Annotated in this window: 42 protein-coding genes, 2 tRNA genes and 1 pseudogene (1 of these 45 running past the window's edge); 32 read left to right on the top strand and 13 right to left on the bottom strand. The window is 60.3% G+C overall.

The window, feature by feature from the left end:
* Positions 1-364: 364 nt before the first annotated feature.
* Positions 365-1,174 carry a hypothetical protein gene (locus tag WC026_RS09240; protein WP_372710602.1) on the top strand — a complete coding sequence of 270 codons (810 nt, stop codon included), beginning with the start codon at positions 365-367 and terminating at the stop codon, positions 1,172-1,174.
* Between the two features lie 39 nt (positions 1,175-1,213).
* On the opposite strand, the gene WC026_RS09245 is transcribed toward WC026_RS09240, so the two are convergent.
* Positions 1,214-1,510, bottom strand: a complete 297-nt coding sequence (locus WC026_RS09245) for a hypothetical protein (protein ID WP_372710603.1) — start codon at positions 1,508-1,510, stop codon at positions 1,214-1,216.
* An 876-nt stretch (positions 1,511-2,386) separates the two neighbouring features.
* Between WC026_RS09245 and aceE the strand changes: the two genes are divergently transcribed.
* The 15 genes from aceE (at position 2,387) to cobA (ending at position 24,504) form a co-directional block, all read left to right on the top strand.
* Positions 2,387-5,062, top strand: coding sequence for a pyruvate dehydrogenase (acetyl-transferring), homodimeric type (aceE, locus tag WC026_RS09250; RefSeq protein WP_372710604.1), 2,676 nt, complete (start codon positions 2,387-2,389; stop codon positions 5,060-5,062).
* Between the two features lie 17 nt (positions 5,063-5,079).
* The gene (locus WC026_RS09255; RefSeq protein ID WP_372710605.1) at positions 5,080-6,375 is read left to right on the top strand and encodes a 2-oxo acid dehydrogenase subunit E2; all 1,296 of its coding nucleotides are present in this window, start codon (positions 5,080-5,082) and stop codon (positions 6,373-6,375) included.
* A 15-nt stretch (positions 6,376-6,390) separates the two neighbouring features.
* The gene (gene lpdA, locus WC026_RS09260; RefSeq protein WP_372710606.1) at positions 6,391-7,830 is read left to right on the top strand and encodes a dihydrolipoyl dehydrogenase; all 1,440 of its coding nucleotides are present in this window, start codon (positions 6,391-6,393) and stop codon (positions 7,828-7,830) included.
* A 402-nt stretch (positions 7,831-8,232) separates the two neighbouring features.
* Entirely contained in the window at positions 8,233-8,535 is a 303-nt protein-coding gene (locus tag WC026_RS09265; protein ID WP_372710607.1) for a hypothetical protein, read from the top strand.
* Between the two features lie 403 nt (positions 8,536-8,938).
* The gene (locus WC026_RS09270; RefSeq protein WP_372710608.1) at positions 8,939-9,160 is read left to right on the top strand and encodes a hypothetical protein; all 222 of its coding nucleotides are present in this window, start codon (positions 8,939-8,941) and stop codon (positions 9,158-9,160) included.
* A 182-nt stretch (positions 9,161-9,342) separates the two neighbouring features.
* Entirely contained in the window at positions 9,343-10,299 is a 957-nt protein-coding gene (locus WC026_RS09275; protein WP_372710610.1) for a patatin-like phospholipase family protein, read from the top strand.
* 498 nt (positions 10,300-10,797) lie between these two features.
* A complete protein-coding gene (locus WC026_RS09280; RefSeq protein WP_372710611.1) occupies positions 10,798-13,164 on the top strand; it encodes a methyl-accepting chemotaxis protein in 2,367 nt (788 codons plus the stop codon).
* A gap of 479 nt (positions 13,165-13,643) precedes the next feature.
* Entirely contained in the window at positions 13,644-14,348 is a 705-nt protein-coding gene (locus WC026_RS09285) for a lysostaphin resistance A-like protein (protein ID WP_372710612.1), read from the top strand.
* A gap of 211 nt (positions 14,349-14,559) precedes the next feature.
* On the top strand, positions 14,560-15,171 hold the full coding sequence (locus tag WC026_RS09290; RefSeq protein ID WP_372710651.1) for an ANTAR domain-containing response regulator: 612 nt from the start codon (positions 14,560-14,562) through the stop codon (positions 15,169-15,171).
* Positions 15,172-15,173: 2 nt separating this feature from the next.
* Positions 15,174-16,397 carry a CmpA/NrtA family ABC transporter substrate-binding protein gene (locus WC026_RS09295; protein ID WP_372710613.1) on the top strand — a complete coding sequence of 408 codons (1,224 nt, stop codon included), beginning with the start codon at positions 15,174-15,176 and terminating at the stop codon, positions 16,395-16,397.
* A 296-nt stretch (positions 16,398-16,693) separates the two neighbouring features.
* The gene (locus WC026_RS09300; RefSeq protein ID WP_372710615.1) at positions 16,694-18,019 is read left to right on the top strand and encodes a nitrate/nitrite transporter; all 1,326 of its coding nucleotides are present in this window, start codon (positions 16,694-16,696) and stop codon (positions 18,017-18,019) included.
* Between the two features lie 20 nt (positions 18,020-18,039).
* Positions 18,040-20,493 carry a nitrite reductase large subunit NirB gene (gene nirB / locus WC026_RS09305; protein WP_372710652.1) on the top strand — a complete coding sequence of 818 codons (2,454 nt, stop codon included), beginning with the start codon at positions 18,040-18,042 and terminating at the stop codon, positions 20,491-20,493.
* 5 nt (positions 20,494-20,498) lie between these two features.
* On the top strand, positions 20,499-20,828 hold the full coding sequence (nirD, locus tag WC026_RS09310) for a nitrite reductase small subunit NirD (protein ID WP_372710616.1): 330 nt from the start codon (positions 20,499-20,501) through the stop codon (positions 20,826-20,828).
* Between the two features lie 13 nt (positions 20,829-20,841).
* Positions 20,842-23,502, top strand: a complete 2,661-nt coding sequence (locus WC026_RS09315; protein ID WP_372710617.1) for a molybdopterin-dependent oxidoreductase — start codon at positions 20,842-20,844, stop codon at positions 23,500-23,502.
* Positions 23,503-23,742: 240 nt separating this feature from the next.
* Positions 23,743-24,504: a uroporphyrinogen-III C-methyltransferase gene (gene cobA, locus WC026_RS09320; protein WP_372710618.1), complete on the top strand. Its 762-nt coding sequence runs from the start codon at positions 23,743-23,745 to the stop codon at positions 24,502-24,504.
* A 141-nt stretch (positions 24,505-24,645) separates the two neighbouring features.
* On the opposite strand, the gene WC026_RS09325 is transcribed toward cobA, so the two are convergent.
* A tRNA-Thr gene (locus WC026_RS09325) sits at positions 24,646-24,720 on the bottom strand.
* 325 nt (positions 24,721-25,045) lie between these two features.
* Here WC026_RS09325 and WC026_RS09330 point away from each other — a divergent pair.
* Together WC026_RS09330 and WC026_RS09335 are read left to right on the top strand one after the other, a co-directional pair.
* Positions 25,046-25,399, top strand: a complete 354-nt coding sequence (locus WC026_RS09330; RefSeq protein ID WP_372710619.1) for a hypothetical protein — start codon at positions 25,046-25,048, stop codon at positions 25,397-25,399.
* A gap of 174 nt (positions 25,400-25,573) precedes the next feature.
* Positions 25,574-25,888 (top strand): hypothetical protein, encoded by a 315-nt coding sequence (locus tag WC026_RS09335; RefSeq protein ID WP_372710620.1) that lies wholly within the window; start codon positions 25,574-25,576, stop codon positions 25,886-25,888.
* Between the two features lie 61 nt (positions 25,889-25,949).
* Here the strand turns inward: WC026_RS09335 and rlmB are convergent, their stop codons facing one another.
* Entirely contained in the window at positions 25,950-26,696 is a 747-nt protein-coding gene (gene rlmB / locus WC026_RS09340; RefSeq protein ID WP_372710621.1) for a 23S rRNA (guanosine(2251)-2'-O)-methyltransferase RlmB, read from the bottom strand.
* 339 nt (positions 26,697-27,035) lie between these two features.
* Between rlmB and WC026_RS09345 the strand changes: the two genes are divergently transcribed.
* Both WC026_RS09345 and WC026_RS09350 read left to right on the top strand, forming a co-directional pair.
* Positions 27,036-27,120 (top strand) — tRNA-Tyr (locus WC026_RS09345).
* Positions 27,121-27,253: 133 nt separating this feature from the next.
* Positions 27,254-27,454 (top strand): hypothetical protein, encoded by a 201-nt coding sequence (locus WC026_RS09350; RefSeq protein ID WP_372710622.1) that lies wholly within the window; start codon positions 27,254-27,256, stop codon positions 27,452-27,454.
* Positions 27,455-27,534: 80 nt separating this feature from the next.
* Here WC026_RS09350 and WC026_RS09355 read toward each other — a convergent pair whose 3' ends face one another.
* Positions 27,535-28,854 carry a porin gene (locus tag WC026_RS09355; RefSeq protein WP_372710624.1) on the bottom strand — a complete coding sequence of 440 codons (1,320 nt, stop codon included), beginning with the start codon at positions 28,852-28,854 and terminating at the stop codon, positions 27,535-27,537.
* 719 nt (positions 28,855-29,573) lie between these two features.
* Between WC026_RS09355 and WC026_RS09360 the strand changes: the two genes are divergently transcribed.
* From WC026_RS09360 to WC026_RS09400, 9 genes are all read left to right on the top strand, one after another.
* A complete protein-coding gene (locus WC026_RS09360; protein WP_372710626.1) occupies positions 29,574-32,315 on the top strand; it encodes a nitrate/nitrite transporter in 2,742 nt (913 codons plus the stop codon).
* Positions 32,316-32,331: 16 nt separating this feature from the next.
* Complete coding sequence (locus WC026_RS09365; RefSeq protein ID WP_372710627.1) at positions 32,332-36,075, top strand: nitrate reductase subunit alpha; 3,744 nt, start codon at positions 32,332-32,334, stop codon at positions 36,073-36,075.
* Positions 36,072-37,598 carry a nitrate reductase subunit beta gene (narH, locus tag WC026_RS09370; RefSeq protein WP_372710628.1) on the top strand — a complete coding sequence of 509 codons (1,527 nt, stop codon included), beginning with the start codon at positions 36,072-36,074 and terminating at the stop codon, positions 37,596-37,598. Before WC026_RS09365 ends, narH begins: the two co-directional genes overlap by 4 nt.
* A complete protein-coding gene (gene narJ, locus WC026_RS09375) occupies positions 37,598-38,293 on the top strand; it encodes a nitrate reductase molybdenum cofactor assembly chaperone (RefSeq protein ID WP_372710629.1) in 696 nt (231 codons plus the stop codon). The genes narH and narJ overlap by 1 nt, the downstream gene beginning before the upstream one ends.
* 16 nt (positions 38,294-38,309) lie before the next feature.
* Positions 38,310-39,059 carry a respiratory nitrate reductase subunit gamma gene (narI, locus tag WC026_RS09380; RefSeq protein WP_372710630.1) on the top strand — a complete coding sequence of 250 codons (750 nt, stop codon included), beginning with the start codon at positions 38,310-38,312 and terminating at the stop codon, positions 39,057-39,059.
* A gap of 3 nt (positions 39,060-39,062) precedes the next feature.
* On the top strand, positions 39,063-39,941 hold the full coding sequence (locus tag WC026_RS09385; protein WP_372710631.1) for a peptidylprolyl isomerase: 879 nt from the start codon (positions 39,063-39,065) through the stop codon (positions 39,939-39,941).
* A 7-nt stretch (positions 39,942-39,948) separates the two neighbouring features.
* A complete protein-coding gene (locus tag WC026_RS09390; RefSeq protein ID WP_372710632.1) occupies positions 39,949-40,230 on the top strand; it encodes a hypothetical protein in 282 nt (93 codons plus the stop codon).
* A gap of 132 nt (positions 40,231-40,362) precedes the next feature.
* A complete protein-coding gene (locus WC026_RS09395) occupies positions 40,363-40,614 on the top strand; it encodes a hypothetical protein (protein WP_372710633.1) in 252 nt (83 codons plus the stop codon).
* A gap of 134 nt (positions 40,615-40,748) precedes the next feature.
* Positions 40,749-41,003 (top strand): hypothetical protein, encoded by a 255-nt coding sequence (locus WC026_RS09400; protein WP_372710634.1) that lies wholly within the window; start codon positions 40,749-40,751, stop codon positions 41,001-41,003.
* Positions 41,004-41,057: 54 nt separating this feature from the next.
* Here WC026_RS09400 and WC026_RS09405 read toward each other — a convergent pair whose 3' ends face one another.
* The 5 genes from WC026_RS09405 to WC026_RS09425 form a co-directional block, all read right to left on the bottom strand.
* Positions 41,058-41,558: a DUF2165 family protein gene (locus WC026_RS09405; RefSeq protein WP_372710635.1), complete on the bottom strand. Its 501-nt coding sequence runs from the start codon at positions 41,556-41,558 to the stop codon at positions 41,058-41,060.
* Positions 41,559-42,020: 462 nt separating this feature from the next.
* Positions 42,021-42,659, bottom strand: coding sequence for a DedA family protein (locus WC026_RS09410; protein ID WP_372710637.1), 639 nt, complete (start codon positions 42,657-42,659; stop codon positions 42,021-42,023).
* 229 nt (positions 42,660-42,888) lie between these two features.
* Positions 42,889-45,996 carry an efflux RND transporter permease subunit gene (locus tag WC026_RS09415; protein WP_372710638.1) on the bottom strand — a complete coding sequence of 1,036 codons (3,108 nt, stop codon included), beginning with the start codon at positions 45,994-45,996 and terminating at the stop codon, positions 42,889-42,891.
* A 4-nt stretch (positions 45,997-46,000) separates the two neighbouring features.
* A complete protein-coding gene (locus WC026_RS09420) occupies positions 46,001-49,162 on the bottom strand; it encodes an efflux RND transporter permease subunit (protein ID WP_372710640.1) in 3,162 nt (1,053 codons plus the stop codon).
* Positions 49,159-50,517: an efflux RND transporter periplasmic adaptor subunit gene (locus tag WC026_RS09425; protein ID WP_372710641.1), complete on the bottom strand. Its 1,359-nt coding sequence runs from the start codon at positions 50,515-50,517 to the stop codon at positions 49,159-49,161. Before WC026_RS09425 ends, WC026_RS09420 begins: the two co-directional genes overlap by 4 nt.
* 497 nt (positions 50,518-51,014) lie before the next feature.
* Here WC026_RS09425 and WC026_RS09430 point away from each other — a divergent pair, with 497 nt between their 5' ends.
* A complete protein-coding gene (locus WC026_RS09430) occupies positions 51,015-52,952 on the top strand; it encodes a putative bifunctional diguanylate cyclase/phosphodiesterase (RefSeq protein ID WP_372710642.1) in 1,938 nt (645 codons plus the stop codon).
* A gap of 15 nt (positions 52,953-52,967) precedes the next feature.
* Here WC026_RS09430 and msrB read toward each other — a convergent pair whose 3' ends face one another.
* Complete coding sequence (msrB, locus tag WC026_RS09435; protein ID WP_372710643.1) at positions 52,968-53,480, bottom strand: peptide-methionine (R)-S-oxide reductase MsrB; 513 nt, start codon at positions 53,478-53,480, stop codon at positions 52,968-52,970.
* A 106-nt stretch (positions 53,481-53,586) separates the two neighbouring features.
* Complete coding sequence (sfsA, locus tag WC026_RS09440; protein ID WP_372710644.1) at positions 53,587-54,312, bottom strand: DNA/RNA nuclease SfsA; 726 nt, start codon at positions 54,310-54,312, stop codon at positions 53,587-53,589.
* Positions 54,313-54,405: 93 nt separating this feature from the next.
* On the opposite strand from sfsA, the gene WC026_RS09445 reads away from it, so the two are divergent.
* Positions 54,406-55,143 (top strand): competence/damage-inducible protein A, encoded by a 738-nt coding sequence (locus WC026_RS09445; RefSeq protein WP_372710645.1) that lies wholly within the window; start codon positions 54,406-54,408, stop codon positions 55,141-55,143.
* Positions 55,144-55,183: 40 nt separating this feature from the next.
* Here WC026_RS09445 and WC026_RS09450 read toward each other — a convergent pair whose 3' ends face one another.
* Both WC026_RS09450 and WC026_RS09455 read right to left on the bottom strand, forming a co-directional pair.
* The gene (locus WC026_RS09450) at positions 55,184-55,804 is read right to left on the bottom strand and encodes a hypothetical protein (protein WP_372710646.1); all 621 of its coding nucleotides are present in this window, start codon (positions 55,802-55,804) and stop codon (positions 55,184-55,186) included.
* Positions 55,805-56,388: 584 nt separating this feature from the next.
* A pseudogene (locus WC026_RS09455) lies at positions 56,389-56,958 on the bottom strand (inorganic phosphate transporter); the annotation flags it as partial.
* 621 nt (positions 56,959-57,579) lie between these two features.
* Between WC026_RS09455 and WC026_RS09460 the strand changes: the two are divergent.
* Positions 57,580-57,671, top strand: the start of a protein-coding gene (locus WC026_RS09460) for a hypothetical protein (RefSeq protein WP_372710647.1). It continues 148 nt past the right edge of the window; 92 of the gene's 240 nt are visible here — the first part of the coding sequence; the start codon lies at positions 57,580-57,582; its stop codon lies off the right edge, out of view.

A 57,671-nucleotide genomic window follows, 5' to 3' on the forward strand; every position in this document is an offset into this window, starting at 1 on the left:
CGGACAGCAGGACGAATATCTGCTCAAGACGATGACCGACTTTCACAAAGGCGACCGCACGACCTATCCGGGCATGGTCGCCTTGATGAAATCCATCGATGAGGCGGACATCAAATCTCTGGCCGCTTATCTTGCCGGATTAACCATGCCTGGCCGTCCGGGTTAAGTCGAACACGGCTTCCATCTCAAAGTCTTGATCGATCCGTATGCGCATCGTTTTTCGGCTTTGAGAATTTGCAACATTTCTCAAGATTGCAGACCCGCCGCGCAAGTTGAACGGCGGGTCATCTTTTTGCCTCGAATGCTCTGACTTCTTCGTCGTTAGCGGGATATCGACACTGAAAAATGAGACGGAAGGGTCGTCATGTCGGTTCCGCTGCGCTCGTCGGCTTTCGAATCTTATTCGATCTATGACGAGGATGATCTTTACCCAACCGAGTTTGAATTGGACGCCGGTGAGCGGATCGGCGGTCCGGTCGTGCGCGCCAATGACGTGCTGGCGTGGTGCATGTCGCTTGCGATGATCGTCGGTAGCGCGTGGGTGATGACGCACGACGATGGTGCGTTGCTGACGCGTTTGCCGGAACTGGCGGCACGTGTCTCAAACTCAATTGTGAGCCTGATGCCCGCAGCGGCCGTTCCGAATGAAACGCCTTTGAGCCGGCCTTTGGTGTCGACGCCAGTTGGACCACCGCAAGCCGCGGCGGCGCCTATTCCTTTGCCGGAGCCGACGGCCATTCCCGAGGCGCCGGCGATCAAGTCGGAGCCGATGGAAACGCCCGATCCGGGTGCCGCGAGCGAGGTTGATAAAGCCGCTCAGGATTCCTATCGAGCACGTGCGGAGGCGGCGGGGCTCAATCCGGATATTTCGCGGTCGCTGCTGATGCGGTTTTCGCCGAATGATTTTCGCAACGCGCGCATCGCGATCGAGCGGGCGGTGGCAAAAACGCCGGACGGCGGTGTGTTCGTCTGGCCGCGCCAGAGAAAGCCCAAGGAGGCGCTGTTCCAGGTGAAATTCGTTGAAGGCGCAGGGCCGGATTGCCGGAGATACGTCGTCACCGTCACGATGGACAACTGGACGACGACGGCATCGCCGATGGAAAAATGCGGTGTGCCGAAAATCGCGGCGCCAGCGGCCGTCAGCACGAACATGAAAAAACGCGCGGAGCCGTAGTCAGCCGGCGCCCGCGCGTTTGGATTGATTTCGATAGTCTCAGAGCTTGCAGAGCGTTGCGGAGCCGCGGCATTCCCAGCCGACGCTGCCCGGCGCGCACTGATACGAGCGCTTGCCGAATGTATAGCCCGGCGTCGTGCCGCTTGAAATGTACGTGAAGTAAATGCTCCAGTCGGTGGACTGCAGAAGCATGGCATCGACCTGGAACTTCGCGAGGTCTTGCGTCAGCGCGTCGCCGACGGCCGTTTTTTTGAAGCACGACTTTGCCTCGGCCGGAGTGCCCGCTAAAGCTCCGGCGAGCAGGCCGGCCGCCATCATCAAGGAAACATGGCGCATGTGCTGAAACCCCCATTGAATTGTGCAATTGGATTGAAGCGCAGAACCTGCCACACGCGTTTGACGATCACAGATAAAATTGTGTTTCGGCATGCGGATTTCCGAGGCATCGCGTCTTTGATGCATCGCAAGGAAATGCCCGAGGCGTTCGGCTCGTCAGCCGTTTGGCTTTTGCAGGATGATCCGCCCGCGCGACTTGCGGCCTTTTTTTGCGGTTCCCGGTGTTGTCTTCCGAACGACCGGAGTGACAACGGCAACGGGCTGCGGCGGAGGCGGAACGATAGACGGGAGGCCGGATGCCCTGCCGCTGCTGACCACTCCGCCAGTGCCGCTTCCCAAAAAGCCGGAATCCGGCGTCATCAACGGATCAGGCAGCAATGTCGGACCGCGCCTGTCGACCGGGGCCGAGACCACTCCAAGTCCGCGCACGCGAGGGCCTGAAGCGGATTCGTACGCCAAAGCGGATGATGAAAAAGCCGCCACGCTGAGCGCAATACCGGCAACGCTCAGATGAAACGCCTGTACAACGGATTTGAATGCGGAAGGCATGGTCAGGGATCCTCGCTGGAAAGGTCGCTGGATGCGTCGCAATTGCAGAGAGAGTCTGCGCGCGAGGCCGTGACGTCAATGTTTTTCGTCGCTGCGTTGCAATCGGCAGGCGCCGCACGCACATCATGTTAGAAGTTACGATTTTTCAACCTGAACTGAAGGCCTGCTGCTCCAGGCCTTCGGCTTGATCTACTATCCAGGACAGAGAATTCGTTCGTTGACTGAGTTGATGCTTCCGGCGTTTCAAAAGTTAACGACTCGAACTCAAATGCGGCTGCGGAGTTTCAATATTGTCTGGCCGTTGCGCCGCCAATGCCAAGGAATGCCATGGGCAAGAGCGAGCAGAAATCCCTCAAGCCTGAAGACGCGGAAATACGCGAGTGGACGGAGTCGATCGCATCCGTCATCGCGTTCGAGGGCACGGGCCGCGCCGACGATATCCTGAAGGAGGTTGTCGCACGAGCCCGCCACAGCGGCGCCGCCCTGCCGTTCGCATCGAGCACCGCCTACATCAACACCATTCCATCGCGCGATGAGGTCCAGCATCCAGGCGACCGGGACCTCGAGCACCGGATCGTCGCGGCGATCCGCTGGAACGCGGCGGCGATGGTCGTTCGAGCCAACGCGGAATCGACCGAGCTTGGCGGCCATATCGCGAGCTATCAGTCTGCCGCGACGCTCTACGAAACGGGCTTCATGCACTTCTGGCGCGCGCCGACGGAAGATCATGGCGGCGACCTCATCATGTTTCAGGGTCATTCTTCGCCGGGCATTTACGCGCGCGCGTTTCTCGAAGGCCGGATCAACGAGGACCAACTCGTGCATTTCCGCCGCGAGATCGGCGGGCGGGGTCTTTCATCATATCCGCATCCCTGGCTGATGCCGGACTTCTGGCAGTTTCCGACCGTTTCGATGGGCCTTGGACCGCTGATGGCGATCTACCAGGCGCGCTTCCTGAAATATCTTGACGATCGCGGTCTCGCAAAAACCGAGGGACGGAAAGTCTGGGTGTTCTGCGGCGACGGCGAGATGGATGAGCCGGAAAGTCTCGGCGCCATTTCGCTCGCGGGCCGGGAAAAGCTCGACAACCTGATCTTCGTCATCAACTGCAATCTGCAGCGGTTGGACGGGCCGGTTCGCGGCAATGGCAAAATCATCCAGGAACTCGAACGCAATTTTCGCGGCGCGGGCTGGAACGTCATCAAGGTCATCTGGGGTTCGCAATGGGATGAACTGCTTCTGCGCGATAAAACCGGCAAGCTCCGGCAACTGATGGAAGAGTGTGTCGACGGCGAATACCAGGTCTTCAAATCGCGCGACGGCGCCTATATCCGCGAGAACTTCTTCGGTCGCTATCCGGAAACGGCGGCCCTCGTTGCCGACTGGTCGGATGACAAGATCTGGCGGCTGACGCGCGGCGGTCACGATCCCTCGAAGGTGTATGCGGCCTACGATTCCGCTGTCCGGCATAAAGGTCAGCCGACGTGCGTGCTCGCCAAGACCGTCAAGGGCTACGGTATGGGCAATGCGGGCGAGGCGACGATGCTCGCGCACCAGTCCAAGAAAATGGACGTCGATGCGCTGAAGCATTTTCGCAATCGCTTCAAGGTTCCCATCGACGAGGGCGAGATCGCCAGCCTGCCCTTTATCCGCTTTCCGAAAGGTTCGCCGGAAGACGAATACCTGCATAAAACGCGCAAGGCGCTCGGCGGCTATTTGCCGACCCGCAGGCGGACGTCGCAATCTCTTATCGTTCCGCCACTCTCAACTTTTGAGTCCCAACTCAAAGGCTCGGAGGGGCGCGAGATTTCGACGACGATGGCGTTCGTGCGTATTCTGACGACGCTGATGCGCGACAAGGAACTCGGTCGCCGCATCGTGCCGATCGTACCCGATGAAAGCCGGACGTTCGGCATGGAGGGCATGTTCCGGCAATTCGGCATCTTCAGTCAGGTGGGACAGCTTTACCGTCCGCAGGATGCCGACCAGCTGATGTTCTATAAGGAAGACAAGACCGGACAGATGCTGCAGGAGGGCATCAACGAGGCGGGCGCGATGGCGTCTTGGATCGCGGCGGCCACGAGCTATTCGACGTCGAACGTGCCGATGGTGCCGTTCTATATTTTCTACTCGATGTTCGGCTTCCAGCGCATCGGCGATCTCGCGTGGGCGGCGGGCGACGAGCGCTGCCGTGGTTTTCTGCTCGGCGGGACGTCGGGCCGCACGACGCTCAACGGCGAGGGGCTGCAGCACGAGGATGGCCATAGCCATATCCTATCGGCGACCGTTCCCGACTGCATCTCCTACGATCCAACGTTCGGATATGAAGTCGCGGTGATCATCCAGAACGGCCTGCAACGCATGCTGGCGGATCAGGAAGACGTGTTCTTCTATCTGACGCTGCTGAATGAGAATTACGAGCATCCCGCGATGCCCGCCGGCATCGAGGACGACATCATCAAGGGCCTATATCTGTTCAGGGCCGCGCCGGACAATTCAGCCCGTCACAAGGTGCAGTTGATGGGCTCTGGCGCGATCCTGCGCGAGGGGATCGCCGCCGCCGATCTGCTGCGCGACGACTGGGATGTCGACGCCGATGTCTGGAGCGTCACAAGCTTCACGGAGCTTGCGCGCGAAGCCTACGATGCCGAACGCTGGAATCTCCTGCATCCGGAAGAGACGCCGCGCGTTCCATACGTGACGCAGAAAATCTCCGGGCGCGGCGACGGGCCGGTGATTGCCTCGACCGATTACATGAAACTTTACGCCAATCAGGTCCGCGCGTCCGTGCCGAACCGTTATCGCGTGCTCGGCACGGACGGTTTCGGCCGCTCCGACTATCGTCGAACGCTGCGCGCGTTCTTCGAAGTCGACCGGCATTTCATTGTGGTCGCGGCGCTGAAGGCGTTGGCGGAGGAAAACAAAATTCCTTCGATCAAGGTCGCGGAAGCGATCCGCCGATATGACATCAATCCCGACAAGCCCAATCCCGCCCGCAGCTGATCGACAGGCCGAATGAAATGCCGTTCATAGACGTCAAGGTTCCCAACATCGGTGATTTCGACAAGGTGCCGGTCGTCGAAATTCAGGTGAAGGTGGGCGACGAGGTCAAAGTCGACGATCCGCTCATCACGCTCGAAAGCGATAAGGCGGCGATGGATATTCCCTCGCCCGAGCAGGGCAAGGTTGCCGAAGTTCTTGTCGGTGTCGGCGACAAGGTCAGCGAAGGCAGCGCAATCATTCGCCTCGATGTTTCATCGGCGAACACGGGCAAGTCACAGTCGAAAGGCGATAGCGAGAGGGCCGAAGATTCGGGGGAAGCGTCAGCAGAGCCGCCTACAAACGTTGCAACCGTGACCACGGCGGCGCCGGCGCATCAACCCGCGAAGCCGGAATCGAAAAATGACGGTTTGTCCGCCCCCAAGGACTTTGGCTCCGTGCACGCGAGTCCTTCCGTACGCCGGACGGCGCGAGAGCTTGATGTCGATCTGACAAAAATTACGGGTACCGGCGAAAAGGGTCGCATCACCAAGGACGACGTGAAGCAGTACATCGCGCGGAGCGAAGGCGGGGGAGGGCTAGGCATCCCTGAGATTCCCGCGCAGGACTTTGCCAAATACGGGGCGGTCGAAACGAAGCCGATGTCGCGATTGAAGCGGCTGGCGGGTCCCCATCTGCATCGCGCCTGGCTGAATGTGCCGCATGTCACGAATGCCGACGAGGCCGACATCACGGATCTCGAAGAGTATCGCAATGAGCTTGACGCAGCGGCCAAGGAGAAGGGCTATCGCGTCACCTTGGTTGCGTTTCTGCTGAAGGCGGCCGTTTCCGCGTTGAAGGACTATCCTGACGTCAATTCCTCGCTGTCGCCATCCAAGGACGCGTTGATCCTCAAGCGCTACTACAACATCGGCGTTGCCGTCGACACGCCGGACGGTCTTGTCGTTCCGGTCATTCGTGATGTCGATCGCAAGGGCGTTCTCGAACTCAGCCAGGAACTGGGGGCCGTTTCGGCGCGCATGCGCGACGGCAAGATCATGCCCACGGACATCACCGGCGGCACGTTCTCGATTTCCAGCCTCGGCGGGATTGGCGGCACGACTTTCACGCCGATCGTCAATGCGCCCGAGGTCGCGATCCTCGGCATCGTGCGTGCGAAGATGCAGCCGGTCTGGGACGGTGCCGCATTTCAGCCGCGTCTGATGCTGCCCCTGTGCCTGTCTTACGATCATCGTGCCGTCGACGGCGCTTTGGCCGCGCGCTTCCTGCGCAAGATTTGCGGCGCGCTCGCCGATGTGCGGCAACTGGTTTTGTAAAGGAACGGCGACGCAATGAGCGCGGAGAACACGAGGGAGCCGGATCACATCTGCGATGTCGTCGTTATCGGCGCGGGGCCTGGAGGTTACTCAGCGGCCTTCCGGGCTGCGGACCTCGGCGCACGAACGATCCTTGTCGACCGCTGGCCGGTGCTCGGCGGCGTTTGTCTGAATGTCGGCTGCATTCCTTCGAAGGCATTGCTGCACACGGCATTCATCATCGATGCGGCGCGCGGCTTGGCAGAGCACGGCGTGGCTTTTGCAAATCCCGAGATCGATCTCAAAAAGCTCGCCGCGCACAAGGATTCCGTCGTCAAGAAGCTGACGAACGGTCTCGCGGCGATGGCGAAAGCCCGGAAAGTCATCACGCTGCAAGGAACGGGGACCTTTTCCGATCCGCATCACCTCATCGTCACGTCCGAAGATAACCGCGAAACGATCGTGCGATTTGACAAGGCGATCATCGCGGCAGGTTCGGAAGCGATGACATTGCCGTTTCTGCCGTCTGATCCGCGCATCGTTGACTCGACCGGCGCGCTGGAATTGCGGCAGATCCCGAAGACGATGCTTGTGATCGGCGGCGGCATCATCGGGCTTGAAATGGCGACGGTCTATTCGACGCTCGGCGCGCGCATCGACATCGTCGAGGCTCTCGATGGGCTGATGCTCGGCGCCGACCGCGATCTCGTTGCGGTATGGCAGAAGATAAATGCGCGCCGCTTCGATCATGTCATGATGCAAACGAAGGTCGTTTCGGCCAATGCCGAGCCCGATGGCATTCATGTCCGTTTCGAAGGATCGAATGCCCCGGAAAAAGCAGTCGTCTATGATCTTGTTCTTGTCGCCGTTGGGCGCAAGCCGAACGGCAATGCGATTGCCGCTCAGAACGCGGGCGTTACGGTGACGGAGCGAGGCTTCATTGCCGTCGATAAGCAGATGCGCACGAACGTCAATCACATCTTTGCGATCGGTGATATCGCGGGCGAGCCGATGCTTGCGCACAAGGCTGTGCATGAAGGGCACGTCGCAGCCGAGAACGCCGCCGGAAAAATGAGCTTTTTCGATGCGCGCCAGATTCCCTCCGTCGCCTACGCCGATCCCGAAATTGCATGGGCTGGCGTGACGGAAACCGAGGCGCAGCGGCAGGGCATCGCCTTTCGCAAAGCCGTGTTCCCCTGGGCGGCATCCGGGCGCGCGATCGCCAATGGACGCGATGAGGGCTTCACGAAACTTCTGTTCGATGCCGAAACGCAGCGCATCATCGGAGGCGGCATCGTCGGTATCGACGCAGGCAATCTGATCTCTGAAATCTGTCTTGCGATCGAGATGGGTGCTGATGCGATCGATATCGGCAAGACGATCCATCCGCATCCGACGCTTTCGGAAAGCGTCGGCATGGCTGCTGAGGTTTTCGAGGGCGTTTGCACCGATCTGCCGCCGCAGAAACGGCGGTAGCGACGTCTGCCCAGCTCGGGGTCGTTTATTGTACCCAAAAGCTATCGATGACCTCCGCCGCCCATGTGACCGCCACCCATGTGACTGCTGGGCATTGTCGCGTGCGAAAGTGCATGATCTTGCAGGCTGCTCCCCGCTCCGATGCCCGACGCAGTGGTGTGTGTTCCCATGCCTGCGCCAGGAGTCGTCGTCGGTTGCGCGAAGACGGGGTTCGTCAGCGGAGCGGGATAATTGCTTGCCGGGTTCGGCGTCGGAGGTGTTGTCAGCGGCTGAGGATACATGCTTGGGGATAGAGGCGAGGGCGCAGGTGTCACGCCAAGGCCGGATGTTCCTGTGCTTGTGCCGTTATTCGAGGACCCGCGCTCTTGAATAGCATTATAACTCCTTCCCGGAGCACCCGGATTGGAGGAATTATCGGCGGGGTTCGTGGTCGAGCTGCCAGCTGCTGTTCCGGGATCAATTATCAAACGCTGCGCGCTTGGTGCGGACGGATCAAGCCTGTTCTGCTCGACGGGCGACGGCGAGATGTTGGCAGGAGTTTCGGAAGAACCCGTGGCGTTTTGGCCGGTCGTGCTCGTCGACGGCGAGGGAGCGGTACTATCGGTCGGATTTGCTGCGCCGGGCGATACAGTTGTGTTTGGGTTAGTGACTGTTTGGGCCGCTGCAGACGTTGTCACAATCGCGAATGCTACGGCGACGGAATAGATACGAGAGTCCATAGGCATCTCCATTATGTGATGCCCCCGCAAAGTAAACTCGGGCAACGATTTTGAGTTCCTGGGATGGCGTTGCCTGCAATGGCGGCATGACGTGTAAGGACTTGGAGAGACAGCAAGATAGCTTCGACGCCACCGCTGAATAAAGGCATGCTTCATCGAACGCCAAAACTGTCAGTATACGTCTTGCGTAAACGGAATTATTGTCGTTGAGTAGTCGGAGATTTGAAATTTTTCCGGTCGTCACGGTCGGCTAATTTTCTCGTTGCTCGCAGGAGCGGCGGAGTGACTGTGTTCTATTGCCGCCTAACAGGATTTTGAGAATTGATTGATCCGCATACCCTGTCCGGTCTCACTGAGAGTTGAAGGTTTGTTGGTTGAAGGTTTGATTCATGCTGAGCGCGCGGAAAGCTGACATCACAAATTCCGGAGCCGCGGTCGAACTATCGGCGCAAGAGATCGATGCCCTGCTGGCTGAAGCCATGGCTGTCGATGTGCTGCTTCAGAAAGAACGCCCCGGCCCATACGATGTCGTGCTTGCGCTTTCTGCTTATCTCTCGTCGCTGGCGGCGAAGGGCCTCTTGGATGCCGATAGAAAGCCGTTGGCACGTTAGCATCCCGCAGCGTCGTCATTTCATCCGCGTTTAAAGCCTGGCGGAAATGTTATTTATTCTCTTGCGGCGTTCGCGATTTTCGGTCCGATTAACCTGTCGGACAAGAGAACCAAATTCTTTGCCCGTGCGTTGTGTTATGCTGGCTTGACTCGGCCACGACCAACGTTTCGATAAAAGCGCTCATGGCAAAAGAAAAATTGGCAATTGCCCTTGGCGGCGGCGCCGCTCGCGGTTGGGCACACATCGGTGCCCTCCGAGCCCTGGCCGAAGCCGGACTGAAGCCCGACATTGTTGTTGGAACGTCGATTGGCGCGATCGTCGGAGGGCACTTCGCCGGAGGACGGCTCGATCAGCTCGAGGATTTCGCGCGAAGCCTGACGCGCCGCCGCGTTTTTGGATATCTCGATCTGAGCGTATCAGGTTCCGGATTGATCGCGGGAGAGCGCCTGTTTTCCCGTTTCGACGAACACCTCAAGGGTTTGCGCGTCGAAACGTTGCCAACCAAGTTCGCCGCGATCGCGACGGATCTTTCCAGCGGACATGAAATCTGGCTGCGGCGCGGGCACGTCAATGATGTGGTGCGTGCCTCATCAGCGATTCCAGGCATTGTCAGGCCCGTCAAGTTGAACGGCCGCTGGCTGATCGACGGCTGCCTCGTCAATCCGATCCCGGTTTCCGTTTGCCGTGCTCTGGGCGCCAGAACTGTCATCGCCATCAATCTGACGAGCGAATTCGGCCGTGGCGGCATACTTGTCGATGATGACGTCGAGGAGGACGAGATCGCGCCGGTAGTGGAGGAGGTCGCGCCCATCACGCGCTGGAACGGACGTGGCGCGCTGCAGCTTCTGCACCGCCAGCTTTTCGGTCATCAGAAAGAGGCTGCTCCTGGCATTACGTCGGTGATCCTGAATTCCTTCAGCATCTTTCACGACCGTATCGCTCGCGCGCGCTTGATGGGCGATCCGCCGGATCTTTTGATCTCGCCCGATCTCGGGCATATCGGCGTTCTCGATTTCCACCGCGCCGATGAGATGATCGCGGCGGGGCGTGCCGCGATAGAGCCGCATCTGCCAATGGTCGAGCGCTATCTGCGCGAAGCTCCGAGCAGCGGCATTCAAGGGCGATTTTTTTCGCCCTGATGCTTGCTTGGCATCCGATCTAGGCGACAACGCTTGTCGAGATGCTCCCGAGATTGCGAACAACTGCGTCACAGGGAGTCTACAAGGTCTCTACGGATGCCCGAGTAGAGGCGTGTCCGACTCGGCACGCGTGACGCGCAGGTCAGGGCCGGCCACGCAAACACATTCATTTCCGTGAGCACATCCACGAGCCCCCTCGTTCAGCACAAGGCGTCGCTTCGTCGGCAACGGAATCTCGATGGCGCGCCGAAGCATTCGGCGCGTGGGTGATCGGAGTAGCGTGACGCGCATCCCGCGGTCCGATTGCGCCGCCGCCATCACCAGGGCGACCCGTCCTGTTCTTGCTGGCTCCCTCGTCGCCCTAATCGGCTTCATACGATCAGCATAGAAAGCAATTCATTAAGGATAACGGCATAGCCTGCCGGGAAAGTTTTTTGGCTTCAAGGAAACATCGCGAAAGATGCCAAGCATCCGACGGCGAACGTTAGGAACATGAAAATGCTGCTGAATTCGGCCACAGGTCGTAATATCTTCGCGGTCGCAGCATGCGGCCTGATCGCGACTATCACGGCTTCGGCCGTGCTGTTCTATCGCTCCTACCAGGACGTCCGGAGCACCAGCCTTGACCGCATGCGGGAGATCGCAAAGGCGGAAGCTCTGACAAGCGAGAAGCGGATCGATCGTAGCGCTCGCATTGCCGACGCGCTTGGGTCGGTTCTGGAGGTCATGAAAGATAGCGGCGAAGCCAACCGCGCCAGGGCCGACGGGATCTTGCGTCACTTGCTGGAAAGCAACCCGGATATTCTCGGCATCTGGACGGGCTGGGAGCCGAACGTCTTCGATGGCAAGGACGCCGACTTTGTCAAAGCACACGGCCATGATGCAACGGGTCGTTACGTTCCTTATTTCGTCCGGGGGACGAATGGGGAAATATCCAACACGGCGCTCGTCGATTATGCGGTGCCAGGCGCCGGCGATTACTATCAGCTGCCCTTCACCCGGCAAAAGACCGTCGTTATCGAACCCTATGCTTACGCGATTGACGGTAAAGAGGTTCTGCTTACTTCGATTTCCAAGCCGGTTGTCGTGAACGGCAAGGCGCTCGGCGTTGCCGGGATTGATCTTTCGCTCGCCGAAACCAGCAAGGCGCTCTCGGCCATTCACCCCATGAGGACGGGCTATGTCAGCCTAGTGAGTAGCGGAGGCAAGATCGTCGGCCATCCCAACGAGGCCTTAATCGGCAAGAGCCTCGCGGAAGGCGGCGTGCAGACGGCCGGATGGGATAAACTCGTCGCCAATCCGGGCATCGAACAGCAGATCGCGGCAGAGGATGGTACGGCATACCTTGCCGTCGCATCGCCCATCAAGCTCACTCCAGAAAACACATGGTATGCGATCGTCGCTGTTCCGAAGAGTACCGTCTTTGCGCAGCTGAACACAATGATCCGGGACGCGGCCCTGATTGTCGCGACGGCCGCCGCGCTTCTTGCCCTGGCAGGTTGGTTCATTGCTCGCCGCTTCATCGGCCGCATCTCCAACATCATCGGGGAGACGGCGCAGATCGCCGAAGGCAACCTGCAGCTCGAATTGAAGGATAGCAAAGTCAAGGACGAGATCGGCGATCTCGCCCGCTCGCTCGAAGTGCTACTCGACAACAACCGGGAAAAGGCCCGGCTCGAAAAAGAAGCCGAAGCCCATCGCAGCCTTTCCGAAAGGGATCGCATCGCCCGTCAGGAGCAAGAAGCAAGAGACGCGGCGAAGGTGGAGAAGGAACGCCTTGCCCGTCAGGAGCTGGAAGCCAGAGACGCGGGGAACGTGAAGTTTGCCGTCGATAGCCTTGCCGCCGGTCTGTCTCAACTTTCCAATGGCGACATGTCTTACCGGATCGATGCCCCGTTCACGGCTGCTCTGGATAAGGTGCGCCACGACTTCAATAATTCGGCCCAGAAGCTGGAAACGGCTTTGACGCAAGTGGCCGAGAACGCCCGAGGCATCGAATCCAATTCCGACGAAATCCGCTCTGCCGCCGACGATCTGGCCAAGCGCACCGAACAGCAGGCCGCAGCCCTCGAGGAAACCGCTGCCGCGCTGGAAGAGATCACCATAACCGTCAAGAATTCCACCGAGCGGGCACAGGAAGCGGGCGAGCTCGTCAGCCGTGCGAAGGCGGGTGCGGAACAGTCCGGCATAGTGGTCCGCCGTGCCGTCTCGGCGATGGAAGCCATCGAGAGGTCGTCCTCGGAGATCACCAATATCATCGGCGTGATTGATGAGATCGCCTTCCAGACGAACTTGCTTGCGCTGAACGCGGGCGTGGAGGCGGCTCGCGCGGGTGAAGCAGGCAGAGGCTTCGCCGTCGTGGCGCAGGAAGTACGCGAGCTTGCACAGCGGTCCGCCAATTCCGCGAGAGAGATCAAGGTGCTCATTGGCACGTCCAGCGAGCAAGTTCGCGAAGGTGTCCAGCTTGTCGGTGACACGGGCCGCGCTCTGGAAATCATCGTTGCCGAAGTGCAAGAGATCAACCGCCATGTCGCCGCGATTGTGGAAGCGGCGCAGGAACAGTCGGCTGGACTCCAGCAGGTCAACATTGCAATGAATCAGATGGATCAGGATACGCAGAGGAACGCGGCCATGGTCGAGGAAACCACTGCTGCCACGCACAGTCTGTCGCGTGAGGCCACCTCGCTCAATGAGCTTCTGACCATGTTCAAGCTTTCTGGTGGAGCGCGTCAGGCATCGCCTCCGGTGCGCTCGGCAACCGGCTCGGAAAAGCTTGCTGCTTCTCCGGTGCGCGCCCTTGGCCGAAAGATCGCAAGCGCCTTCTCTGGCAATGCCGCCAAGAAGGTTGCGTGGGAAGACTCTTGATCAACGCCTAACACCGCGTATGCAGGCGAGGATTTTGATATCATCGCCTGCATACGCGGTGATCATGCGGGAGGTGCTTTGGCTTTCGCGGGTGCCAGCGTTTTGTGGCCCGAGTACCAGCAACACGAACGCAAGCAGGGTTCGACCCCCTGGAAAAGAGATGGCCGCATCCCTCTTAGGCCGTTTCACTGCTCTTAAGATTGGATACGGCGCGCCATCGTCGTCTTGATGGTTTGTTGACGTTGTTTTTTTTCAGTAAGCGAATATTCGCCGGGCGCAAAACTGGTCGGTCGGCGTCGCGATTCCAACACCAATGGTCTATCGCATAGTTTGAGAACGCCGCTGGCCTAACGATCTATCCGGTCTCTCCCGGCAACCTGCCAGGAGCCATTGCTTTCGCCAGAGCTGTTCCTGTTATTTCGGCGAGATGGCTTACCGGATCATTTGAGAGTTGAGCGCAGAGTAGAATGGAGCGCGCGATGTCCGGTCAGGTTTCAAACGGAAGGACGGCGTGCTCAACGACAGCACGCGAAATACGACCGGGATGGCCGGAGATCGTAATCGCTCTACTCACCTACTTGATTCTCATCGGCTTGCTCGCCTTCTGGATCCTCCAGACTCCCGACGAGCAGGCGGCTTTACGAGGCATCGTCGGAATGGCGGCCAACGGTGTCGCAGGCGTGCTGGCCTTTCTGGCTGCTTTCGTCATCCGCATTCGCGACCTCCGCACGTTCGGCTTCCGAGTGACGAGCCGGAAGTGGCTTCTAGCCGGCGCGGCTTTGGGCGTCGTGGCATTCGGCCTGAGCATCTTGATCGAGGGAACTTACTTTCTGTTCATCACAGAGCCGAACACCCAAGGTGACTTTCAGGCAGCTGCCAAGGCCGGTACGTGGTCTCTGGTCGCTCTGCTCGTGGCGGGTGCGCTCGTCACGCCGTTCGGCGAGGAGATTGTGTTCCGTGGCATCGTTGCCAACGCCCTGAACCGATACGGGATGTGGGCGGGAGTGGTCGGAAGCGCCGCGATCTTCGGCATCGTCCACGGGCCGAGCGTGATCCTGCTGGACGCATTTATGGTCGGCATCTTAGCGGGCGCTCTGTTTCGGAATACTTATTCCATCTGGCCCGCCATCGTGCTTCATGTTGTCTACAACGGCATCTGGCTCGTTCAATACTCAACAATCTAAGAGTTCCAGAAATCAGATCTCCGATTCTGATGAAGGGATAGGCTTTGCGAAAGGGAAGTCAGGATGCAGTCTCCTGCTTGGTCTTTTCAATGCGTCTACTAAAGCTCCGACAGCGGCCGTCGATCCTTGCACATGGCTTTACGCGCAATTTGGGTAGTTGACCCCACCCACGGATCATGTACGCGAGACAGTCGCGCTGATGGATACGAACATGCCGGCGGGTCCGAACCCCCTTTCTATACTGGTTATTGATGAGAATCGCCTTCGCGGCTCGGTCATCGAAGCCGGGCTGCGCGAGGCTGGCTATGACAACCTGACGGTCGTCCACGATGTCGTGGGAATTGCGCACCGTATCGCGGAGATCGAGCCCGACGTCATTGTCATCGATCTCGAGAATCCCAATCGCGATATGCTCGAAAATATGTTCCAGCTCTCCCGCGCCGTGAAGCGTCCGATCGCGATGTTTGTCGATCGTTCGGATAAGGCTTCGATCGAGGCGGCCGTCGATGCGGGTGTATCGGCGTACATCGTCGATGGCCTCAAGCAAGAGCGCGTGAAGCCAATCCTCGATATGGCGATCACCCGCTTCAATGCTTTTTCACGCATGGCACGAGAACTCGAAGAAGCGCGCTCGGAGCTGGAGAACCGCAAACTCCTCGATCGCGCCAAAGGCATTCTCATGTCGACTCGCGGCCTTTCGGAGCCGCAGGCTTACGCGCTGTTGCGCAAGACCGCGATGAACCAGAACCGCAAAATTTCCGAGATAGCTGAAAGCCTCATACTGGCCGCCGGGCTTCTCGCCCCGCCGGACAAGGAGTCGTGACGATGGCGAGCAGGCAGCAGATAACTGCGGGCTTCATGCCGCTCCTCGACAGCGCAATTCTCGTAATCGCGAAAGAAATGGGTTTCGCCGAGGGCGAAGGCATAGACCTCACATTGGTTCGCGAAACGTCGTGGGCAAACATTCGCGACCGATTGGCTGTTGGCCATTTCCAGGTAGCGCATGTTCTGGCGCCGATGCCGATCGCCTGCAATCTCGGACTGACACCGCTTGCAGTCCCGACCATCGTACCGATGGCGCTCGGTCTAGGCGGCAACGCGGTGACGGTATCCAATGCGCTGTGGAACGAGATCGCTGCGAACGGAGGGGAAGCCAATTTCAATCCCGTCGCGTCCGGGAGCGCGTTGAAGGCCGTCGTGGCGACTCGTGCGTCGAAGTCGCGGCCGCTGCTGCGTTTCGCAGTCGTCCATCCACACTCCGGGCACAACTATGAGCTTCGCTATTGGATGGCGGCGTGCGGCATCGATCCATCGCGAGACATTGAAATCGTCATTGTCCCGCCGCCTTTAATGGTGGCCGCATTGGCGAACGGCACCATCGATGGCTATTGCGTCGGCGAGCCTTGGAATACTGCCGCCGCGCTCCAGGGATACGGACACATCCTGACCGTCAAGGCCGCGATATGGCGATCGAGTCCAGAGAAAGTCCTCGGCGTCAGTGCGCAGTGGGCGCAAGAAAATCAAGATCCGCTCTTTGCGCTGCTCCGCGCCCTATGCAAATCGGCCGAATGGTGCGGAGCGGCGGGGAACAGAGATGAACTCGCGCGGATCTTGTCGGAGAAATCATACGTGGCACAGCCAGCCGCGTGGATGCTCCCGGCGCTACACGGGCGTTTGCCAGTTGACGAGGCGAGCACCGTCACTGTCGCGGATTTCTTCATGCCGTTTGCAAAAGCAGCGACGTTTCCTTGGAAAAGTCACGCACTCTGGTTCTATTCGCAAATGGTCCGCTGGGGGCAAGTACCGCACAGCGAAGAAAATGCGGGCATCGCGCATGAATGCTATCGGCCGGACATTTATCGTGCGGCATTGAAGTCATTGGGTATCGCGCTTCCGGTCGCGAACGCAAAGGTCGAGGGCGCACTCACTATCGCCACGCCCGTCGGCTCAGCGGGTGCAAGCCTCATGCTTGGTCCCGACGGCTTCTTCGACGGCGGTCTGTTTGATCCAAGCAAGCTCGACTCCTACATCGAAAGCCAGAAGCGTTAATCGCTTGTGACGTTCGACACTCTGCAGTGCACAAATTTTACGCCGACGACGAACAAAATTGCCGAATGTTTGGACTTGCGAAGTCATTTCCGCTCCCGCACCCTGTGCAAACGAGTTGAGTTGGATGGGTAATGTTCAACTCTCTAAGAGGCGCGATTTGCGCTCTTAGATTCACTCGCGTCCAATGACGGGCGCTCACTAGGCAAAGCTGCCGATCAAGCTTTCAAACCCCGTAAAGGGTGTGAGTGCTTGGCCGGCAGCTTTTTTGTTTCGCGCACTGCGACGAGGAGCATTCGATGCGCACAGAGGAACAATCTATTCTCACGTTGTCCAACGCCTCGGGGCGCGCCCTTTGGGTCTCAACCATCGCGTTCACAGCCTGCTTCGCGGTCTGGACGATCTTTTCCATCATCGGAATCCGTATCAAGGATCAACTCGGACTGAGCGAGGCGGAGTTCGGCTTGCTCGTGGGCACGCCCATCCTGACAGGCTCCTTGGCCCGAATTTTCCTCGGAATCTGGACGGATCGCTATGGCGGGCGTGTCGTTTTTACGCTGAACATGCTGGCCGCCAGCGTGGCAACGGTGCTGCTGTCCTTCGTACAAACCTATCCGCAAATGTTGTTAGCGGCACTTGGTGTCGGCCTCGCTGGAGGCTCCTTCGCCGTCGGCGTTGCCTACGTGTCGCGCTTCTTCGAAGCGGGACAGCAAGGAACTGCGCTCGGCATTTTCGGCGCCGGCAACGTCGGCGCGGCCGTCACGAAATTCCTCGCGCCCTTCGCGCTCGTTGCCTGGGGCTGGCAGTCGGTCGCCCTGATTTGGGCAGCTGTGTTGGCGGTCACGGCCGTCGTATTCTGGTTCACGACGAATGACGATCCGGTCCTTGTCGAGCGCCGCCGCATCGGAGCCGCACCCAAACCCTACGCGCTGGAACTCGCACCATTAAAGGACATCCGGGTCTGGCGATTTGCGCTCTACTATTTTTTTGCGTTCGGTGCCTTCGTCGCGCTTGCGCTGTGGCTGCCGAGGTACCTGATCGGAGTCTACGGCTTCGACATCGAAACCGCCGGCATGGTCGCCGCGGCGTATTCCATTCCGGCGAGCATTTTCCGCGCGTATGGCGGCGTCTTATCGGACCGCGTCGGCGCCCGCACTGTCATGTACTGGTGCTTCGGCGTGTCCGCGATCGCGACGCTGGCCTTGTCGCTACCGCCGACGGACTACGTGCTGCACGGAACGCATGGCCTGATTTCAGCGCACTTTGAAATCAGCCCGTTGGTCTTCATTGGAATTGCCTTCGTTCTCGGCTTTTTCATGAGTATCGGCAAAGCCGCCGTCTTCAAGCACATCGCGATGTATTACCCTGAGAACGTCGGTTCGGTCGGTGGCCTCGTTGGCATGATCGGCGGCTTGGGCGGCTTCGTTTTGCCAATTACCTTCGGCTTCCTCAACCAGCTGACCGGACTTTGGACGAGCTGCTTCATGCTGCTCTTCGTCATTGTCATGATGCTGCTGGTGTGGATGCACATCTCCATCCGCGGAATCGAGCGGAGCAGGAGCGCCGCGACCGCAAAGCGCTCCGTCTCCGAAGCTCAAATGACGCCGATAGGAGGCCGGGCATGAGCACAGGACACGACGGAAGCATGATGGAAAAACTTGTGGTCGTCGGCAATGGAATGGCGCCGGGTCGTATGCTCGAGCATCTGCTCGAGAGCGCACCGGGTCGCTATAGCGTGACCATCTTCAACGCCGAACACCGCGTCAATTACGATCGCATTATGCTGTCGCCGGTTCTTTCTGGCGAGAAAAGCTACGAGCAGATCATCATCCACGGCGACGGGTGGTACATCAAGAACGGCATCACGCTCTACAAGGGTCACAAGATCGTTGCCATCGATCGCGCGTCCCGGACCGTCACGTCCGACCACGGCGTCGTCGAACCCTACGACAAGCTCGTCATCGCGACCGGATCGGTGCCATTCATCTTGCCCGTGCCGGGCAACGATCTGCCGGGCGTGCTGAGCTATCGCGATCTCGATGACGTCAACGCCATGCTGCTTGCTGCTCAGTCGCGCGCAAAAGCCGTCGTCATTGGCGGCGGTCTTCTTGGACTAGAGGCCGCCGCAGGTCTCGAAGCGCAGGGCATGGACGTCACCGTTCTGCATCTCATGCCGACGCTGATGGAGCGGCAGCTGGACCCCGCGGCCGGTTACCTTCTCGAAAGAGCCATCGAGGATCGCGGCATCAAGGTCTTCTGCAAGGCCAATACGAAGGCAATCCTCGGCGACAAGAAGGTCGAGGGTGTCGAACTAGCGGACGGCCGCATCATTCCGGCAACGCTTGTGGTCATGGCGGCCGGCATCAAACCGAACGCGGGTATTGCGAAAAATGCGGGGCTCGCCAGCAATCGCGGCATTGTCGTTGATGCCGGAATGCGAACCTCGGATCGCAACATTTTCGCGCTCGGCGAATGCGCGGAAGTCGGCGGCCACGTCTATGGCCTCGTTGCGCCACTTTATGAGATGGCCCGCGTCGCCGCCGCACACCTGGCCGACGAAGCGAGTGCGGCGGCTTTCGTGCACAGTGATACGCCAACAAAATTGAAGGTCACCGGCATCGAACTTTTTTCCCTCGGCGATTTTGCCGACGGCGAGGATCGGCACGAAATCGTTCTGCGCGATGCGTCGGCTGGCGTCTACAAGCGCCTCGTCCTCAAAGACAACCGCATCATCGGCACCGTTCTTTATGGCGAGACAGCCGACGGCGCATGGTTCAACGACCTGAAGAAGAAGCAGATCGATATCTCGGAGATGCGCGAGACATTGATCTTCGGCCAAGCCTATCAGGGAGGTGCCCCCCTGGACCCTATGGCGGCCGTTGCAGCCTTGCCCGATGACGCAGAAATCTGCGGCTGCAACGGCGTTTGCAAGGGCAGGATCGTCAGCGAAATTCAAAAAAAGGGTTTGACGTCACTCGACGATGTGCGCGCGCACACGAAAGCATCGGCGTCATGCGGATCATGTACGGGCCTCGTCGAGCAGCTGATGGCTTTGACGCTGGGCGATTCCTATAATCCCGCGGCTGTCCAGCCGATGTGCGGATGCACGACGCTCGGTCACGACGAGGTACGTCGGCTGATCACAGCCAAGGGTCTCCAGAGCATCTACGCCGTCATGCAGGAACTGGAATGGACGACGTCGTGCGGCTGCGCCAAGTGCCGCCCTGCCCTCAACTACTATCTCGTGTGCCATTGGCCGGGAAAATATGCCGACGACTATCAGTCACGCTTCATCAACGAGCGTGTGCACGCCAACATCCAAAAAAATGGTACGTATTCGGTCGTGCCGCGCATGTGGGGCGGGGTGACAAATGCGAATGAGCTGCGTGCCATCGCCGACGTCGTCGACAAATTCGACATCCCGGCGGTCAAGGTCACCGGCGGCCAGCGCATCGATATGCTGGGCGTGAAAAAGGAGGACTTGCCCGCCGTCTGGGCCGATCTCGGTAAGGCCGGTTTCGTTTCAGGTCACGCCTATGCCAAGGGACTGCGCACCGTGAAGACCTGCGTCGGAACCGACTGGTGCCGGTTCGGTACGCAGGATTCGACCGGCCTTGGCATCCGCATCGAGAAGTTCATGTGGGGTTCCTGGACGCCCGCGAAGGTCAAGATGGCGGTGTCGGGCTGTCCGCGCAATTGCGCGGAAGCGACGTGCAAGGACGTCGGAGCCATCTGCGTCGATTCCGGCTACGAAATCCATTTCGCTGGAGCGGCGGGCCTCGACATCAAGGGCACCGAGATTCTGGGGCTCGTTAAAGCCGAGGACGAAGCTCTCGAAGTCATCGTCGCGCTCGTCCAGATGTATCGCGAGCAGGCGCGCTATCTCGAGCGCATCTACAAATGGGCAAAGCGTATCACCATCGCCGAGATCCGCCGGCAGGTGCTCGATGATCTCGAAAAGCGCAAGGGCTACTTCGAGCGCTTCGTCTACTCGCAAAAATTCGCGCAGGTTGATCCCTGGTCGGAGCGCGTTTCCGGTCTTCACAAGCATGAGTTCAAGCCGATGGCGACGGTCGGCATGGCGCAGGCGGCGGAGTGACAAGCATGATCTGGGTCGCAGTTGGCAGCATCACCGATATTCCTCGCCGTGGCGCGCGGTGTGTCGAGACACCACAAGGAAAGATCGCGGTATTCCGCACAGCGGAGGATCGCGTGTTTGCGATCGACGATCATTGCCCGCACAAGGGCGGTCCTTTGAGCCAAGGGATTGTGCACGGCGCCGCCGTCACCTGCCCACTGCACAACTGGGTTATCTCTCTCGAAACGGGAAAAGCACTCGGCGCGGATGAAGGCGTAGTTCGGACGATCCCCATCAGGATCGAAGGCGACAAGATCTTCATCGCGGTGACTGCCAACGCCGATCGTGCGGCATGAGGCGGAAAGCCCGATGACCGTGTCGCAATCCACCAAGACGACGTGTCCGTACTGCGGTGTCGGCTGCGGCATTGTTGCGGAGGCGCTGCCCGATGGCAAGGTGACGGTTCGGGGAGACGCAGATCATCCGGCGAATTTCGGCCGGCTGTGCTCAAAAGGCTCTGCACTCGGCGAAACGGTCGATCTGGATGATCGGCTGCTTTATCCGCAAGTCGGTGGCCAAAAGACGAGCTGGGACGCGGCGCTTGATCTCGTCGCAACACGCTTTTCAGAAACGATCGCCGAGCATGGGCCGGACTCAGTCGCGTTTTATGTCTCCGGTCAATTGTTGACGGAAGACTACTACGTCGCCAACAAGTTGATGAAGGGCTTCATCGGTTCCGCGAATATCGACACCAACTCGCGGCTGTGCATGGCATCGTCTGTTGCGGGACATAAACGCGCGTTCGGTGCGGATATCGTTCCCGGTTGCTACGAGGATCTCGAACTCGCCGATCTCATCGTGCTCGTCGGCTCAAATCTCGCGTGGTGTCATCCCGTCCTCTATCAGCGCATCGTCGCGGCCAAAGAGAAGCGACCCGATCTAAAAATCGTTCTGATCGATCCGCGCCGCACGATGACCGCCGACATCGCCGACATGCATCTGCCCATCAAGCCGGATGGCGACATCGCACTTTTAGTCGGCTTGCTCAAATATTTGAGTGAAACAGGATCGGTTGACCGGGATTTCGTCGCAACCCACACATCGGGATTTGCAGAAGCGCTTACATCGGCGGCCGCGTTCGGTGCGTTGACGCTCATCGAGCGGACTGGCCTCGGTCAAGCCACGCTTCAAAAATTTTTTGCTCTCTTTGCTCGAACCGAAAAAGTCGTCACAGTCTTCAGCCAGGGCGTCAACCAATCCTCGTGCGGCACGGATAAGGTCAACGCGATCATCAATTGTCATCTCGCAACGGGCCGCATCGGAAAACCCGGCGCGATGCCCTTCTCTGTGACAGGACAACCGAATGCGATGGGCGGCCGTGAGGTTGGCGGACTCGCGAACACGCTCGCGGCACATATGGAGATCGAAAAGGCCGAAGATCGCGATCGCGTTCAGCGCTTCTGGCAATCGCCGGTAATTGCCGAAAAAGCCGGTCTCAAGGCCGTCGATATGTTCCGCGCCGTCGCGGACGGCCGCATCAAAGCGCTTTGGATCATGGCGACAAATCCCGTCGTCTCGATGCCTGACGCCGGCGACGTCGAAAAGGCTATTCGCAACTGTCCGTTCGTCGTTGTCTCGGATGTCATTGCAAATAACGACACCATGCGGCATGCCCACATTCAGTTGCCGGCCGCTGGATGGGGTGAGAAAAGCGGCACCGTCACCAACTCGGAGCGGCGGATTTCCAGGCAACGGTGCTTCCTGCCGCTGCCGGGCGAAGCGCGTCCGGATTGGTGGATTATGAGCCAAGTCGCGAAGCGCATGGGCTTTGGTGCGGCGTTTGACTACGCGACACCCTCGGAAATTTTCGCGGAGCATGCGGCGCTGTCCGCATTCGAGAATGATGGTGCGCGCGCTTTCGATATCGGCGCATTCGCGAACATCTGCGGTTCGGATTTCGACAGGCTCGAACCGTTTCAATGGCCGCGCCCTATCGCATCGAATTCAAGACAGCGGCTTTTTGCCGACGGCAATTATTTCACGCCCGATCGCAAAGCGCGGTTCATCGCCGTTGCTTTCGAAGGCTCGCCGAGAACGACCTCGGCCTTCCCGATGACCCTCAATACCGGACGCATCCGCGATCACTGGCATACGCTAACGCGCACGGGGAAAAGCCAGCGTCTCTCGCAGCACTATGCGGAGCCGTTTGTCGAGATCCATCCCGAGGACGCCGCGCACTCCAATATAAAGGATGCCGATCTCGTTCGCGTATCGACAGGCTCCGCGGCCATTCTCGTTCGGGCGTTGATCTCGGCACGCCAGCAACCGGGCTCGATTTTCGTTCCGATGCATTGGACCGATCAATTCGCTTCCAAAGCACGCGTTGATACGTTGGCGCCGTCCGTCGTGGATCCGGTTTCCGGTCAGCCCGCATCCAAGAACATCGCCGTTCGCGTCGAACGATTCATCGCGGCGGCGTATGGCTTCGCGGTTCTCGCTCGCAAGCCCGAGCACATCGGCGCTGAATATTGGGCGCTCGCAAAATGCAGCGAGGGGTGGCGTGTCGAACTCGGTTTTGCCGCTCAGCGTGGGGATTGGACAGCGTTCGCGGATACCTTGTTTGGCGCCACTCCTGATGCAGAGACCATTTCTTTCCATGATCGCCAAAGCTCGCGTTACCGTTTCGCCTGCTACGATGGCGGAAATCTTTTGGGCGCGCTCTTTCTTGCCTCTGAGCCCGTTGCCGTGTCGCGGGATTGGGCGGTCGCGCAACTTGCCGCCGCGCATCCCAATGCACGCGCGCGGTTCTCAGTCATCGCCGGACGCCCCGGCGCGGGCGGCGCCGACAAGGGCGCGACGGTTTGCTCGTGCTTCGGCGTCGGCGCCAACGAAATCGCCGAGGCCGCTCGGCGCGGTTGCCGCACGGTTTCGGCAGTCGGCGAAACTCTTCAAGCCGGCACGAATTGTGGCTCTTGCCGGGCCGAGATCAGAAACATCATCGAAGCGCAGAAATTCGAAGCAGCGGAGTGATTCATTGAAATCAACCTCGCCGAGATTGAAGCAACGACAGCCAGGGTCGAGGATTGCCAAATGCACATATTTGCAACTTCGTTGATACGCGGCGCTTCGAGTGCAGGTCGTGCTCAGCTCAAGATTGTCGAAAACGTATTGAGAGCGGGTGTCACGTTCGTCGCTGATCTGCATCGTCTATTCATTGCGGCTTTGCCGCCACTTCGTGTTGACACGCAACGTTGGCCACGACATGGGCGAGTGACGCTCGTCGGTGCGGGTCCAGGCGATCCCGAACTCCTGACGATAAAGGCGTTGCGCACAATCAGCAGCGCGAATGTCATCCTGTTCGACGCGCTTGTCTCCGATGCCATTCTCGCACTGGCAGGTTCGGAAACAGAACTCATCTGCGTCGGCAAAAGGGGTGGCCGGCCGAGCTGTCGACAAGACGTCATCAATGACTTGATGGTGCGTCACGCGCAGGCCGGCAAGCACGTCGTCCGGCTTAAGGCCGGAGACCCGGCGATCTTCGGTCGAGCCGGCGAGGAAATATCCTATCTCGAATCGGCGAGCATTGAAGTTTCGATCGTGCCCGGCATCACGGCCGCCTCGGCGATGGCCGCCGCCTTCGGAATTTCTCTTACGCACCGCAATCATGCGAAGTCGGTGAGGTTCGTCACTGGCCACTCCAAGAACGGTGGCCTACCGGAAGATCTTGACTGGCGCCAGATCGCCGACCCATCGGCTACGACGGTTTTCTACATGGGTGCGCCTTTGGCCGGAGAAATCGTCGCCAGACTAATCGCGCACGGAGCGCCGAGCAACACCCCGGTCGGCATCGCCGCATCGCTGAGCCGGGATAGCCAGCAGATCGCTCGTGGGGAACTGGGGCAACTCGAGACAATCATTGCCGCCTTCGATCGTTCGGCGCCTCTGATCATTGGGGTCGGCGCGGTTTATGCCAACGAACCTTCCACACCTCGGGCCGCGCAAGAGACTATCGCACCATCGGACTTCATTTGACGTCCCAACTGTCAGCGGTCGTTGGCTTTGAGTCAGCGCGAGACTTCGCTCTGTCGAGGTCTTGCCGAGGATCGCGCGCTTCGTGGTACAAACGTACCAGCGGGGCGCCTTACAAAATTTCATGATAGGTCTGATTTTTATTGGTGCCGGCTGCAGGATTTGAACCTGCGACCCCCTGATTACAAATCAGGTGCACTACCACTGTGCTAAGCCGGCACAACGCCCGCAAAGGACATACGAGGCGACGGGCGAGACCTCGCTCATTGAGGTTTCGATGTCAACCGTGGCTGGCATGCCGACCTATCGGCAAGGCGACCAAAGCAGTCAACTTTGTATCCTCGTAACGCCGAGACTTTGCGTCAAACGTCACAAGGTCGGCAGGCCGCGTAGGCGGGCAGGAATGCTACGGCTGAGCGAAATCGTGTCCCTTAGCGCCATGTGTCATGGCGTTAAGGCGATCTTGGGTTAATCTTGGGCAAACGATTCTGACGCGCTGGGGCTGTTTAGGCGCCGCTAGGCCGTGTCCACTTGGGAGTTTGCAATGCCCACGAAATCCCTGCTCGCCGCAACTGTCGCTGTAACTGTCGTTGGCGCGGCGCTGTTCGTCGGCACTCAAGCGGCGTCAGCTTTCGACGCCCTGCACCGTCCCGACCTGCGGCAACATCAGTTTGATCCGGGCCGTGCGGACGCTCTCGACGATTATTATCACTATTATTACGATCCGCGTGGTTATTATCCCTACTACAACTCAGGCGAGTGGGGACCGCGCCGCGTCAATCGCTTCCGGGGCCACTTGCCGCCGTACTATGGGGCGTGGGGCTCCACGAAACGCCGTTACCGTCATGTCGAATGGCATCGTCGCCACTACGGCGGGCACCGCCGGGGTGACTGGTAAGTCGTTCATCTCCCGTACGGAAATATGCCATCGGGCGGCCGCAAGCTCCGCGTGATCGCGCCGTATTTCAATGTTTCTTAGAGCCTTATTGCTACTGAGAGATTCGAGCCGCATAGAGCATGCGCCGCGCATCGTGGATGATGCACGGCCGTTGCGGCACCAGGAGGGCCAATGATGAAACGATTTGTACACGGATTGATGGCGCTTGCGGTTGCCGGCGGCTTGGCGCTGGCGGCAGCTCCGCAGGCTGAAGCTCGCGGGCGTGACGTGGGTGTTGGCATAGCGGCGGGCATTATCGGTCTCGGCGTTGGTGCCGCGATCGCCGACAGTGCTCGCGGACCGCGCTACTATTCGCGCTATGACGACCGCTGCTACCGCGGAGAGGAACGGTGCCACCGCACACCGCGCCGCTGCTTCGAAAACGAATTCGGTGACACGATTTGCCGTGGCGGCCGCTATGTCTGCGAGCGCCCGCTGATCTGCGACTGAAGCGGTTCGAAACGAACACGCTGAGACGATCGAGCCGGCGCGAGAACTTCGCGCTGGCTTTTTATTTTCGCCGGGCACGCATCGCGGCGTAGAGGGCGATGGCGGCCGCGTTCGAGACGTTGAGGCTCGCAACCGGGCCGTCCGTTGAAATCCTCGCCAGCGTATCGCATCTCTTGCGCGTCAGTTCCCTCAGGCCCTTGCCCTCGGAGCCCATGACGAGTGCCGTTGGTCGCGACCAGTCGAGGTCCTCGATCGCTGTATCCGCGTCGCCATCCAGACCGACGACCGCAAAACCTGCCTCGCGCAGCTCTTCAAGCGCGCGCGCAAGATTTGCCACCAACGCGACCGGGATGAACTCAAGCGCGCCTGAGGCGGATTTAGCGAGCACGCCGTTGAGCGGCGGGCTATGGCGATGCGTCATCACGAGGCCGCTGGCGCCGAACACGGCGGAAGATCTGAGGATCGCGCCGACGTTGTGCGGATCTGTGACTTGATCGAGCACGATCAGCGGCCGGCCATCGGAAATGCGCGCCAGTTCGTCCCAGTCTGGTTCGGGTAGCGGTTCCGTTTCGAGTGCGACGCCCTGATGGACGGTGTCGGGACCGAGGAGGCGATCGAGGTCGCGTGGGGTCATGCGATCGATCTTGGCGGTGAGCGGACCGATGGCGTCCGTCAGCCGGCGCTCAGCGTTTTCCGTCAGCAAAAGGCGATGAATGCGTCGCGCGGGGTTCTTTACAGCGGCCTCGACAGCATGCAGCCCAAAGAGCAGGAGCGGACCTTCCGCATTGTCACCTGACGGCTCTCGCACAGGGTTGCTGTGCGGCGTTTTTGCGCGTTGAGGTCTATGCGGGCGATTGCCGGCTGATGCCGAAAAGCGATTTTTGTCGCGCCACGGCTTTTTATATTGGTCCTTGGACAGGGTGTTTCTCGCGATTGTGTGGTTTGGCCGGCATGGCGGCGCCTGCGGCTCCGGTTCCCATCTGCGCCCGCGCCTTGGGCTCGGGTCCGGTGTGTGAAAGCGTAACCGTTGGACTTTGCAGCTTTTCCGATTGACAGGGAAGGCCCCCGTGAAGATAACCCGGGCGAAGGCCCTGCCTTGATTGGCGGGGCGCTTTCATTTTGACTGTGGGTACGCGCCTGCGGTCATGGAGAGGTGCCCGAGTGGCTAAAGGGGACGGACTGTAAATCCGTTGGCTTCGCCTACGCTGGTTCGAATCCAGCCCTCTCCACCAATAAATCATCCGGAAGCCTCAGAAATAAAAACATAAATACCGCTTGTAACGGTGGCTACCGGATAGCCCGTGGTGGCGCGCAGACAATTGTGCGGACATTCGAGCATCCGCCGGTTGCGGGACTCGAAGAGGCATGCGGCAGAGACAACTGAAGCCTGCAATCTCGGTCAGGCGCCGGTGGTACTGGTATCTCGAACGGCGCGTTCCGGTGCGGTTCCTCATGCGCGATCCGCGCGAGACGGTGAAGCTCTCAACCGGGACTCGCATCCCGGTTGACCCGCGCGGGATTGCTGCCCGGCGCGCGGTCGCGGAACGCTATGCGGAGCTTTCGTGATCGAGGTTCTTCGCAGCCCCAGTGGTTGCGGCGGCGAGTGGTCATGCTCGGATGTAAACGAGGTGTTCGAGCGCGCTCCGTCAGAAGTTGATCAGCGCGCCCGTGCTAACGAAGTCGGCGCTATCTAGCTTGCCGACTGTCGGAGCAAGACCTTCGACGTCCGCCTCGTAATGCTGATACTTCAGATAGACGGTCATTGCCGCAGCGTCGATTTCCTGAGCGATGCCGCCGCCGTAGCGATGCAGCGTGCTCGAGGTCGCGCCGAGCGCAAGAGCCCCGGGTCCGAGCTGGTCGCTGTATTCCGCGAAATCGCCGTAGACGATGGTCGCGCCCAGTGGCGTCCATTTCTTCCGGATGCCTGATTTGACGTACCAATGATTGCTGTTCGGAGGCGTCACGTTGCCGGGCAGAAGAGTGTCGCTATTGTCCTCGCGGCCGTAGGCGCCATGAACGAAAAGACCGGTCGCGATGTGTTCGACGTAACCGCCGGCTTGGAAAAAGGTCGAGTCCTTTTTACTGCCTGCGGGCAATGCAGCGGCGATGTTTTCTGCCGTATTTTCCGAGTAGCCGACGCCAAGCAAGATCTTGAATCCGTCCCACTGGCCGGTGTAGCGGGCGGCGATTTCCCAGTCGTCATCCTCCGCCCAGCTTGCGGATGCGGAGAAGCCCGCAAAGACCGGACTGTCGTAGCGGACGGCATTCATCACAAGGCCGTCGCAGTCGCCGCCGAGCGGCGAGCCTTGCGAATAGCAATATCCCAGTTGCCCCCACGTCAGCGACGCCGGAGCGAGGTTGCCGCCGCTGCGGACGATGAACTGCGGAAATCCGGACAGGAACGTATAGTTGTCGAAGACTTGGGTGCCGGATTGGTCTGTGAACATCGCGGCGCTCTTTGCGGCATTCGCCTGCCTGCCGATGCTGACTTTACCGAGTTCCTTGCTCTGCACATACCAATACGACATCTGGACGTTGAGCCCCTGATTGTACTCAGGGCTGAACTGGTTCATCGCCGCGCCGGTCGATGCGTTTCTGCCAAAGGGATTGTCGCTAAGGTTCTGGATGCGCATCGCGTAGCCGGCCGTCCAACCGGGAGCGATCTTCGCTTCGCCCGTGAATTTCACGTGCGAGGCCTGGGTCGGGCCGAGACCGTGCAGGTAGACATTGCTTTCGCCGCCGTCGTCCCACCACGTCACCTCCTGGGCAACATAGCCCGATATGGTCAGCGAAACCTTGCGTGTGCCCTTGCGCGCGGTGGTCGCTTCGAGTTCGGCAATTCGTTCCTCCAGGTCGGCGCAGCAATTGCCGCCGAGATCGGCCGCGCGAGCGCCTGTAGAAAGGCCTGCGGCGGCGAGGACTGCGATGGCTGCCGGAATGATGCGCCCGAAAGAAAATCGCGCCATTGAAGTGTCCCCCAGACTGCTTTGATATTGGAGTGTTCGATATTGGACGTTGGAGATCGCTGCAGCGTGGCAGGCGTTTCCTGTGTCTCGGCTTTGCCTTTGGACAAGAGGACCGTATTTGCTCTGTTGCTGAAGATGCCATTCCGCGCACGTCGCAAGTTGGCGAAATGGCCTTATCTGGGCCTATACACCGACGTTAAGGTAGCATCAGATTCTGTCATCTGGCGACTTGACCAAAGTCAAGTTGGCAAACTTTAGCTACAGAGAGAGGCCGGAAGGCCGCATCGATCAGGGAGAGGGTGTGCGTTCGCCGCCAAGGCGGCTTAGAATCGATACTGGCACCCTGCGATCGCTTCGCCGAGGGCGACATGCTCCAAGTGCGACGTGCCGGGACACGGCGCGCGCGACGCGGTTTTCGTCTTGCGATCTTCGGTGCCGTTCTTGTCGTGAGCAGAATGAGTCCGATGCAGCGTTTTGTATTGCTGCATTCTGCAACAAAACGTCTCGGCTTCGCCTGGAAACACACGCCCAAGCCGGAAAGGATTCTCCTGTCATTTCTACGCCTTGCAGAATTCCGGCGTGGCGTCCGGATGTAAATCGGAATGCGATACATGTGACAATTGACGCGAATACCATTGATTTCCGTCAGAGCGCCAAATCGGAAATATGAACACAGCTGCATATGGTTCAACCAGTCGCGATCCGCGAAGAGGCACCGAATGCAGTCAACTGCTCAGCCAAAATCCGTACAGATCCTAAGCGTCAGTACGATCGCTTTTACCGTTTGTTTTGCAGTCTGGACCATCTTCGCGATCATCGGCATCCGGATCGGAAAGGAGCTGGGACTGAATGAGACCGAGTTTGGTCTCATGGTCGGCACGCCGATCCTCACTGGTTCATTGTCGCGTATCGCGCTCGGTATCTGGGCTGATCGCTACGGCGGCCGCGTCGTTTTCACGCTAACGATGCTTGCGGCTGCGGTTGCGACCTACCTGCTCACCTACGCCCACACCTATCCGCAGATGCTTCTCGCCGGGCTCGGCGTCGGTATCGCAGGTGGGGCGTTCGCCGTCGGCGTTCCTTATGTGTCGCGCTTTTTTCCGGCCGAACGGCAAGGTATGGCGCTCGGCATCTTCGGCGCCGGCAACGTTGGCGCCGCAGTCACCAAGTTTCTCGCGCCATTCGTGCTCATCGCTTACGGCTGGCAGATGGTCGCCGAGGTTTGGGCGGCCGCGCTTGTGGTCATGGCGGCTATTTTCTGGTTCACGTCCGAAGACGATCCGATCACCGTCGAGCGTCGCCGCTCTGGCGTGAGGCCGAAGAGCGCCTGGCTCGAACTTGAACCGTTGAAAAACGTGCAGGTCTGGCGTTTCTCGCTCTATTACTTCTTCGTGTTCGGCGCCTTTGTCGCGCTGGCGCTCTGGCTGCCGAAATATCTCATCAACGTCTACGGCCTCGACATTAGAACGGCCGGCATGATCGCGGCATTTTTCTCGGTACCGGCCAGCATCTTCCGTGCTTACGGCGGGCATCTTTCGGATACGTACGGGGCACGTCGCATTCTCTACTGGACTTTTCTGGTCAGCGTGGTCGCCACGTTCCTGCTGTCCTATCCGCCGACCGACTATGTCGTGCATAGCACGCACGGACCCGTAAACTTCCATATCGAGATGGGCCTCGTCACCTTCACTGTGACGGTCTTCGTCCTCGGCTTCTTCATGGCTCTCGGTAAGGCCGCGGTCTACAAACACATCCCCGTCTACTATCCCGAGCACGTCGGCGCGGTCGGTGGCTTGGTCGGCATGATCGGCGGTCTCGGCGGGTTCGTGCTGCCGATCTTCTTCGGGCTTCTTCTCGATCTCACGGGCCTGTGGACGAGCTGCTTCATGGCGCTCTTCCTCATCGTCAGCGGTTCGTTGATCTGGATGTACGTGTCCGTCGGTCTGATGGAACGCTCCGCAGCCGGCAAGGCGCTCGGAGAGTTGCCGCCGTTCCCCGAGATGCAGGGGATGCCGAAGCCGAAGCGTGCGGTGCGCGCGAGTGAGGCGGTGCTTACCGACTGGCGACCGGAGGATGCCGGGTTCTGGGCCGAGAAGGGCCGTCGCATCGCGCGGCGCAATCTGTGGCTTTCGATTCCGTCGCTCCTGCTGTCGTTTGCCATCTGGCAGGTGTGGTCGGTGGTCGTCGCCAAGCTGCCGCTGGTCGGCTTTACCTTCACGACCGATCAGCTCTTCTGGCTTGCGGCACTTCCCGGGCTTTCGGGCGCTACTTTGCGTATCTTCTATTCGTTCATGGTGCCGATCTTTGGAGGCCGGCTGTGGACGACGCTTGCCACCTGGTCGCTCATCATTCCGGCGCTCGGAATTGGCTATGCCGTGCAGAATCCCGATACGCCCTACGTGGTGCTGCTGATCCTGGCGCTTCTCTGCGGCTTCGGCGGCGGCAACTTCGCATCGTCGATGTCCAACATCTCCTTCTTCTTCCCGAAGTCGGAGAAAGGCAACGCGCTCGCACTCAACGCCGGTCTCGGAAATCTCGGAGTCAGCGTCGTGCAGTTCGCAGTCCCGCTCGCCATCACGGCCGGAATCTTCGGCTGGCTGGGCGGTGATCCGGCCATGGTCAAAGATGCGGCAGGCCAACCGGCTCCGCTCTGGCTGCAGAATGCCGGCTTCTTCTTTGTGCCGTTCATCGCACTCTCGGCCTTCGCGGCCTGGTTCGGCATGAACGACATCGCCTCCGCCAAGGCTTCGTTCAGCGAGCAGGCGGTGATCTTCCAGCGGAAGCACAACTGGATCATGTGCTGGCTTTACACCGGCTGCTTCGGCTCGTTCATCGGCTATTCTGCCGGCTTCCCGCTGCTGACCAAGATCCTGTTTCCCGATGTCAACGTGCTGCAACTCGCCTTCCTCGGCCCGCTCGTCGGTGCGCTGTCGCGCTCCGGCTCCGGATGGCTGGCCGATAAATACGGCGGCGCCCGCGTCACGATCGCTGCGTTCACTCTGATGACGATCGGTGTCGCCGGCGTTCTCTGGTTCATCGGCATCAAGGATCAGCCGAACGCGTTCGCAGGCTTCTTCGGCTCGTTCCTGCTGCTCTTCTTCGCAACGGGGGTCGGTAACGCGTCGACGTTCCAGATGATCCCCGCGATCATGAGCAAGGAGATGGTCCGCCTGATGCCCGCCGCCGATGCCGAGACGCGCCGCCAGCAAGGGGAACGGGAAGCCGCCGCGATCACCGGCTTCACCTCAGCGATCGCAGCCTTCGGCGCCTTCTTCATTCCGAAGAGCTACGGCTCATCGATCGCGCTCACTGGCGGGCCTGAGGCGGCGCTCTGGAGCTTCCTCGCCTTCTACGTGAGCTGCATCGCTCTCACTTGGTTCGTCTACGCGCGAAGAGGCGGACTTCTCTACGACGTCGAGCAAGCGAGACGCGCAACGATCCGTACGTCCGTAGCCAAGTAGTCAAGGACAAATATCAATGTCACAATTTCTCGATCGATTGACTTTTTTCCGCAAGACCGTCGACAGCTTCTCGGATGGCCATGGCATCGTGACCAACGAGGACCGTTCGTGGGAAGACGGCTATCGCAAGCGCTGGCAGCACGACAAGATCGCGCGCTCGACACATGGCGTGAACTGCACCGGATCGTGCTCGTGGAAAATTTACGTCAAGGGCGGCATCGTCACCTGGGAAACGCAGCAGACGGACTATCCGCGCACGCGCCCCGACTTGCCGAACCACGAGCCTCGCGGTTGCGCGCGCGGCGCGTCCTACAGCTGGTATCTCTATTCCGGCGCGCGGGTGAAATACCCGATGATCCGCGGCCGGCTCTTGAAGCATTGGCGCGCGGCACGCGCAAAGCTGTCGCCCGTCGCGGCCTGGGCTTCGATCGTCGAAAACCCCGAGAAGCGTCAGTCCTACGTCTCGATCCGTGGCCATGGTGGCTTCGTGCGCGCCACGTGGGACGAGGTCAACGAACTCATCGCCGCTTCCAACGCCTACACGGTGAAGGCGCACGGCCCTGACCGCGTCGTCGGGTTCTCGCCGATCCCGGCGATGTCGATGGTGTCGTATGCCTCCGGCGCACGCTACCTGTCGCTGATCGGCGGCGTCTGTCTGTCGTTCTATGACTGGTATTGCGATCTGCCACCGTCGAGCCCGCAAACCTGGGGTGAGCAGACCGACGTTCCCGAAAGCGCCGATTGGTATAATGCCGGTTTCATCATTCTCTGGGGTTCGAACGTTCCGCAGACGCGGACGCCCGACGCGCACTTCTACACGGAGGCCCGCTACAAGGGCACAAAGAGCGCCGTCATCACTCCGGATTATGCGGAAGCAACCAAGTTCGCCGATATCTGGCTCCATCCGAAGCAAGGAACGGACGCGGCGCTGGCTCTCGCGATGGGCCACGTCATCCTGCGCGAGTTCTATCTCGACCGGCAGGTTCCCTATTTCGACGATTACATGCGGCGTTACACGGACATGCCGTTCCTGGTCCGCCTGACAGAGCAAAAGGGCAAGCTGGTGCCGGACCGCCTGCTGCGCGCCTCGGAACTCGATGGTGCGCTCGGCGAGAGCAACAATCCGGAATGGAAGACGGTCGCGATCGACGAGAGCACCGATGGCATCGTGGCGCCTCTCGGCTCCGTCGGTTACCGCTGGGGCGAGCACGGCAAATGGAACCTGGAGGAGAAAGACGGCAAAGGCTCCGACGTCCGTCTCAAGCTGACGCTTGCAGGCGGCGGGTGCGAGATCGCGGCCGTTGATTTCCCCTACTTCGGCGGGCGTGCGACCGAGCATTTCGTCTCCACCAACCACGGCGAGGTTCTGACCCGGAATATTCCTTTCCGCAGGATCAAGCTTGCCGACGGCAGCGAGGCGAAAGTCGCAACCGTCTACGATCTGATGATGGCGAACTACGGCCTCGACCGCGGGTTCGGCGGCGATCACGTGGCGACCTCATATGATGAGGACGTGCCGTTTACGCCGGCTTGGGCGGAACGCGTCACAGGCGTCAAACGCGATGCGATCCTGGCGGTCGCGCGCGAGTTCGCCTTGAACGCGGAAAAGACCAACGGCCGTTCGATGGTGATCATCGGCGCGGGAATCAATCACTGGTTCAACATGGATATGGCTTACCGGGGGATCATCAATCTTCTGGTATTCTGCGGTGCGATCGGCCAGTCGGGGGGCGGCTGGTCGCACTACGTGGGACAGGAAAAGCTCCGTCCACAGACGGGTTGGACGCCGCTGGCGTTCGGGCTCGACTGGCACCGGCCGCCCCGGCACATGAATGGAACGTCGTTCTTCTATGCGCACTCGGACCAGTGGCGCTACGAGACGGTGACGGCGGCCGAAATTCTGTCGCCGACGGCGCCCGAGGGCAATTGGAACCAAAGCCTGATCGATTACAACGTGCGGGCGGAACGCATGGGCTGGTTGCCGTCGGCTCCGCAACTCAAGCAAAACCCGCTCGATATCGCGAAGAAGGCAAAGGCCGCCGGTCTCGCGCCGAAGGACTATGTCGCGAAGGCTCTGTCGACGGGTGAACTCGAGCTTTCCTGTCACGATCCGGACGATCCCGCCAACTGGCCGCGCAACATGTTCGTCTGGCGGTCGAACCTGCTCGGCTCGTCGGGCAAGGGCCACGAGTATTTCCTGAAGCATCTGCTCGGTACGCAGAACGGTGTCGTCGGCAAGGATCTCGGACCCGAGGGAGCCGTTCGCAACACCGAGGTCGCCTGGCACGACACGGCGCCGCAAGGCAAGCTCGACCTGCTCGTGACCCTCGACTTCCGCATGTCGACGACGTGCGTCTATTCCGACATCGTTCTGCCGACCGCCACCTGGTACGAGAAGAACGACCTCAACACGTCGGATATGCATCCCTTCATTCACCCGCTCTCGGCTGCGGTCGATCCCGCCTGGGAAGCGCGGTCAGACTGGGAGATTTACAAGGGGATTGCGAAAGCGTTCTCGGAGATCGCGCCTGAAGTTCTCGGCGTCGAAGAGGACGTCGTTCTGACGCCGATCCAACACGATAGCCCGGCTGAAATCGCCCAGCCGTTCGACGTGAAGGACTGGATGCGCGGCGAAGTCGCGCCCATCCCCGGGAAGACGATGTGCTCGGTCTCCGTCGCAACGCGCGACTATGCGCACATCTACGATCAGTTCACGGCTCTTGGGCCGCTGATGACGAAGATCGGCAACGGTGGGAAGGGCATCTCCTGGAACACCGATCATGAAGTTGCGGCTCTCGGCGCGCTGAGCGGCACCCGTCGCGAAGGCTTTGCCAAGGGGCTGCCTGTCATCGATACCGATATCGACGCGGCGGAGGTCATCCTCATGCTCGCGCCGGAAACCAACGGCGAAGTCGCGGTCAAGGCGTGGGAGGCTCTTTCGGAGGCGACCGGCCGCGAACACAAGCACCTTGCGGTGCCGAAGGAAGACGAGAAGATTCGCTTCCGCGATGTTCAGGCTCAGCCGCGCAAGATCATCTCGTCGCCGACGTGGTCGGGCATCGAGAGCGAAAGCGTTTGCTACAACGCCGGCTACACGAACGTTCACGAGTTGATCCCATGGCGCACGCTCACGGGACGGCAACAGCTCTATCAGGATCATCTCTGGATGCGGGCCTTTGGCGAAGGGCTCGTCACCTGGAAGCCGCCCATCGATCTCAAGACGATCCCTGGCGTGAAGGGCCGTCATCCGAACGGCAATAAGGAGATCGTGCTCAACTTCATCACGCCGCATCAGAAGTGGGGCATTCACTCTACCTATACCGACAACTTGCTGATGCTGACGCTTAATCGTGGCGGTCCGGTCGTTTGGCTTTCCGAGACCGACGCGAAGAAGGCAGACATTGTCGACAACGACTGGGTCGAAGTCTTCAACGCCAACGGCGCTCTCACAGCACGCGCTGTCGTCTCGCAGCGTGTGAACGAAGGCATGATGCTGATGTATCATGCGCAGGAGAAGATCGTGAACACGCCGGGCTCGGAAGTCACCGGCAACCGTGGCGGCATCCATAACTCGGTGACGCGCACCGTGCTGAAGCCGACGCATATGATCGGCGGGTACGCTCATCAGGCCTATGGCTTCAACTACTACGGAACCGTCGGCTCCAATCGCGACGAATTCATCGTCGTTCGCAAAATGGCGGAAGTCGATTGGCTCGAAGGACCTTTGGAAACCAATGCGCCGGTGGAGGCCGCAGAATGAAAATCCGTGCTCAAATCGCGATGGTGCTGAACCTCGATAAATGCATCGGGTGCCACACGTGCTCCGTCACCTGCAAGAACGTCTGGACGAGCCGCGAAGGCGTCGAATACGCGTGGTTCAACAACGTCGAGACGAAACCCGGCATCGGCTATCCGCGCGAATGGGAAAACCAGAAGAAGTGGAACGGCGGCTGGGTCCGCAAGAAGAACGGCAACATCGAGCCCAAGCTCGGTGCCAAGTGGCGGGTGCTTGCCAACATCTTCGCCAACCCGGATTTGCCGGAAATCGACGAATATTATGAGCCGTTCACCTTCGATTACGAGCATCTGCACACGGCGAAGGAATCGAAAGCGTTTCCGACCGCGCGGCCGCGTTCGGTCATCTCCGGCAAGCGCATGGAGAAGATCGAGTGGGGTCCGAACTGGGAGGAAATCCTCGGCGGCGAATTTGAGAAGCGGTCGAAGGATGCAAACTTCGAAGGGATTCAGAAAGAGATCTACGGCCAGTTCGAAAACACGTTTATGATGTACCTTCCGCGGCTCTGCGAGCATTGCCTCAATCCGGCGTGCGTCGCGGTCTGCCCGTCCGGCGCGATTTACAAGCGCGAAGAGGACGGCATCGTGCTTATCGACCAGGATAAGTGTCGCGGCTGGCGCATGTGCGTTTCGGGCTGCCCTTACAAGAAGATCTATTACAACTGGTCGTCGGGTAAGTCGGAAAAGTGCATCTTCTGCTATCCGCGTATTGAGTCTGGCCAGCCGACGGTCTGCTCGGAAACCTGCGTCGGCCGCATCCGATATCTCGGCGTTCTGCTCTATGATGCCGATCGCATCGAGGCTGCTGCGTCGGCTCCGGATGAAAAGGATCTCTACCAGGCGCAGCTCGATCTGTTCCTCGATCCCAACGATCCGAAGGTCATCGCGCAGGCCCGCGCCGACGGCGTTCCCGACGCCTGGCTTGAAGCGGCGAAGCATTCGCCGATCTGGAAGATGGCAATGGAGTGGAAAGTCGCTTTCCCGCTTCATCCCGAATACCGCACGCTTCCGATGGTCTGGTACGTGCCGCCGCTGTCGCCGATTCAATCGGCTGCCGCCGCCGGCAAGATGGGGCTCAATGGCGATATGCCGGATGTGCGCTCGCTGCGCATTCCGCTCAAGTATCTCGCCAATTTGCTCACGGCAGGACAAGAGGAGCCGGTCGCGCTGGCGCTTGAGCGCATGCTTGCCATGCGTGGCTACATGCGGGCGAAAACCATCGACGGGCGCATCGACGAGCGTATCGCGACCGAGGTTGGTCTGAGCGGCGCGGCCATCGAAGATATGTACAAGGTGATGGCGCTGGCGAACTACGAAGATCGCTTCGTCATTCCGACCGCGCATCGCGAATGGGGCGAGGACGCTTACGATCTTCGCGGTTCGTGCGGCTTTACCTTCGGCAATGGCTGCTCTGGTGGTTCTTCCGAAGCTAACCTCTTCGCGACGAAGCAGACGAAGAAAGCCCGCAATCCGATGGAGGTCGCGTGATGACGATTACTCTCAAGGCGCTTTCGGCGCTGCTCACTTATCCGAGCGAAGTGCTGCAGACGGAAGTCGGTGGTATCCGCGACGCCATCAAGGCGGAGAATATGCTCGATGCCGGCGTTCTCCGCGAGATGGAGCCGTTCCTGACACGGCTTGAAAGCGCGGATCTCTACGAGCTGCAGGAACACTATGTCGATCTCTTCGACAAAACCAAACGGCTGTCGCTGCATCTCTTCGAACATGTTCACGGCGAAAGCCGCGACCGTGGGCAGGCGATGGTGGACCTCGCGGCGCTCTACGAAAAGCACGGGCTGCTGCTCGATGCAAACGAGCTGCCGGACTATCTGCCTCTCTTCCTCGAATATCTGTCGACGCAGCCGATCGAGGAAGCCCGGGAGCTATTGACGAACACGGCGCACATCATCGCGGCGCTCGAGGAACGGCTCATGCACAGAGGATCGCCGTACGCATCCGTCTTCGGAGCCATCCTGGGGATCGTCGGACGCCACGTCGCGACAAACGATCAGGCGATCGACGATACGGATGCCGGGCTCGATGACCACGCCGCGCTCGATGCGGCCTGGGAGGAGACGGCGGTCACCTTCGGCCCAGGGGAGCCCACGGGTGGCTGTTCCGTCGATCGATTGAGAATCCAGATGCGGGCCGGGCGGCGCGATGTCCGCCAGTCCACGACCTGACGCGCGGGAGAGAGCGATGTCCGAGACCATCAACTCCGTCTTTTTCGGCTGGTATCCTTATTTCTGCCTGACGATTTTTCTGCTTGGCAGCCTCGTCCGTTTCGATCGCGAGCAGTACACGTGGAAGACAGGCTCGTCGCAGCTTCTGCGCAAGCGCCAGCTGCGCTGGGGCTCGAACCTGTTTCACGTCGGTATCCTGACGATTTTCGGCGGGCATTTCGTCGGCCTGCTGACGCCGATCTGGGTTTTCGATTTTCTCGGCGTCAGTCATAGTTTCAAGCAAGGCCTCGCCATTACTGCCGGCGGCATCGCAGGCATTGCCTGCTTCATCGGCATCACGCTTCTCGCTCATCGCCGCTTGTTCGATCCGCGCATTCGCGCGACGTCGAGCTTCAGCGATACCGCGATCCTGCTGATCCTCTGGGTACAGCTCTCGCTCGGTCTGTCGACGATCTTCGTTTCGCTCGAGCACATGGACGGCCACGAGATGGTGAAGTTCATGGATTGGGCGCAGGGCATCCTGACGCTCCAGCCGTCCGCCGCGCAGTACGTCGCCGACGTGCACCCGATCTTCAAGGCGCACCTCTTTTTGGGCATGACGATCTTTCTTCTATTCCCCTTCACGCGATTGGTTCACGCCTGGAGCGCTCCTGTCTGGTACCTCGGACGCCCCGGCTATCAAGTCGTCCGTACGCGTCTGAAGCGCAAAAGACCGTCGTTGCTGCAGCCGATGCGTGCACGTGTTGCAGGCCGTCCGGGGGAGTAGGTCATGACAACGCTCGTCATCAATCACGGCGCCGGAAAATCGCCCCCCGCAGGAGCGGCCAAGACGCCGCGGCCTGCGGAGCCGCTTGCGATGCCTGAGGTCAGCGTCAACGGTGTCGTGATCGCGCCCAAGGCGATCGCGGCCGAGGTGCAGAACTTTCCGTCGCGCAATCCAGGGGAGGGATGGCTTGCCGCAGCTCGCGCGCTCGTCATTCGCGAGTTGCTGCTTCAGGAGGCGCGACAGCTCGATATCGCGGCGGAGCGAAAGACCGACGCGGACAGTCGAGAGGAAACCGTTGACGATGCGCTGGTGCGCGGTCTGATCGAGCGGGAGGTTCGCGTTCCGGTGGCCGACGAGGCGACGTCGCGCCGTTTCTACGAGAACAATCTTCGCCGCTTCGCGACGCCGCCGCTTTACGAGGTCGACCATATTCTCGTCGGCGCGCGCCAGGATGACAGCGCATCCTTCGCCGCCGCCCGCGAGAGGGCGGCGTCCATCGCGGCCGTGCTCGCGGCTGAGCCGGACCAGTTCGCCAATCTTGCGCGCGCATGGTCGGCCTGCCCATCGGCGACGGTCGGAGGCAGTCTCGGCCAGATCGCTCCCGGCGATACGACGGAAGAATTCGAGGCTGCTCTCGTGTCGCTTGCGCCGGGGGAAATCTCGGCGCCGGTGGAAACGCGCTACGGCGTTCACGTCATCCGGCTCTGCCGCCGTATCGAGGGAAGAACGTTGCCGTTCGACGCCATGCGCGAGCGGATCGAAGCCTATCTCGACGATCACGTGCGCCGGCAAGCGACCGCGCAATACATAGCGCTCTTGATCGGGCGAGCGGACATCCGCGGTATTCCGCTCGACGGCGCAAATTCTCCGCTGGTGCAGTGAGGTCCCCGTGCTCGGCAAGCTGATCGACTCTCTGGATGATCCCGCCGTGGCGATGAAACTTGTCGCGGCTCTTGGCGACCCTGCGCTCGAGACGCGCCTGGCGACCGCTGCCGACGCCGAGGGGCGGCCTGTCGCGGACATCGTTGCGACGACCGTCCGGAACTTCCTCAATGCAGCTTCGGACGATCACTGGGTGCAGCTCATGAGCATTATGAATCGCGCCAAGGACCCGGGACTTGCGGCGGTTCGCGCGATCCTATCGAGCGAGCTTCCGGAGCTTGCGGCATAAGCCATCGAGCGGCGTCCGTTTTGCACTTCGTCGCGGCTGCGTCATGCCCCGTTGCAGCGCTGGTCTAATCATGTATTAAATATGCATGTTTAGGCTGGCTGCGCCTCCCGTGCGCTCGAAGGATGTTTTCTCATGCGGACGATCACGATTTTTTCGTCGTTATGCCTCGCCGTAGTCCTTGCGGCCTGCGGTGTAATGTGGGGTTTCGGCGTCTTTTCCGACGTTAGCGTCGGCGCCACGATCGGCACGATCGTCGGCATCCTGCTCGCAACGATGATCGGGACTGCGTTGATGGCGCTCGCCGTCTACAGCAGCCAGAGCGGGCATGACGAAGCGATCTTCCGGGTCGAGAAAGAACCGGACACGCCGCCGAATTCCCGGTGATTGCGGGATTGAGTGCGACGACATCAAGACACGCTGGGCGAGTATTTGGGCTCAAGTATTGCCGGTTTTCCAAGAAGAGGGAACCGAATCTCCGTGACTCCGTTTTCCACGATTGATGTTCGTGGAGGAAAGCCATGTCGACGCGTGAAGGTGATCCGCGCCTTCCAGACCGGGACAAGACTTGGAGGCGCTTGCCGCTGATTGCGGCGGCCGTCGCTCTTCTGGCGGTTGTGCTCATGGGCTATAACTTCGGTTATCAGCCGAGCCATTCGGAAAAATACGGCACGGTGACGGAAACCGAAGCTGCCGACGGTGTCAGGCCGAGCCTTGCTCCGGATGCGGGTAGCGAGCCGACGCAAACGCCGGAAACCGTCGCGTCAGATCCCTGAGGGGTCAGAGATCTCCAACGTTTGAGCTGATGGCGAATGCTAACGCCGACGTAGTCATTCCGAAATTTCGCCGTCCGGCTGATTGAGAAAGATCAGTACGGCGACTGCCGTTATGTAAAATCGGAACGCCGTTTCCTGACCGTTCCAGATTTTCGACTCCCACATCGCGAACCATTCGCCGCCGACGACGGTAAATCCGAAGAACCAGATCAGAAACGCGAGCGCGCCCCCGGCAATGGCGTAACTCTTCTCGCGATTAAAGTCGGCGGCCGGGGCGTTGCGCACGCGGAGCAGCCGGATCGCTCCGGCCACGAAAAGAAGACCGGCAAAACCTTCCGCGACAATGATTGCGGCGTAGGCGGCCTGCCAGGCGACCGGGTTTGTGATTGCGCGATACTTGAGACCGTTCTCAGGGAATGTCGTGTCCATGCTCAGCACGTGCTGCACGAATGTGTAGTTCGTGCCAGGGTCGAAGACGTTGTCGAACGCGACCAGCAAACAAAAGAGTCCGAGGACGAAACACATCGTCACCTTGGTGAGGCGCGTGATCAGCATCGATTGGCTCCCGACAAGCACATGGCGCGGTTCGTCCGGTGGTTTGGGGGTTACCCCCTGGATCGTGTTGAAAGATCGCCGGAGTTGGCGCTACCGGACTTCACGACTATATATGCCCTGCTACGGTGTGGCAGGGGTAGCCGCGATTCGTCAGGGGGCCAGGGGTGGTTAAATCTATTCTTATGATTGCGACGGCTTTGGCCGTATTGCTTCCGGTGTCTGCCCAGGCCGCGAAACGGCGGTCGGTTGCGCCTCCCAATCCGACCATCATCCGAAACCCGCCAAGCCTGAGCGCGCCGAGAGGCCCCGATGTGCCGACGACCTCGTCGACGACGTCGATGTATCCCAAGCCCATTACGCGGGAGTACGATCCGCTCTTTCGCAATCCGACAGCCCGAAATCCGAACCTCGTTCGCTGACGGTCTGCAGGCTAAAGCAGAAAGCAATCCAAGATTTAAGCGATCAAGAAACCGGACCGGGTAGGGCTTTTTCCGCCGCTGCCTGCATCGCAGCTTCGTTTCGGCGCAGATATAGGAAGATTGCGACAACCGCGGCAGCGGCAAGGATCATCGTGATCAATCCGAGCGGCCCGCGTATCGCATGAATCCCTCGGCCGAGAGTATAGGCGGCGACGGCGACCACTGTTGCCCAGAGGATGGCGCCGGCGGCATTCGCCATCAGGAAGCGGGGCCACGGCATCCGATTGGTGCCGGCTAGAAAGGCCGCCAGGAAACGTAGAACGGCAATAAAACGGCCGATAAAGACAACCTTGCCGCCGTACCGCATGAATAGATATTGCCCGAGCTTGATGCGCTCTGGCGTTACGCCGATTTTCGATCCGTAACGCTGCAACAATCTGGTGCCGAATTGGCGTCCGATGACGTAGCCCAGGTTGTCGCCGATGATGGCTCCGGCCGCTGCACTCAGGATCACGGCCGCCAAGCTGCCGTCACGGCTGCCCGCGTAGCCTGCTCCGATGATCAGAATTGTCTCTCCGGGCAACGGAAGCCCCATGCTTTCGAGCCCGACGAACAATGCGATCGCCCAATAGCCGTAATCGGCAATGAATTGGTGAAGGTCGAGGTTCGAAAAAAGCGACATGCTGCTCCTTGCCGAAATCAGCCCGCCTGGCCCGGCGGATCGTCGGTGGCGCCCGGCACGTTCTCAAGAGAAATTTCTGCGCTGGCACGTGTGCGGTTGCAAAGTCCTTTTTGAGGGTCGGGATTGGCTGGGAACAATAACCCCGAAGCCTCTAGCTCTTTATTTCGTCGTGCTTCTTACCGGAAAACCGGTTCCCACTTTTCCGGAAGCACTCTAGAGAAGGGCCTGCTTACGCCGATACGGGCGTGTCGCTGTTCTTGCCGCGCCAGCGGGAAAGCCTGAGCTTCAGCTTTTCGAGCAGCAGGTAAATGACCGGCGTCGTGTAAAGCGTCAGCACCTGCGAGACGACGAGTCCGCCGATGATCGTAATGCCGAGCGGCCGGCGGATTTCGGAACCCGGACCGATGGCGATCGCCAGCGGGATTGCGCCAAGCAGGGCTGCGAGCGTCGTCATCAGGATCGGCCGGAAGCGTTGCAGACAGGCTTCGTAGATCGACTCCTGCGGTGACAACCCACGTTCGCGCTCGGCGCTGAGCGCGAAGTCGACAAGCATGATGCCGTTCTTCTTGACGATGCCGATGAGCAGGATAACGCCGATCAGGGCGATGACCGAGAGATCCATTTTGGCGGTCTGGAGCGCGAGGAGCGCGCCAAGTCCGGCCGATGGCAGCGTTGAGATGATCGTCAGCGGATGCGCGAGGCTTTCGTAGAGCACGCCGAGCACGATGTAGATGGCGACGAGCGCGGCAACGATCAGCAAGGTTTGCATGCGCGCCTGTTCCGCGAACGCTTTCGCGTCGCCGGCCGGCTCTCCGCGGATCGACTCCGGCATATGCAATTCGGCGAGCGCCTGTTCGATGGCGTGCAGGCTCGTGTCCATGCTGACGCCGGGCCGCAGGCTATAGTTGATCGTGACAGAGGGAAACGGGCCTTGGTGATTGATGACGAGCGGAGCGGTACCGCGTTCAATCGTCAGAAGCGTCGAAAGCGGAATGAGTGTGCCGCTGGCGCTCGGGACGTAGATGCGATCGAGGTCGCGCGGATCTCGCTGGAGTTTCGGATCGACCTCGATGATGACCTTGTATTGGTTGCGGTCGCCGTAGATCGTTGAAAACTGGCGCTGCGAAAAGGCGTTCTCGAGCGCCGTGTCGATATCGGCGATCGAGACGTTGAGTTTGGATGCCGTGTCGCGATTGATGATGGCGTTGAGCTGAAGCCCGCCCTGTTCGCGATCTGAGCTGACGTCGACGACGCCGGGAACGGCGCGGACAGCCGCGACAGCTTTGCCGACCCAATCGTAGAGCTTATCGTCGTAGGACCAGAGCGTGTACTGATAATCGGCTTTTCCCTGCCGTGCGCCGGTGCGAATATCACGCGATGGCATCAGCCGCGTCGCCAATCCGACGATTTCTCCAAGCGGCTTGCGAAGGCGGTCGATCACCTCCGCAGTCGCAACATTGTCGCGCTCGCCAAGGGGTTTCAATCCAATGAACATGCGGCCCTGATTGAGGGTCGGATTGAAGCCGCCGCCGCCCATCGATGAGCCGACGCTTTCGACGGCCGGATCCGCGAGAATGATTTTTAGCGCACGATCCTGAAGCTTGCTCATGTTTGCGAACGACGTATCTGCATTGGCTTCCGTCGCGGCCAGGATGAGGCCGGTATCGTCATCGGGCAGATAGCCCTTGGGCAAAATCCGATAGAGGTGGATCGTCAACGCGATGGTCGCGACGAACACGGCTAGCATGATAGCCTGATGGCGGAGCGCAATCCGAAGCGTGAACGCATAGGCTTTGACGACGAGCGCAAGAGCGCCTTCGAACAGCCGGTCGGCCAGATATTTGCGATGATCGGCGCCGTCCCTGATGAAATGCGCGCAGATCATTGGCGTGACCGTCAACGACACGATCGCTGAAATGATGATGGAGAACATCAGCGTCATCGCGAACTCGTGCAGCAACCGCCCGGCGATGCCCGTCATGAACAACACGGGAATGAACGCCGCGACCAGCGAAACGGAAATCGAGATGACCGTGAAACCGATCTGACGCGCGCCTTCGAGCGAGGCCCGCATCGGCTTCATTCCGCGCTCCATGTTGCGATAGACGTTCTCGATCATGACGATGGCGTCGTCGACGACGAAGCCGACCGCGACGGCGAACGCCATCAGCGTCAAATTGTTGATCGAGTAGCCGGCCGCCCACATCGCGGCGCATGTGCCGGCAAGCGACAGCGGCACGGTGATGCCGGCGGCGATCGTCGGTGTCGAGCGCCTCAGAAAGATGAAGACGACCGACATCACGAGCAGGATCGTAATGGCGAGCGTCATCTGCATATCTTCGACGGATGCACGGATGGTCCCGGTCCGATCCGACAGAACCGAAATCGTTATGCCGGCCGGAATCCACTGCTTGAGTTGCGGCAGGAGAGCTTTGACCCGGTCCACGGTGTCGATGACGTTGGCTTCCGGCGTCTTGGTGATGATCAGGAGAACGGCGGGTTTGTTGTTGAACTGCGCGGACGACAGGCGGTTGCGCGTCGCAAGGACGACCTTGGCCACATCGCCGACACGCACGATGTCGCCGTTTGGCAAGTTCTTCACGACGATGTTCTTGTAGTCATCAGGATCGAGCAGCTGCGGATTGCTGGCGAGGATGATGCTTTGCGTGCCGCCGTCGATCGAGCCGATGGGAGACAGATCGTTCGCGGCCTCGATCGCCAGGCGAACCTGCTCGAAGCTGACGCCCATCGCAGCCGTCAGAACCGGGTCGACCTGGACGCGGGTCGCGGGCTGATCGGCGCCGCTGACGGAAACGTCCGCGACGCCGTCGACCTGCGAGATGCGCTGTCCGATGATCGTATCGGCGGTGTCGTAGATGTCGCTCGTCGTCATCGTGTCGGAAGTCAGCGCCAGGATCAGGATCGGCGAACCCGACGGATTGTATTTGCGGAACGTCGGGACCTGGGGCAGGTCGCCCGGAAGATCGGCGGTCGCGGCATTGAGGGCAGCCTGTACGTCGCGGCCCGCGCCATCGGCGCTGCGGGAGAGTTCAAACTGCAGCGTGATGCTGCTCGTGCCGAGCGCGCTCGACGATGTCATTTCGGTGACGCCGGCGATTTCGCCGAGGCGGCGCTCGAGCGGCGCCGCGACGCTCGCGGCCATCGTCGCGGGATCGGCGCCGGGGCGCGTGACGCTGACCCGTATGGTCGGGAACTCCATCGACGGCATGCTGGCCACGGGCAGGAACGTGTAGGCCATCACGCCGGCTAGGAAGAGGCCGACGGCGAGGAGCGCTGTCCCGATCGGCCGTTCGATAAAGATGCGCGAGACGTTCATGGCGTTACTCGGCTGCTTCCTCGAAGCCGCGGCGCGGCTGTTTCTCAATGCCGGTATCGTCGTCCGCAGCGGGTTGCGTTGCTTGGGTGTAGCGTCTTCCCGTAAGCCGTGCGCGGAGGCGTTCCATCGCAAGGTAAATGACGGGCGTGGTGTAGAGGGTCAGAAGCTGGCTCAGCAGAAGCCCGCCGACAATCGTGATGCCGAGCGGGTTGCGAAGCTCCGATCCCGTGCCGCTTTCCACCGCCAGCGGCAACGCGCCGAGAAGTGCTGCAAGCGTCGTCATCATGATCGGACGGAAGCGCAAAAGCGCGGCTTCCATGATGGAATCTTCTGGGGACATGCCGCGCGTGCGTTCGGCGTCGAGTGCGAAGTCGATCATCATGATGGCGTTCTTCTTGACGATGCCCATCAGCAGGATGATGCCGATCAGCGCGACGAACGACAGGTCTTTTCCCGTCAGTTCCAACGCCAATGCCGCGCCGATGCCAGCGGACGGCAGCGTCGTCAAAATCGTGAAGGGATGGATCAGGCTTTCGTAGAGCACGCCGAGGACGATGTAGATCGTGACGATGGCGGCGAGTATGAGCCAGGGTTGACCCTGCAGAGATTTCGAGAATTCGGCGGCGTCGCCGTAGAACGTGCCGTTGACGGTTGCCGGAAGGCTGATCTCCTGCTTCGCCGTATCGATGGCGTGCAAGGCATCGCTCAAGGATGCCTTGGGAGCCAGATTGAAACTGAGCGTGGTCGCGGGGAACTGATCCTGATGGCTGATGGCGAGCGGCGCGGTCTCATACGTCATGGCGGCGACCGTGGTCAGCAGCACCTGCGTTCCGGTCGTGCTCGACGGAACATAGAGACGGTTCAATCGTGACGGGTCGCTGCGGTATTCGGGCGCCGCTTCGAGCACCACGCGATACTGGTTCGACTGCTCGTAGATGGTCGAGACTTGACGCTGACCGAAGGCATTGCTCAAGGCATTGTTGATGGCAGCCATCGTGACGCCGAGACGGCCGGCGAGGACGCGATCAACCGTGATCTTGGCGACCAGGCCGCCGTCGACCTCTTCCGAGGTGACGTCGCGCAGATAGGGCGACGCCTTGAGCGCGTTCGCCAAGCGCTTCGACCATTCCGCAACCTCGTCGGCATCCGTGCTGACAAGCGTATACTGATAGCGCGCACGGCTGCTCTGCGTGGAAATCTGCACGTCCTGCACGGGCTGGAAATGGACGATCGTGCCGGCGACGGTTCGCACTTCATGCTTCAGGCGCTGGATCACCTCCGTCACATTGGCTTCACGTTCTGCACGCGGCCGCAGCAGAATTTTGAGATTGCCGACGTTTTGCGTCGCGTTCGCCTGTCCTATGCCGACGATCGAGGCGACGCCCGAAACATCGGGGTCGCGGGCGACAATTTGCGCAACGTCGTTTTGCAACCGTGATATTTCGTTGAACGAAATCTGCGGTCCGCCTTCGACGACGGCCGTGATCGCGCCGGTATCCTGATCGGGAAGGAAGCCCTTCGGCATGATGATGTAGAGCCAGATCGTCATGACGACCGTCAGGAACGCTACAAACAGCGTTGCCGTCTGATGGCGCAGCACGAATTCCAGCGAGCGTTTATAGCCCTGGATCACGCGATCCATGAAGTCGCCGAACAGACGGCCGAGACGTGTGCCGCCTTCGTCGTGACCGGCTTTGAGAAGACGCGAGCACATCATCGGCGTCAGCGTCAGCGATACGATTGCCGAGACGACGACCGCGATCGTCAGCGTCAGCGCGAACTCGCGGAACATGCGTCCGACGAGCCCGGTCATGAACAGCAGCGGAATGAACACCGCGATCAGCGACAACGTCAGCGAGATGACCGTAAAGCCGATCTCGCGCGCGCCTTCGAGCGCCGCCTTCATCGGCTTCTCGCCCTTTTCGAGATGGCGCACGACGTTCTCGATCATCACGATCGCGTCGTCGACGACGAAGCCGGTGCCGATCGTCAAAGCCATGAGCGACAGGTTGTCAACGCTGAAGCCGCAGAAATACATCACGCCGAACGTGGCGATGAGAGATACCGGAAGCGCGACGCCGGCAATGAGGGTGGCGCGAAGCGAGCGCAGGAACAGCAGCACGACCATCACAACGAGTCCGACGCTCAAAACCAGCGTGAACTGCACGTCGTGGACGGATGCGCGGATCGTTCCCGTGCGGTCGCTGACGATCTGGAGATTGACCCCGGCGGGCATGGTTCGTTCGACGCGCGGCAGCTCGTTCTTGATGCGGGCAACCGTATCGATGACATTGGCGCCGGGCTGGCGCAGGATATCGACGATGACGGCGGGCTTGCCCTGATACCAGCCCCCGACGCGCGTGTTCTCGAGGCCGTCACTGACCTTTGCGACGTCCTTTATGCGCACTGGTGCGTCGTTGCGATAGGCAATGATGACGTCGTTATAGGCCTTGGCGTTCGAGATCTGATCGTTCGCCGCGATCATGAACGACTGCTTGTCGCCATCGAGCGAGCCTTTTGGCCCGGCGACGTTGGCGGAGCTGATCGCGGTGCTGAGATCGGCCATGCTGAGGCCGTAGCTCGCCAGCCGCCTGATGTCGGCTTCGACGCGAACCGCCGGCTTGATGCCGCCTTCGATCGAGACATGGCCGACGCCCGACACCGAGCTCAGGCGCTGCGCCAATAATGTGTCGGCGAGATCGGAAAGAGAACGGAGCGACAGGGTGTCGGATGTCAGCGCCAGGGTGACGATCGGCGTATCGGCCGGATTGACCTTGGAATAGACAGGCGGGTAGGGCAGGTTTTTCGGCAGCGTCGAGCCGGCGGCATTGATCGCTGCCTGCACGTCCTGTGCCGCCGAGTCGATGTCTCGATCCAGATTGAATTGCAGCGTGATGCGGCTGAGGCCGAATGAGCTCGTCGACGACATGGTCGAGAGCGATTGGATCTGGCCGAACTGCCGCTCAAGCGAGGCGGTGATGAGGGTGGACATCGTCTCGGGGCTGGCGCCCGGAAGCTCGGTCGTCACCTCGACAGTCGGAAAATCGACCTGCGGCAGCGACGAGATCGGCAGCGAAAGATAGCCGAGGATGCCGCCGAGGATTGTCGCCAGCGCCAACAGGGTTGTCGCGATGGGCCGCTCGATGAAGGGCCGCGAAACACTCATGGGGATGTGCCGCTGTCCTTACCGGCGCCGTTCGACCGCTGCGCCTGCCGGGCGTCGGGCTTTGCGTTGTCCACCGTTCGCGTAGGCTCTGTGTTGGAACCCGTGATGAGCGGCGCGCCGGCCGTTGCGGCTGACGACTGCTGACGCTCGTTGGCGATGCGGGCGGCTTTCCCGCCCTGGCGATGATGTTGCTTCGCAGGCCCGTCGACGTCGGCCGGCGGTGTCTTGCCGTCGCTGATCGAGACGCTGGCTCCGTCCTTGAGGCGGCCGAAGCCGCTGACGATCAGCGTATCGCCGGATTTGACGCCGTCCGCGATGATCGCCTGCTTTTCATCCTGGCGCGAAATCTTGACCGCCCGCATCAAGACGGTCTTGTCGGCCTGCACGACGTAGACATAATCGCCGTCGGGCCCGCGCTGAATGGCTTCCGTCGGCGCGACGACGACATTCTTGAGTGTGTCGACAAGCACGCGCACGTTGACGAACTGCCCGGGCCAGAGCTGCCGCCGGTCGTTCGGGAAATTGGCTTTGAGACGGATCGTGCCCGTCTGCTGGTCGACCCGGTTGTCGATCACTTCCAGGAGGCCTGAATCAAGTTCGACCTGGCCGTTGGTCGACAATGCCTGCGCCGTCAATTTTCCGGAAGCGCCGGTCAGTGCCGGAAGGTCCTGCTGCGGCAGCGTAAACACGACGGAAATGGGTTGAATCTCGGTGATGACGACGATGCCACCCGCGTCGCCCGCGTGAACGAGGTTGCCTTGATCGACCAGCCGGATGCCGGTGCGCCCGTCGAACGGCGCGACGATCGTCGTATAGCCGACGATCGCGGTCGCGTTCTCGATCGCGGCGGTATCGGATTTGATCTGCGCTTCCTGCTGCTGCGCCAGCGCCTTCTGCGTGTCGATCTGCTGCTGCGAAATCGCGAGCGTGCCAACTTTCTGGTAGCGTTCGAGATCGCGTTTCGTGTTGGCGAGCAAGGCTTCGTCGAGCGCTTTCTTGGCGACGGCCTGGTCGAGCTGGGCCTGATAGGTGACAGGGTCGATCTTGGCGAGCACGTCGCCGCGCTTGACGTCCTGGCCTTCCTTGAAGTTGACGCTAAGGAGGATGCCGTCGACCTGCGCCCGCACCGTCGCCATGTTCAGCGCCCGCACCGAGCCGACGCCTTCGAGGTAGATCGGCACGTCGGCGGTTTCAGCACTTTTGGCGATGACGGCAACGGGGCCTCCGCCGCCGCCGTCGCGGCCAAACCGCGCCTTGGCAGGTCCGCCCGGCGTGCCGCTCTGCATCACGTAATAGACGCCGCCGCCGATGGCGCCGATGACGAGAAGCGTAAAGATTGACCGCAATAGCCTCATTCGTGTTCGTTTCCAGGTTGGCCGGCCTGCCGGCTGGCAAAGTCGTCGTGCGTATAAGGGCGGGATGCACAGGCATGCGCGTCGCCGGACCCTGGACCAGGAAACGCGGATTCAAGGTAAATCCGTTGCGCCGCCGGCTCATAAGCCGCCGGCCCGTTCGTCGACACGTTGATTTGCTGCCCGCCGCCTATAATTGGCTGGCATTATTACTCCAGTTCGTCCGCCAAATGGCAAATACAAGACGCCCGTGGTTCAATCTGCTGGTGTGCGGAGCCCATGATGCTCGCGCTTCGGAAGCCGGCGGCGAGGCGGTCGTAACTTCCATTTTTTTAAGTATTTGAAATTTATATAATAATTTCATCCGGGAGATGCCGGCGTTTAGTGCTCCTATGTGCCAAATCATTAAGGCAGGCCGTTTATCATAGGCGCATTGCCGAAGCTGCCGAGGCCCGATGCTCCGTGTCCTAACTGTCGCTCGCTGGGAGAGTTTGACCCGCGTGCATCGCGACCAACTAGCAAGCCTGGCGCGTGCGACTCCGGCGGCGATGGTCGGCTACGCATTAAACATCGTTATCGCGGTTGTCGCATTTCGTGGCCTTGTGCCCGGCGTCGAGCTTGCCGCGTGGGCCATCGTTTCCCTCGCGATTTGTTCGTTGATCGGCGTTCGCTGCGTCACTAGGGTGCTGCGAAAGCGGCAAGCTTCGGCGCGGGAGTCTGGCTCGCCTTTGCGCGACGCCAGATGGGCGTTGCTGTTCGGCGTTCTCTTGGGTCTGCCCTGGGCGGTCCTTGCGACGCGCTGGGCCGGGACGCTGCATGGCGACAGGGAACTGATCCTGATGGCGCTGGCCGTCGGCATGGCGGCAAGCGGCAGCATTCTTCTGGCGCCGGTTCCTGCCGTCGCGGTGCTCTATGCGACGACCATCCTTTTGCCCCTGATCTTGAAATGTATTTTCGTGCTCAGCCATCACGATGCGATCCTCGGCGCGCTGGCTTTGAGCTTCCTGGTGTTCTTGTACGGCCTGATTGTAACGAAGGGTCGCCTCTTTCTCGAGCGACTTGAGGCCGTTACCCGCCTGCAGGAGACGATTGCGGCCCTCAGCGAGGCGCGCGAGGAAACCGAACGCGTCGCGATGACGGATGGCTTGACCGGGATCGCCAATCGCCGCGCTTTCATGGCGCGATTGAATGCGTTGAACAATCGCTCCGGGGCAATGGCTTATAGCGTTTTCTACATTGACCTCGATCGCTTTAAATCCGTCAACGATGCGCTGGGGCACGCCGTCGGCGACGCGCTTTTGAAATCGGTTGCGGCGCGCATCTCGGGGCAGGTGCGCGAAGGCGATCTCGTCGCCCGTCTTGGCGGCGATGAATTCGCGATCGTCGCGCAGGACATTTGCGAACGGGCATTCGCGAGTTCGCTCGCGGAGCGGCTCGTGATGTCGCTAACGGAACCCTATGACCTCGAAGGGCAGAAGGTTCAGATCGGCGCGTGCGTCGGCGTGGCGCTGGCCTGCGAAAGCGGTGTCGGTGGCGAAATGCTGCTGACGCAGGCCGATCTCGCGATGTTTGCCGCGAAGGATGCGGGTCGCGGGATGTACTGCATTTTCGAAGCCGACATGCAGCGATCGGCCGAAGAGCACCGCGTCCTCGAACTTGGCCTCAGAGCTGCACTCGTCAACGACGGGTTCGAGCTTTTCTATCAACCGATCCGCAATCTCGAAACGAACGCGATTACGAGTTTCGAATGCCAGGTTCGCTGGCGTCATCCTCTGCGCGGATTGCTGACGCCGGCGCAATTTCTGGCGACGGCGATCGATATCGGCATCGCGGAAGATATCGGCAACTGGATTATCAAGGAGGCCTGCCGTCAGGCGGCGTCGTGGCCATCCGGCGTTCCTGTCGGCATCAACATGTCATCGATGCGGATAGGGGTCGAAAACATCGCGGCGTCGGTCGAGCGGGCCTTGAAGGATGCGGGACTTCCTGCGTCGCGCCTCGAGCTTGAAATGGAAGTCACGGAGGCGAGCCTGATGTCCGCCGACGCCGAGGTCATCGGATCTCTGCGGAGATTGAAGGAGATCGGCGTCTCGATCGCGCTCGACGATTTCGGAACCGGATATTCCTCGCTCGGCTATCTCGTGAAATTCCCATTCAACGGGATCAAGATCGACCGTTTGTTCGTGAGCCAGCTCGGGCATTCGGCACAAAGCGAGCTGATTGTGCGCTCGATCGCGGAACTCGCCCAGAGACTGAATTGCACCGTGGTCGCCGAAGGCATCGAAACCGACGATCAGCGCGTGCGCGTGCTCGCGCTCGACGTGCCATTCGGACAAGGCATGCTGCTCGGTGCTCCGCTATCGGCCGTCGAAACGGCCGTGCTGCTCATGAGCGAAGCTCCGGCAGTTCCGGCTCTTGCGCTGGCGCAAAGTGCCTGATGCTGGCGCGATAGATCAGGCCGCGCCTTTGGGGACGAACTTCAGCGCCACGCCGTTCATGCAATAGCGCAGGCCTGTCGGTTTCGGGCCATCGTTGAAGACGTGTCCGAGATGGCCGCCGCAGCGCCGGCAATGCACCTCCGTGCGCATCATCGCATACATGCTGTCTTCGGAGGTCGCGACGGCGTTCTCCAACGGCTGCCAGAAGCTCGGCCAGCCCGTGCCGCTGTGGAATTTTGTATCGGACGAATAGAGCGCCAGCGCGCAACCGGCGCAGACGTAGGTGCCCGCCGCTTCATTGGCGTCGAGCGGCGATGAGCCCGGGCGCTCGGTTCCCTGCTTGCGGAGGACGCGGAACTGCTCGGGATTCAGAATTTTCTTCCACTCCTCTTCCGTTCTGGTCACTTCGAATTTTTCGGGTGTTGTGCCGGCCTCGCTCGGCCGGGTGAGGGCAGACACGGCTTTGAAGCCGGCGAAGGCTCCGGCGAAGGTCAATCCCAGTTTGGAAAAATCACGGCGAGAGTACATGGCGTCTGTCCTTGATGCTCGCATTGTTGAGCCGCAGCGCTTTGCGCGTGCGCAAGAGGGAGTACGTCGCCGAAGCGCACTCCGTTTCAGCCCCGCCGAATATCGTTCACGCCAGATCGGTCATCTCGATGCGCCGGTCGACGATGATTTCGGATGGGCTCAGCCTGCATCCATAGCACAGCATCTCGACGCCCGCAGCGACTGCGGCTTGAAATGCCGTCGCGTAGGCCGGATCGAGATCGCTCGCGAGCCTGAAGGTTTCCGCGTCGCCGCGCTGAACGAGGAACACCATGACGGCGCGGTTACCCTGAGCCACCATGCTTGAGAGTTCGCGCAGATGCTTGGCGCCGCGCTCGGTTTTGCAATCGGGAAATTCGGCGAGGCCCGCCTGGCGCATCAGATGCACGTTCTTGATTTCGACATAGCAGGGGCGCGGGTCCTTGCTCTCCGACAGCAGAAGATCGATGCGGCTGTTCTCGTCGCCGTATCGTACTTCGCGGCGCAGCGAAGCATATCCGGCGAGCTCCGGGATGACCTTCAGTCCGATCGCTTCAGCGACGAGGGCATTCGGCTTTCCGGTATTGATGCCGACGAGGTGTGGGCCGGTTCCGAGATCGTTTTCGATCATTTCCCACGTATGGCGGTATTTGCGGGTCGGGCTGTCGCTTTCCGAAAGCCAGACCGTCGACCCCGGTGTCGTCAGGCCGAGCATCGAGCCGGTATTCGGGCATGTCGCCGTCACCGTGACGCCGCCTGCGGTCAGGACGTCGGCGAGAAAACGCTTGTAGCGCTGGATGAGTTTGCCGGGGATGAGGGGCGTTGCGAATTTCATGCCTCCGCGTATCCGCCGAATGTCGCGCGAGGGCAAGTGTTTCGGATGGAGCGGGGCGGTGCTAAGACGGGAGCGAAATGTTTCGAACGGGAGATGGCGTTGGGCGAAGAACGCGTAGTCACCGCGGCGGTTTTGATCATCGGCGACGAAATTCTGTCGGGCCGCACCAAGGACCGGAACGGCGGTGCGATCGCCGCGCACCTGACGAACATCGGCATCCGGCTCAAGGAGATGCGCGTCGTTCCCGACGATGAGGCCGAGATCTGTGCCGCCGTCAACGCACTTAGCGGGCGTTACGACTATCTTTTCACGACTGGCGGCATTGGGCCGACGCATGACGACATCACGGCTGACAGCATCGCAAAAGCCTGTGGTGTTGCGATCGATGTTGATCCGCGCGCCGAAAAACTGCTTGCTGAAAATTATGGGAAGCGCGGGCTTGCCTTGACGCCGTCGCGGCTCAGGATGGCGCGGATTCCGGCTGGGGCTTCGTTGATCGTCAATCCCGTGTCCGGCGCGCCGGGGTTTCGTATCGGCAATGTCATCGTGATGGCCGGCGTTCCGGAAATCATGCTGGCGATGCTGGAAGCGGTGACGCCCGATCTCGAAACCGGCGACAAGGTGCTGTCGGTCACGATCGCGGTCGACCGTCCGGAAAGCGAGATCGCCGACGTTTTTTCCGCGCATCAGCAACGCTATCGCGATGTGGCTATGGGGAGCTATCCGCGCTTGCGAGACGGAAAGCCGGTTGCGGATCTGGTATTGCGCTCGCCCGACGCCGACCGCTTGAGCGAAGCTGCTGCAACCTTGAAAGCAGCGCTGGGCGTTTGAGAAACGGTTCGGCGAACGTGATCCGCGAGATGTCCGCGCGTCAGTTCAGGGACAGCCGATCCCGGTCGTCCGGTTCAACCCTGAGCCGCGTCGCGTATTCCGGTTGCTCGACTTCGACGAAAAGCTCGTACTGGCTGTCCAGCGCATCGAGGAACGCGGCTGTCATGTCGAGAAGCGGTCCGAGCGCAATGCGTTTCGCGACCAGGAAGCTGTCGTCGATCGTGAGATCGGCGGCGCCGCGAACGTTGGCGGCGTCGGGTGCGATCAGCCCGCGGCTTCGGATATAGGAGACGAGATCATCGCCGGTCTCGAAATCCTCGGCCCGCGCGTCGCCGCACTCCGTCGCGGCGTCTTGCAGGATCGCCGTTCCGGACGCGAAGAGATTGCCGACCGCGCGAAAGCGATCGTCCACCTCGGCCAGCGAGAGCGCATGCGTGCGCGCCTTGAGCACACGCGCAATCAGCATCAGCTCAAGGCTGCGGACATCTTCCGCGATGCGACGCTGGTGCAACGGAAATTCGGCTGGCTCACCCGGTGCTTCGGCAAGGGCGCGCCAATCGTGACCGCGCGCAACGAGATCTTCACCGGCCGCCAGCGCACTGTCGAGATGATCGGCCAGAAGGTAGACGGACAACGGCGCGTGCGCGGCATATTTCGACATGGCCAACTTTCCGATTCTTGAAATTCGTTAGGCGGAAAGTGGACTGATTCGTGCGTCATGAACCAGCGGCATCGCAGGAGGTCATGCCCGTATGTGGAGAGATGAGGATAAGGTGTGGATGTATTGTCGGCTATCGCCGGAAACGCATCGCAGATTGTGATCCGCAGGCCGTTTCAGGGGCTGGCGGCGAGCCGCACGCGCAGTGGCTTTGGTGGCGCACCAACGATCTTTGTCGTCGCTTTTGCCGAGATGAAGGTATTGCCCACGTTGGGAGCGGCCGCAATCTGCCGCACTGGAGCTTTGCGCGGTGTTTTCGGCAATGGCTTATGCTTGCGCCGTGTTTTCAATCTTACGCGAATTTTGCGGGATCTCGACTCCTTGATGCGCTCGTCGAGAGGCGGCATGGCCTGACCGAGGCGGCGCGCGCGCAATCTCGTGCCGCGCAGCCGGATCGTTGTGGGGATGGCGACCGGGGTCGGTTCGAGGTCCGGCGAAAGCATCTCCGGCGACTCCGTCACGGCTTTCATGTTCGCAGCCAAGGGAAGCGTGGGTTCGACGACGCGTGCCACAATCGGTGCAGTGGGCGTCGCAACAGGAGCCGGCGGCAGCGTAGCTTTGACGTCGGGCGGCACGGTCAGCGTCCCGGACATCGTGATGGGGTCCGGCAGCCCCAGCCACCACGTTCCTAGGTTCCAGATGATGGCCGCGATCAGCAGCGCGAAGACCATCGCGAAGCCGGCGCCAGATCCGACTTGAAGGATGAGTTCAACCGGCAGCAACGAGATGATGCCGTAGGCGACGGCACCGCTTGAAAGCAGCACGCCGAGAAAATTGAAAAAGCCGGACCAGAGCACCGCGACATTGGCGGGCATCGAGTGCGTATAGATAACGGTTGCAACGGCGTTGGCCGTATCGTGGAAGCCGTTGACGAATTCGAAGCCGAGGGCGATGAGCAGCGCCACGCCCAAGAGAAGGAACGGCAGCAAGGTGGAAATCGGAGCGCCTGCCGCCTCGACGTCCTGGTAAAGGCTATAGGCCGTGTAGAAAAGACCACCAGCAAGCAAGCCCAGGAATACAAAGGCTGTTACCGGATTTGCTGGATGGTCGAGCTTCGGTCTGCCGCCTGCCACGTCGGCTAACGCCACGTCGGACATCGTGAGTTCCCCTATTTTAGGTGCTGACGCGGGGGAACTAGGCAGTCTCTATTACAGTGTTATGACAGCTGGCGCGTGCAAGCCTTTCCAAGCTTGCAACGCAGTCATGCTAACGGCCGGTCGCTGTCTTGTGGTCGCGCTTCACCCAGTCGCAAATTTCCTGTTTCGGCCCTCTTTTGCAACTGCGATCAGAGAGAACTTCATCACTCATAGCGTAGCGTTGAGCCGAACTCCCGGTGTTCGATGCGGCGAAGCCTGGCGTTGGCGCGCCGATAACGCTCGCGACCCATAACGCCAAGAGCGCCGGATAGGTTTGATTTCGATTCAGCATCGTCGTTTTTCCCTTCGAGACTAAAACCCGCGTGCCTCGCGAGTTATAGTTAACATATAATATAACAAATTTATCTAGTAAAGCTCTAAGAGCGGCGATGCTTGCGGTCGTGTGCAGAGCAGGAAGCTAAAAGATCTTCAGGTCGCGGCTGCGCCTGCTCCAATTTTTACGTGCCTGCAAAGAAATAAATTTCCGGAGCATTTGAATTTATCTTCTTTCTCTTTTCGAAGGCTGCGCACTAGCCTCTTTTATCGCGACGCAAAATGGCTATGCCAGCGGAGGGATTGAATATGAGACGTACACTGTCACTGCTTGCCGCAACCATCATCGGAGCGACTTTGGCGCAGACGTCCGCGCAAGCAGCGCCGTCGCTCGTCAAGCC

It is taken from the genome of Hyphomicrobium sp. (genome assembly GCF_041674905.1).
GTDB lineage: Bacteria > Pseudomonadota > Alphaproteobacteria > Rhizobiales > Hyphomicrobiaceae > Hyphomicrobium_B.

Coding starts and splice junctions, on each gene's coding strand:
- sfsA (WP_372710644.1), bottom strand. CDS start 54,312: ATGAAATTCGCAACGCCCCTCATCCCCGGCAAACTCATCCAGCGCTAC.
- WC026_RS09405 (WP_372710635.1), bottom strand. CDS start 41,558: ATGCTGATCACGCGCCTCACCAAGGTGACGATGTGTTTCGTCCTCGGA.
- WC026_RS09330 (WP_372710619.1), top strand. CDS start 25,046: ATGCCCACGAAATCCCTGCTCGCCGCAACTGTCGCTGTAACTGTCGTT.
- WC026_RS09445 (WP_372710645.1), top strand. CDS start 54,406: ATGGCGTTGGGCGAAGAACGCGTAGTCACCGCGGCGGTTTTGATCATC.
- WC026_RS09290 (WP_372710651.1), top strand. CDS start 14,560: ATGCCGGCGGGTCCGAACCCCCTTTCTATACTGGTTATTGATGAGAAT.
- lpdA (WP_372710606.1), top strand. CDS start 6,391: ATGAGCGCGGAGAACACGAGGGAGCCGGATCACATCTGCGATGTCGTC.
- WC026_RS09420 (WP_372710640.1), bottom strand. CDS start 49,162: ATGAGTGTTTCGCGGCCCTTCATCGAGCGGCCCATCGCGACAACCCTG.
- msrB (WP_372710643.1), bottom strand. CDS start 53,480: ATGTACTCTCGCCGTGATTTTTCCAAACTGGGATTGACCTTCGCCGGA.
- WC026_RS09275 (WP_372710610.1), top strand. CDS start 9,343: ATGGCAAAAGAAAAATTGGCAATTGCCCTTGGCGGCGGCGCCGCTCGC.
- WC026_RS09255 (WP_372710605.1), top strand. CDS start 5,080: ATGCCGTTCATAGACGTCAAGGTTCCCAACATCGGTGATTTCGACAAG.
- WC026_RS09395 (WP_372710633.1), top strand. CDS start 40,363: ATGCGGACGATCACGATTTTTTCGTCGTTATGCCTCGCCGTAGTCCTT.
- WC026_RS09245 (WP_372710603.1), bottom strand. CDS start 1,510: ATGCGCCATGTTTCCTTGATGATGGCGGCCGGCCTGCTCGCCGGAGCT.
- WC026_RS09385 (WP_372710631.1), top strand. CDS start 39,063: ATGACAACGCTCGTCATCAATCACGGCGCCGGAAAATCGCCCCCCGCA.
- WC026_RS09300 (WP_372710615.1), top strand. CDS start 16,694: ATGCGCACAGAGGAACAATCTATTCTCACGTTGTCCAACGCCTCGGGG.
- narJ (WP_372710629.1), top strand. CDS start 37,598: ATGACGATTACTCTCAAGGCGCTTTCGGCGCTGCTCACTTATCCGAGC.
- nirB (WP_372710652.1), top strand. CDS start 18,040: ATGATGGAAAAACTTGTGGTCGTCGGCAATGGAATGGCGCCGGGTCGT.
- WC026_RS09315 (WP_372710617.1), top strand. CDS start 20,842: ATGACCGTGTCGCAATCCACCAAGACGACGTGTCCGTACTGCGGTGTC.
- WC026_RS09355 (WP_372710624.1), bottom strand. CDS start 28,854: ATGGCGCGATTTTCTTTCGGGCGCATCATTCCGGCAGCCATCGCAGTC.
- WC026_RS09410 (WP_372710637.1), bottom strand. CDS start 42,659: ATGTCGCTTTTTTCGAACCTCGACCTTCACCAATTCATTGCCGATTAC.
- aceE (WP_372710604.1), top strand. CDS start 2,387: ATGGGCAAGAGCGAGCAGAAATCCCTCAAGCCTGAAGACGCGGAAATA.
- narH (WP_372710628.1), top strand. CDS start 36,072: ATGAAAATCCGTGCTCAAATCGCGATGGTGCTGAACCTCGATAAATGC.
- WC026_RS09425 (WP_372710641.1), bottom strand. CDS start 50,517: ATGAGGCTATTGCGGTCAATCTTTACGCTTCTCGTCATCGGCGCCATC.
- WC026_RS09240 (WP_372710602.1), top strand. CDS start 365: ATGTCGGTTCCGCTGCGCTCGTCGGCTTTCGAATCTTATTCGATCTAT.
- WC026_RS09365 (WP_372710627.1), top strand. CDS start 32,332: ATGTCACAATTTCTCGATCGATTGACTTTTTTCCGCAAGACCGTCGAC.
- WC026_RS09270 (WP_372710608.1), top strand. CDS start 8,939: ATGCTGAGCGCGCGGAAAGCTGACATCACAAATTCCGGAGCCGCGGTC.
- WC026_RS09400 (WP_372710634.1), top strand. CDS start 40,749: ATGTCGACGCGTGAAGGTGATCCGCGCCTTCCAGACCGGGACAAGACT.
- WC026_RS09295 (WP_372710613.1), top strand. CDS start 15,174: ATGGCGAGCAGGCAGCAGATAACTGCGGGCTTCATGCCGCTCCTCGAC.
- WC026_RS09335 (WP_372710620.1), top strand. CDS start 25,574: ATGAAACGATTTGTACACGGATTGATGGCGCTTGCGGTTGCCGGCGGC.
- WC026_RS09285 (WP_372710612.1), top strand. CDS start 13,644: ATGTCCGGTCAGGTTTCAAACGGAAGGACGGCGTGCTCAACGACAGCA.
- WC026_RS09450 (WP_372710646.1), bottom strand. CDS start 55,804: ATGTCGAAATATGCCGCGCACGCGCCGTTGTCCGTCTACCTTCTGGCC.
- WC026_RS09350 (WP_372710622.1), top strand. CDS start 27,254: ATGCGGCAGAGACAACTGAAGCCTGCAATCTCGGTCAGGCGCCGGTGG.
- WC026_RS09360 (WP_372710626.1), top strand. CDS start 29,574: ATGCAGTCAACTGCTCAGCCAAAATCCGTACAGATCCTAAGCGTCAGT.
- WC026_RS09415 (WP_372710638.1), bottom strand. CDS start 45,996: ATGAACGTCTCGCGCATCTTTATCGAACGGCCGATCGGGACAGCGCTC.
- nirD (WP_372710616.1), top strand. CDS start 20,499: ATGATCTGGGTCGCAGTTGGCAGCATCACCGATATTCCTCGCCGTGGC.
- WC026_RS09280 (WP_372710611.1), top strand. CDS start 10,798: ATGCTGCTGAATTCGGCCACAGGTCGTAATATCTTCGCGGTCGCAGCA.
- narI (WP_372710630.1), top strand. CDS start 38,310: ATGTCCGAGACCATCAACTCCGTCTTTTTCGGCTGGTATCCTTATTTC.